This window comes from Paenibacillus ihumii, from assembly GCF_001403875.1.
GTDB classification, from domain to species: domain Bacteria; phylum Bacillota; class Bacilli; order Paenibacillales; family Paenibacillaceae; genus Fontibacillus; species Fontibacillus ihumii.
Map to the genome: position 1 here is coordinate 114,469 of NZ_LN884295.1, position 57,671 is coordinate 172,139.

General features: G+C 48.3%; 42 protein-coding genes (2 of these 42 only partly in view). 3 read left to right on the plus strand and 39 right to left on the minus strand.

What is annotated here, in order from left to right; all coding sequences use genetic code 11:
- From BN2762_RS01520 to BN2762_RS01560, 8 genes are all read right to left on the minus strand, one after another.
- On the minus strand, positions 1-955 hold the 5' portion of the coding sequence (locus tag BN2762_RS01520) for a glycoside hydrolase family 88/105 protein (RefSeq protein WP_055105292.1). Its footprint begins 80 nt before the window's first position; 955 of the gene's 1,035 nt are visible here — the first part of the coding sequence; it begins with the start codon at positions 953-955; its stop codon lies beyond the left edge, outside the window.
- A 52-nt stretch (positions 956-1,007) separates the two neighbouring features.
- Complete coding sequence (locus BN2762_RS01525; RefSeq protein WP_055105360.1) at positions 1,008-2,141, minus strand: rhamnogalacturonan acetylesterase; 1,134 nt, start codon at positions 2,139-2,141, stop codon at positions 1,008-1,010.
- A 104-nt stretch (positions 2,142-2,245) separates the two neighbouring features.
- Positions 2,246-3,085 carry a carbohydrate ABC transporter permease gene (locus BN2762_RS01530; RefSeq protein WP_055105293.1) on the minus strand — a complete coding sequence of 280 codons (840 nt, stop codon included), beginning with the start codon at positions 3,083-3,085 and terminating at the stop codon, positions 2,246-2,248.
- Positions 3,086-3,087: 2 nt separating this feature from the next.
- Positions 3,088-3,987: a carbohydrate ABC transporter permease gene (locus tag BN2762_RS01535; RefSeq protein ID WP_055105294.1), complete on the minus strand. Its 900-nt coding sequence runs from the start codon at positions 3,985-3,987 to the stop codon at positions 3,088-3,090.
- A 116-nt stretch (positions 3,988-4,103) separates the two neighbouring features.
- The gene (locus BN2762_RS01540) at positions 4,104-5,435 is read right to left on the minus strand and encodes an ABC transporter substrate-binding protein (protein ID WP_055105295.1); all 1,332 of its coding nucleotides are present in this window, start codon (positions 5,433-5,435) and stop codon (positions 4,104-4,106) included.
- 104 nt (positions 5,436-5,539) lie between these two features.
- Positions 5,540-7,117: a response regulator transcription factor gene (locus tag BN2762_RS01545; RefSeq protein ID WP_055105296.1), complete on the minus strand. Its 1,578-nt coding sequence runs from the start codon at positions 7,115-7,117 to the stop codon at positions 5,540-5,542.
- Positions 7,110-8,885: a sensor histidine kinase gene (locus tag BN2762_RS01550; RefSeq protein ID WP_055105297.1), complete on the minus strand. Its 1,776-nt coding sequence runs from the start codon at positions 8,883-8,885 to the stop codon at positions 7,110-7,112. Before BN2762_RS01550 ends, BN2762_RS01545 begins: the two co-directional genes overlap by 8 nt.
- A gap of 2,061 nt (positions 8,886-10,946) precedes the next feature.
- Positions 10,947-11,582 carry an FMN-dependent NADH-azoreductase gene (locus BN2762_RS01560; protein WP_055105299.1) on the minus strand — a complete coding sequence of 212 codons (636 nt, stop codon included), beginning with the start codon at positions 11,580-11,582 and terminating at the stop codon, positions 10,947-10,949.
- Positions 11,583-11,855: 273 nt separating this feature from the next.
- On the opposite strand from BN2762_RS01560, the gene BN2762_RS01565 reads away from it, so the two are divergent.
- The gene (locus tag BN2762_RS01565; protein ID WP_055105300.1) at positions 11,856-12,431 is read left to right on the plus strand and encodes a TetR/AcrR family transcriptional regulator; all 576 of its coding nucleotides are present in this window, start codon (positions 11,856-11,858) and stop codon (positions 12,429-12,431) included.
- 356 nt (positions 12,432-12,787) lie between these two features.
- On the opposite strand, the gene BN2762_RS01570 is transcribed toward BN2762_RS01565, so the two are convergent.
- From BN2762_RS01570 to BN2762_RS01595, 6 genes are all read right to left on the minus strand, one after another.
- Positions 12,788-13,396, minus strand: coding sequence for a hypothetical protein (locus BN2762_RS01570; protein ID WP_148499850.1), 609 nt, complete (start codon positions 13,394-13,396; stop codon positions 12,788-12,790).
- A 228-nt stretch (positions 13,397-13,624) separates the two neighbouring features.
- Complete coding sequence (locus tag BN2762_RS01575) at positions 13,625-15,151, minus strand: PH domain-containing protein (protein WP_055105302.1); 1,527 nt, start codon at positions 15,149-15,151, stop codon at positions 13,625-13,627.
- Positions 15,148-15,642 carry a PH domain-containing protein gene (locus tag BN2762_RS01580; protein ID WP_055105303.1) on the minus strand — a complete coding sequence of 165 codons (495 nt, stop codon included), beginning with the start codon at positions 15,640-15,642 and terminating at the stop codon, positions 15,148-15,150. Before BN2762_RS01580 ends, BN2762_RS01575 begins: the two co-directional genes overlap by 4 nt.
- Positions 15,643-15,817: 175 nt before the next feature.
- The gene (locus BN2762_RS01585) at positions 15,818-17,038 is read right to left on the minus strand and encodes an MFS transporter (protein ID WP_055105304.1); all 1,221 of its coding nucleotides are present in this window, start codon (positions 17,036-17,038) and stop codon (positions 15,818-15,820) included.
- 71 nt (positions 17,039-17,109) lie between these two features.
- Entirely contained in the window at positions 17,110-17,709 is a 600-nt protein-coding gene (locus tag BN2762_RS01590; RefSeq protein ID WP_055105305.1) for a TetR/AcrR family transcriptional regulator, read from the minus strand.
- A 211-nt stretch (positions 17,710-17,920) separates the two neighbouring features.
- Positions 17,921-22,567 carry a carbohydrate binding domain-containing protein gene (locus BN2762_RS01595; protein ID WP_055105306.1) on the minus strand — a complete coding sequence of 1,549 codons (4,647 nt, stop codon included), beginning with the start codon at positions 22,565-22,567 and terminating at the stop codon, positions 17,921-17,923.
- A 213-nt stretch (positions 22,568-22,780) separates the two neighbouring features.
- Here BN2762_RS01595 and BN2762_RS01605 point away from each other — a divergent pair, with 213 nt between their 5' ends.
- Positions 22,781-24,343 carry an extracellular solute-binding protein gene (locus tag BN2762_RS01605; protein WP_055105308.1) on the plus strand — a complete coding sequence of 521 codons (1,563 nt, stop codon included), beginning with the start codon at positions 22,781-22,783 and terminating at the stop codon, positions 24,341-24,343.
- Positions 24,344-24,433: 90 nt separating this feature from the next.
- On the plus strand, positions 24,434-25,171 hold the full coding sequence (bglS, locus tag BN2762_RS01610; RefSeq protein ID WP_055105309.1) for a beta-glucanase: 738 nt from the start codon (positions 24,434-24,436) through the stop codon (positions 25,169-25,171).
- Between the two features lie 75 nt (positions 25,172-25,246).
- On the opposite strand, the gene BN2762_RS01615 is transcribed toward bglS (BN2762_RS01610), so the two are convergent.
- From BN2762_RS01615 to BN2762_RS01735, 25 genes are all read right to left on the minus strand, one after another.
- A complete protein-coding gene (locus BN2762_RS01615) occupies positions 25,247-26,104 on the minus strand; it encodes a carbohydrate ABC transporter permease (RefSeq protein ID WP_055105310.1) in 858 nt (285 codons plus the stop codon).
- Complete coding sequence (locus BN2762_RS01620) at positions 26,101-27,078, minus strand: carbohydrate ABC transporter permease (RefSeq protein ID WP_230202399.1); 978 nt, start codon at positions 27,076-27,078, stop codon at positions 26,101-26,103. Before BN2762_RS01620 ends, BN2762_RS01615 begins: the two co-directional genes overlap by 4 nt.
- 64 nt (positions 27,079-27,142) lie before the next feature.
- Positions 27,143-28,534, minus strand: coding sequence for a sugar ABC transporter substrate-binding protein (locus BN2762_RS01625; RefSeq protein WP_055105311.1), 1,392 nt, complete (start codon positions 28,532-28,534; stop codon positions 27,143-27,145).
- A 270-nt stretch (positions 28,535-28,804) separates the two neighbouring features.
- On the minus strand, positions 28,805-30,412 hold the full coding sequence (locus BN2762_RS01630) for a response regulator transcription factor (RefSeq protein ID WP_055105312.1): 1,608 nt from the start codon (positions 30,410-30,412) through the stop codon (positions 28,805-28,807).
- Positions 30,390-31,883: a sensor histidine kinase gene (locus BN2762_RS01635; RefSeq protein WP_187386458.1), complete on the minus strand. Its 1,494-nt coding sequence runs from the start codon at positions 31,881-31,883 to the stop codon at positions 30,390-30,392. The genes BN2762_RS01630 and BN2762_RS01635 overlap by 23 nt, the downstream gene beginning before the upstream one ends.
- A 439-nt stretch (positions 31,884-32,322) precedes the next feature.
- Positions 32,323-33,057, minus strand: a complete 735-nt coding sequence (bglS, locus tag BN2762_RS01640) for a beta-glucanase (protein WP_148499852.1) — start codon at positions 33,055-33,057, stop codon at positions 32,323-32,325.
- A gap of 233 nt (positions 33,058-33,290) precedes the next feature.
- Positions 33,291-33,662: an MmcQ/YjbR family DNA-binding protein gene (locus BN2762_RS01645; protein WP_055105314.1), complete on the minus strand. Its 372-nt coding sequence runs from the start codon at positions 33,660-33,662 to the stop codon at positions 33,291-33,293.
- 76 nt (positions 33,663-33,738) lie between these two features.
- On the minus strand, positions 33,739-34,590 hold the full coding sequence (ant(6), locus tag BN2762_RS01650; protein ID WP_055105363.1) for an aminoglycoside 6-adenylyltransferase: 852 nt from the start codon (positions 34,588-34,590) through the stop codon (positions 33,739-33,741).
- A 174-nt stretch (positions 34,591-34,764) separates the two neighbouring features.
- On the minus strand, positions 34,765-35,847 hold the full coding sequence (locus tag BN2762_RS01655) for a Gfo/Idh/MocA family protein (RefSeq protein WP_055105315.1): 1,083 nt from the start codon (positions 35,845-35,847) through the stop codon (positions 34,765-34,767).
- A gap of 22 nt (positions 35,848-35,869) precedes the next feature.
- The gene (locus BN2762_RS01660; RefSeq protein WP_055105316.1) at positions 35,870-37,021 is read right to left on the minus strand and encodes a Gfo/Idh/MocA family protein; all 1,152 of its coding nucleotides are present in this window, start codon (positions 37,019-37,021) and stop codon (positions 35,870-35,872) included.
- A gap of 69 nt (positions 37,022-37,090) precedes the next feature.
- Positions 37,091-38,692: an extracellular solute-binding protein gene (locus BN2762_RS01665; protein ID WP_055105317.1), complete on the minus strand. Its 1,602-nt coding sequence runs from the start codon at positions 38,690-38,692 to the stop codon at positions 37,091-37,093.
- A 105-nt stretch (positions 38,693-38,797) separates the two neighbouring features.
- Positions 38,798-39,670, minus strand: coding sequence for a carbohydrate ABC transporter permease (locus tag BN2762_RS01670; protein ID WP_055105318.1), 873 nt, complete (start codon positions 39,668-39,670; stop codon positions 38,798-38,800).
- A gap of 13 nt (positions 39,671-39,683) precedes the next feature.
- A complete protein-coding gene (locus tag BN2762_RS01675; RefSeq protein ID WP_055105319.1) occupies positions 39,684-40,631 on the minus strand; it encodes an ABC transporter permease in 948 nt (315 codons plus the stop codon).
- A gap of 246 nt (positions 40,632-40,877) precedes the next feature.
- Positions 40,878-42,470, minus strand: a complete 1,593-nt coding sequence (locus BN2762_RS01680; protein WP_055105320.1) for an extracellular solute-binding protein — start codon at positions 42,468-42,470, stop codon at positions 40,878-40,880.
- Positions 42,471-42,511: 41 nt separating this feature from the next.
- On the minus strand, positions 42,512-44,725 hold the full coding sequence (locus tag BN2762_RS01685) for a helix-turn-helix domain-containing protein (RefSeq protein ID WP_055105321.1): 2,214 nt from the start codon (positions 44,723-44,725) through the stop codon (positions 42,512-42,514).
- A gap of 305 nt (positions 44,726-45,030) precedes the next feature.
- Complete coding sequence (locus BN2762_RS01690; protein ID WP_055105322.1) at positions 45,031-45,885, minus strand: carbohydrate ABC transporter permease; 855 nt, start codon at positions 45,883-45,885, stop codon at positions 45,031-45,033.
- 3 nt (positions 45,886-45,888) lie between these two features.
- Positions 45,889-46,860 carry a carbohydrate ABC transporter permease gene (locus tag BN2762_RS01695; protein ID WP_055105323.1) on the minus strand — a complete coding sequence of 324 codons (972 nt, stop codon included), beginning with the start codon at positions 46,858-46,860 and terminating at the stop codon, positions 45,889-45,891.
- Positions 46,861-46,921: 61 nt separating this feature from the next.
- On the minus strand, positions 46,922-48,118 hold the full coding sequence (locus BN2762_RS01700) for an ABC transporter substrate-binding protein (protein WP_230202400.1): 1,197 nt from the start codon (positions 48,116-48,118) through the stop codon (positions 46,922-46,924).
- Positions 48,119-48,574: 456 nt separating this feature from the next.
- A complete protein-coding gene (locus BN2762_RS01705; RefSeq protein ID WP_055105324.1) occupies positions 48,575-49,372 on the minus strand; it encodes a response regulator transcription factor in 798 nt (265 codons plus the stop codon).
- A gap of 316 nt (positions 49,373-49,688) precedes the next feature.
- Positions 49,689-50,705, minus strand: a complete 1,017-nt coding sequence (locus BN2762_RS01710; protein ID WP_055105325.1) for a glycosyltransferase family 2 protein — start codon at positions 50,703-50,705, stop codon at positions 49,689-49,691.
- 146 nt (positions 50,706-50,851) lie between these two features.
- A complete protein-coding gene (locus tag BN2762_RS01715) occupies positions 50,852-51,466 on the minus strand; it encodes a hypothetical protein (RefSeq protein WP_055105326.1) in 615 nt (204 codons plus the stop codon).
- The gene (locus BN2762_RS01720; protein ID WP_055105327.1) at positions 51,463-53,829 is read right to left on the minus strand and encodes a glycoside hydrolase family 2 TIM barrel-domain containing protein; all 2,367 of its coding nucleotides are present in this window, start codon (positions 53,827-53,829) and stop codon (positions 51,463-51,465) included. The genes BN2762_RS01715 and BN2762_RS01720 overlap by 4 nt, the downstream gene beginning before the upstream one ends.
- A 127-nt stretch (positions 53,830-53,956) precedes the next feature.
- Positions 53,957-54,388 (minus strand): sodium:proton antiporter, encoded by a 432-nt coding sequence (locus BN2762_RS01725; protein ID WP_083484731.1) that lies wholly within the window; start codon positions 54,386-54,388, stop codon positions 53,957-53,959.
- A complete protein-coding gene (locus BN2762_RS01730) occupies positions 54,385-57,510 on the minus strand; it encodes a beta-glucosidase (protein WP_055105328.1) in 3,126 nt (1,041 codons plus the stop codon). The genes BN2762_RS01725 and BN2762_RS01730 overlap by 4 nt, the downstream gene beginning before the upstream one ends.
- A gap of 135 nt (positions 57,511-57,645) precedes the next feature.
- Positions 57,646-57,671, minus strand: partial view of an ATP-binding protein gene (locus tag BN2762_RS01735; RefSeq protein WP_055105329.1) — the 3' portion only. Its footprint extends 1,279 nt past the window's final position; the window shows 26 of its 1,305 coding nt (coding positions 1,280-1,305); the start codon falls outside the window, past its right edge; its stop codon occupies positions 57,646-57,648.

A 57,671-nucleotide genomic window follows, 5' to 3' on the forward strand; every position in this document is an offset into this window, starting at 1 on the left:
GCTTATACGGCACGCCTTTGTAGCCTTCCGCATCATTCATCACCGCCGTGCCGGCAGATACATCCGTCACCGTGCCGTCCTCCTTGATCCGGGACAGGATGCCGTCGATTGATTTCTGCGTGTATTTATTGTACAGTCTGCCCCGCATCAGCAAGGCTGTCGCGATTCCCGCCGAGCCGGACGTCTCCAGGTACGAAGTCTCATCATCCAGTATCGTATGCCACAGCCCCTCCGGCGATTGAAGGCGGACAAGCGCGCTGAGCTGATCCCGCAAGGAGCCGTCGATGATCATGTAGGACGGGTGCTGAACCTCGACGTACTGCAGCGCCTTCGACATCGTGAGCGCCGCCCAGCTGTTGCCGCGGGCCCAGTAGATGCCGGACATATGGTTCTGATTCAAATGATCCCAGCCATGATAATAGAGATTCGTGTCGGGATCCTGCAGGAACTCCTCATGGCCGTGGTACTGCTTCAATCCATCCTCGAAATACTCCTTATTTCCGAGCAGATGCCCGATGCGCAGCAGGAAATACCCGGCCATAAACATCGTATCCACCCAAGCCTGCTGGGGAAATACGTCATTCACCGAATTCACTGTATGCTGGAAAATACCATCCGCGAACCTTTCCGCTTTATTTTTCAAAAATTCCGCCATTTCGACAGCCGTGTTCAAATATTTCTCATCTTGATAGACCTGATACAGCGTCAGCAGACAGTGGCCGATCGATACTCCGTTCACAGACAGCTTCGGCAGGCCATCCTCCATATTCTCATCGACCCAGGCCTTCAGCTTGGTCAAGTACTGTTCATTCCCCGTCGCCTCATATGCCTCGCAAACGCCGTAATAAGCCACGCCGCCTGGCCAGTCCCAGTTGAAATCCATATTAAACGTGCGTTCGACGACCCGGTCGATCGTCTGCTTCACCTTCTCCTCGTCATAAACCAATGCTGGCATATCTAGCTCTCCTCCCCATAATGGCTCTGTGGTCATCTGTTCCTCCCAAACGCTACCTTAGATACATTAACAAAGGCTGTAATTGCAAATCGCGAATTCCGTCGGCAATTAAGCGGGCAACCGCTTCTCCGCCCTGCTCCTGAAAGTGCGTGTTGTCCTTCACCCCCGCAGGGAAATTCAAGTACTCGCCAGGATACACCCACATGAACAAATCCTTGCTGCCCTCGGGGCCGGCTGCCTCAAACAGCTGCTTGCTCCTGGCGGCAAGATCGATGAGCGGCGTATTCGTCTCCGCCGCCAGCTCCTGAACCGCCTGGATATAATCTCCGTGCGTATCGGAGAGCGTTCCGTCCGGGCTGAAATACCGGCGATGCACCGGCGTGACCAGTACCGGATGGGCTCGCTTCTGCCGGGCGCCTTCAATATAGCGGAGCAGATGCTGCTTGTACGTCGTAAATGGATCCGTTCCCCGGGGATCGGGCTTCTCGTCGTTATGGCCGAACTGGATCATCAGGAAGTCTCCCGGCTTGATCTGCTGCAATATCGCCTCCAGGCGCCCCTCCTCGATAAAGCTCCGCGAGCTGCGTCCGGACCGGGCATGATTGTCCACGCAGACATCGTGCTTGAACAGGGCGGGAAGCAGCTGGCCCCAGCCGGCATAGGGATAGCCGTCCTCCGGCTGATCCGTCACCGTGGAATCGCCCGCAAGGAACAAGGTCAGCGTGCTTGGCGCAGGCTGAAGCTCCAGCATGTTAAGGCGAGGGGCCTGGCCCGATACCTGCAGACGGAAGCGGCCGCCCCGGACAGGAACGGCGAACTTCTCTTCCATGAACTGCCCGGGCGCCGAGCGGATCGGCGGCAGCACGCGCTTGCTTCCGCCGGCCTTCAGCAGGGTATGCGTTTCCGCAAGAGTGTCTCCGAGCAGAATATTCACCATATATATGCCGTCAGGCACGTTTGCTGCAAACGTAGCCCCCATCGGAATGCAGAACCGGTGATACAGCGCGGCCTTTACATCTCCGGAGCCTGCCCGGCCTGACTTGTTCCTGTCCCGGGCATACACCCGGCTCACGTCCTCGAACCCGTACCCCAACGCAGGATTATAACCGCATTCCGCTGTCACGCCGGTATAACCCTCCGCCGGCTCTCCCGGACCGAAGTCGAATTTCCACGATGTCCTCTCCATGCCAGGCTCCTCATTCGCTATTCCGGCCATCTTCGCCTGCTCATTCTCCATAAGCTTCTCCCCTCACGATCCTCTAGCTGCACAGAAAGGCTTGTTGCAATCTCTTATCCTTTCAACCCGCTGCTGCTGATTCCTTCAACAATTTGCTTCTGGAACATAAAAAATACAACGACGACCGGAATCAGGCTGACGATGGACATCGCGAACATCGCTCCCCAGTTGGAGCCGGACTCACTGTCCAGGAACATCTTCAGCCCCATCGATACGGTATATTTCTGCGGCGAATTCAAATACAGGACCGGTCCGATCAAGTCCTCCCACCGCCAATAGAAGGAGAAGATCGCCGCCGTGGCGAGCGCCGGTTTAATGAGCGGCAGAATGATGCGATAGAATAGCCGAAACTTGTCGCAGCCGTCGATCGTTGCCGCCTCGTCGAGCTCGATGGGAATCGAGCGGATAAATTGGATCATCAGAAAAATAAAGAACGGAGCGCCGAAATAATTCGGAAGTACGATCGGTTTGATGCTGTTCAGCCAGTCGAGCTTGGAAAAAATAATGTATTGCGGCACGAGCACCACATCATGGGGCAGCATCAGCGTCACCATCATCAGCGCGAACCAGAGGTTGCGGCCTTTGAAATCCAGCCGGCCAAACCCGAAGGCGACCAGCGCCGAGGAGATTACGACGCCAATCGTAGCGAGCACGACGATGATCAGGGAATTGACGATGAATTGGGCAAAGGGCTGCCCCCCAACGCCGGCCCAGCCTGCAGCATAGTTCCCAAAGTCCCAAGCTTCCGGGATTAGCTGCGAGGCGGTAGCAAATATCGTCCGGCTCTCCTTAAAGGAGCTCATGAACAGCCAGATGATCGGGTAAAGCATAAGAATGGCAAGAGCGCCGACGAACACATGGTATACCGGCCATTTCCACTTGCTTGCAACCATAATCAGCGGCCTCCTTTCGACTCATAGAACACCCAGAATTTCGATGTCTTGAATAGAATCGCCGTCATGATGCCGATCATGATGAGCATGATCCAAGCCATCGCGGCCGCATATCCCATGTTGTTGAACATGAAGGCCTGCCGGAACAAATACAGGGAATACAGCAGGGTTCCGTCCATCGGGGTTCCTTCCCCCTTGGAGATGATATAAGCCGGCACGAAGGTCATAAATGCGCTGATCGTCTGCATGATCAGGTTGAATAAAATAATCGGGCTCAGCAGCGGCAGCGTAATTTTGATGAATTTGCGGGGCGCCGTCGCTCCGTCGATGCTGGCCGCCTCGTACATCTCCGGGGAAATATTCTTCAGCCCGGCGAGGAAAATCAGCATGGAGGACCCGAACTGCCACACCGACAGCGCGATCAATGTTCCAAGCGCTGCATTGGGGTCGCCGTACCAGGCCACGGGAGGAATCCCGAGGAAGATAAGCAGGCTGTTCACGATGCCCTGCTCATTGAAAATATTGCGCCACATGATCGATACGGCGACGCTTCCGCCGATGATCGAGGGCAAATAATAAACTGTACGATATACGCCGACCATTCGCGATTTCGTGTTCAGCAGCATCGCGACGAATAAAGCAAACATCAGCCGCAGCGGCACACCGGCAAATACATATATAAAAGTAACTCTGACCGAGTTCCAATATTTCTGATCCTGAGTGAACATTTTTTGAAAATTAAAGGTCCCGATCCACTGCGGATCGTTGAATAAGTTGTAATTCGTAAACGACAAATACAAAGAGATCAAAATTGGAATGAGCGTAAAGGCCAAAAATCCGATCACAAATGGACTGATAAAGGCATATCCCGTCAGATTGGCTCCGAGTGACTGTTTCCGCAAGGCACCTGCACCTCCTGGCAGTTTAGAACATGAAATCCACCTGAGCCATAGCGGTAAATATGCATTCGATCGGAACGTATTTACCGCTGCTCTCAAGTGGTTAAGGACAGCCTGGTTTACTTGTTGTTAGCCAGGATGGCATTCGCTTCCTGCCGGAACGCAGCAGCAGCCTTCTCCGTAGTTATCTGGCCATAGTTGATCTGCTCCACCAAATCGGCCAGGGAGGCGATCACCTGCGGCGAGCCTACCGGTGGCGCCGGGCTCATCGGCGAGCTCTTCTCTTCCATGGCTGCAACAAAGTCGAATACCTGCTTCTCGGGCTCCGACAGCTCGGAGACGATGGCTTCCTTGATCGAGGCCGAAATCGGAACTCCGCGCTCGCCCTTGATCAGCTTGTTAGCTTCTACATCATTAATCCAGAAGTCGATGAATTTGGCTGCCTCTTCCTTGTTCTTGGAATGCGAAGTGATCGACCAGAACATGCTCGGCTGCATATACAGCCCCTTCTCCATATTCGGTCCCGTCATAGGCGCAAGCTCCATCGGCCGATTGACCGCCGCCTGGAGTCCGACATACTGGTTAGACCACTGCCAGACGCCAATCCCCGTTCCTTTGACGACCTCCGATTCCTCCAGAATGTTCTTGGTTTGCGTCAGCTTCTCTTGGGAGGGTACGGCCCCTTCCTTAATCAGCCTGGCCAGCCGTCCAAAAAATTCAGTAAACAAAGCATCGTCCTCATATCCGAGCGCTGTTCCTTCTTTGTTGTACAGCGAGTATCCATGGGTGCGCAGGAAGTAATGGAAGAAAATATCCGGCGCCATGGAGCCGTCCATGACATAGCCTGCGTCCCGAACCTTTAGCGCGATTTCCTCATATTGATCCCAGGTCCAATTTTCCGGGATGCCGTCAACGCCGGACTTCTTCAGCAGCTCGGGATCGTATTGGAATCCAAGCACGTTGACGCCGGTCGGCACGCCGTATTGGACGTCATTGATTTTTCCGGTAGAGATGACATTTTCGTTCACGTCATTGATTTTGATTTGATTGCCCATGTATGGCGTCAAATCTTCAAGCTGGTTGTTCTTCGCATATTGCACGATATAGGAAATGTCCATCTGCACGATGTCCGGCAGCTGCTTCGCGGCCGCCTGCGGCGCAAGCTTCTTCCAATAGTCGTCGAATGCCGCGTACTCGACATCTATTTTCACATGCGGGTTCAGCTCCTGATACTTATCGACGATTTGTTGGGTATACTCATGGCGTTTGTCGCCTCCCCACCAGGCGATTCTTAGCGTCGTCTTGTCTTTTTTATTCGTGCTCTGCTGAGCCGTCTTGTCATTGCCCTCTCCGTCGCTCGTTCCTCCGGCGCTGCCTCCACCGCTGCAGGCAGGCAAAATGAACAGCAGGGCAACCAACATCCATAGAGCAGTTTTCTTTCTCACAACCATTCTCCCCTTTCGTCGAACGCCAGTTTGATAACGCTTACAGTTATTATTTTCGCCCCAAAAGGGGGGGAGAAGGAACTCACTCATCCGACTTAAAGGTATAAAAATCAGAGATGCTTCTCGGCGGCTTTACTGTCCTCGAGCGATTTGCGGTATTCCGTCGGCGTCATGCCCATCCATTTCTTGAACGCCTGGCTGAAGTATTTGGAATTGCCCCCGAAGCCGTATGAATCGGCAAGCTCGAATACCTTGACGTCGCCGCTGCGGCGGATTTGCTCTGCCGCCTTCTCAATCCGCAGGCGGCTTAAATAATGGGAGAAGTTGTCGCCGGTGACCTGCTTGAACACTTTGCCGAGATAATCGGGATTCATGTACAGCAACTCATGCGCGACTCCACTTAGCGTCAGCTCAGCATCCATGTAGTGCTGCTCAATGATCGAAATCATTCTCTCGACGATGGAGGATCGTCGGCTGATGCTGTTCTTGTAATAACCGGAGGCGACGTGCAGGGCCGCCTCCTTGACGAATGACTTCAGGCTCGACAAGGTATCCAGCCTCACGATCTCGGCCATCTGGGCCGTGAAGCGCTGGCGGTCCTCCGGCGAGCACAATCGAATCAGCATCGCGTACAGCTCAAGCACATAGGAGCGCGTGATGCCGATTTCCAGGCAGAGCTGGGCGAGTTGGCTGAACAGCCGCTCCAGCTCCCGCTCGACCTCGTCGCTAAGCCCCGACTTGATCAGAAGGGCCATCCGCTCCTCATCCAGCTCGACATCTCCGCTTCCCCGATCGTCTGCCGGCAGATCGCTCTTTGTAATCAGGCTCCCTTCCCCGACGTAAAAGCGGTGGTTCATGCACTGCAGCGTCTCGCGGTACAGCCTGCGCGCTGCTTCCATCGGACCGGCCTCGCTGAGCGCTGCGGTCAGCTCCAGGCTATAGAAGCTCAGGAATGTCCGCTTCACTTCTTCTATGCTCTGCAGAAGCAGGGCGCGATCCGGCGTATCATGGATGGCCATGAGCAGCCTTCCGTTAAGCGTCGCTCCGAGCAGGACGCCCGTCAGCAAATCCTCGGCTATATTTTTCAAGGCAAATAGATGCTCGTATTCATGGGAATCCTCCAGCTGGAACAGGAGCAGGCGAACCGGCTGCTCTGCCGACTTCAATCCGAACAGCTCGCGGTAATATTCCAGGTCGCTGCGCCCGTAAGTCTTATTGGACACGAGCTCGCGCAAGAACTGTTCTTTCACATGAGGCAGCACCTTGTTCAGCCCGTCCTTCATCCTCGCGACGAACCGCTCCCGCTCGAGCCGTTCCTCCCGCTCCGCCACCAGCTCGGCCAGCGCTTCATAGATTTGCGACTCGTTGCAGGGCTTCAGCAGATAATGCTTCACGCCAAATTGCATCGCGCTGCGGGCATATTCGAAATCCTTGTAGCCCGTCAGCATGATGAACCGGATGTCCGGGAACGATTGCAGCGTCTTCTCGGCCAGCTCCAGCCCGTTCAGGCCAGGCATGGATATATCGCTGATCACGAAATCCGGCTGCTCCTTGACGATCAGCTCATAGGCCTCGACTCCGTTCCGGGCCGTACCGATCAGCTCGGTTCCCGCCCTGCCCCAATCCACGATCTGCTGAATGCCCTCCAATATCATCCGCTCGTCATCTACGAGCAGTACCTTATACATCCTCGTCCTCTCCTTGTCTATATGGAATGCGAATATGAATTGTCGTCCCGACATTCGGTTCGCTGTCGATGCGAATTCCCCACTCGGGGCCGAAGGTCAGCTTGATGCGTTCCTCAATGTTGGACAGCCCGATGCCCTTGCCCCGCGTCTGGACCCTGCCGCCCCTGAGCTCTGTCAGAAATTCCGGCGTCATTCCCGGACCGTCATCCTCCACGCGGATATCGAGCCCCCCACCGCGCTCTGCCGATTCTTCAACAATGATACGGATACGGCAGGGCTCGATCCTTGGCTCCAGAGCGTAATGAATGGCATTCTCGAGCAGGGGCTGGAGCGTCATTTTGGGAATCAGCGCGTCCAGGTATTCATCCGGCACCTCAAGGCGGAAGTCCAGCCTCTCCTCGAAGCGGATGCGCTGAATCGTCACATAGCTGCGCACGATATCGAGCTCCGATTGCAAGGTAATCAGGCTGGTTCCATCGCTCAGCGAGCTGCGCAGCAGGAAGCCGAGCGATTCTACCATTTGCGAAATTTGCGTCTGCCGGTTCACTTTGGCCAGCCAGTTGATCGAATCGAGCGTATTATATAGAAAATGCGGATTGATCTGAGCTTGAAGCGCTCTCAATTCACTTTCGCGAATGACCAGCTGCTTGGCGTAATTTTGGTTAATCAGCTCGCGGATGCGCTGAATCATCATTTTAAAGGTGCGCTGCAGATGCTCCACCTCGGTCTGCGATGTCCGGGGGACCTCGCCCAGCGACTGCTCCTCCAAATTGTCGAGGTCGCCCTTCTCGATTTTGCGCATCTTCTTGATCAGCTGCTCAATCGGCCGTGTAATGCTGCGCGACAGCTTGACTCCCAGTCCGATGCCGATCAGCAGAATCAATACAAAGATCATCGTCACCAGATCCTTCACGAACGAGATCGTGCGGAACATGCTGTCAAACGGAGTCATGTTCAAGTAGGTCCAGCCTAAACCGGATGATTTGACGCGCGTAAAAAAGTACTTGTTCCCCCCCACCGTCGTTAACCCGTAGGATTCAGAGCGCACCAGTTCATCGGCAATTTCCTCCTCCGGAATAAGCGGGGTGTCGGGATAGATGATTTTGCTCCCGTCGGTAATGATGAGATGGCTGTCGTCTCCGCCGCTCTGCACGTAATCCTCCATGATCCGCTCTTTGCGGAAGCGGATGATGAGCGTGCCGAGGTTGTCCCGCGGAAAGGTCGTCCCGCTGTACGACCTGATCTGCCGGACAGCATACAGCGAACGGTCGCTGCCGACGTACCATACGTTCGCCCCGTCCGCGGACTCCGCGATCGCGATGAGCTCGGCCTGCAGGTCCTGCGCCATGCCTGCGCGGTTGCCACCAAGCATGGCATGCCGCTCCGGATCGATAACCATGATCGAATACACGAACTTCTCGGAGCCGGCAATCAAGGTGAGTCGATCCATTATTTTTTTGCGCTGAATGGCCTTCTGGTAAGACGTGGCGCCATCTACCTTAAGGCTGGCCAGGCTCTGCTGCAGCTGCTCATCGGAGAACACCCGGAACGACAGCTCCTCCTGCCCCCGCAGCTGGTTCTCAATCCCGAGCGCGGAGCTGTTCAGCACCTGGGACGTTCGTTCGTACATCTGCCGGTCGTACAGATCGGTTACGTATTTTAGCGCGATCCAATATAGCGAGAAGCTGACGATCATCAGCAGCGTGATCAAGACCAGCATCTTGTGATAGATGCCAGCCTCCTTGAATATTCCGCGAATTTTCCCCATCAAGATGGCCACCTCGTTTTTAAAGGTCGATTCATGCTAATCGTCTCTTGTTGCGGCAGCATGCTGTTGGACGGGCTGATCTATGAGCTGTGGTTGGACTATGTAGAACTGTTATACACCGATTGTCTTATGTCTCGGACAATGATCTAGACTCTCCCCGCTGTGTCTCAGGTTATAGTTGCACTGATTGATAAGACTGTGTTTCATTGGCTGTGCTATAGACTGATTTGGGGCTATTTAATAAACTGTTTCGTGAACTATTTTATATTACTATATAATATACGTACTTTTATCGATATTTTACATAATTAATTAGCCTCGGGATACCCATCGAAGTATCTAATCCATGCTATGAATAACAAATTTTGCTCCACATTTTCTAATAAAAACGGGGCCCCGCCATCCTCTCGCAGATGTTCTCGGGCGCCCCTAGCTGGCGTCCGATGCAGCCATGCTTAATACGAGCTCATGCTGAAAACCAGAGTTTTCGTGAACTGCGTCTCGATGATGGAGTAGTCTGGTTCAAGCGCAAGCATTTCTCCATGAAAGCTAACGGACAGAGAAGGCGCTATTTCCTCATTTTCTCCTATTTTGGGACTTTATCGGACACAGAAGACGTTATTTGCTGCTTTTCGTCCTATTTTCACCCCAATTTGGCTAAATAGCGGAACCTAGGTCCGTTGCCCCCGAAATTTTGCGATTTTTGCGCCAATAGCGGAACCAGTGTCCGTAACGATCCCCCCTCTGAGTCCAAGCAAAGTTACTGAGGAAACTACATGCTGCCGAGGGCACTACAAAGTTACTACGCTGTATGGGGACTTGGGGGGGACTTGGGGGGACTTCGGGATGGTGAAAGTTACAATGACGCAGTAAGGGTGCCTCGGGACGGGAATAGTTACTATGACGATGCAAAGGTGCCTCGGGAGGGGAAAAGTCACTATGACGATGCATGGTTACCTCGGGACGGGGATGTCACTATGACGATGCAAAGGTGCCTCGGGACAGGGAAGTCACTATGACGATGTAACGGTACATCTGGACGGGAAAAGTCACTATGACGATGCAAAGGTACCTCGGGACGGGGAAGTCACTATGACGATGCAACGGTACCTCGGGATGGTGAAAGTTACAATGACGCAGTAAGGGTGCCTCGGGACGGGAATAGTTACTATGACGATGCAAAGGTTCCTCGGGACGGGGAAAGTTACTATGACGATGCAACGGTACCTCGGGACGGGGAAGTTACTATGACGATGCAACGGTACCTCGGGACGGGGAAAGTTACTATGACGATGCAAAGGTGCCTCAGGACGGGGATGTCACTATGACGATGCAAGTTACTAAAAGTGCAGCCACTGTACAAACGACACTGCATAGTTACTACCACACAAAAAAGCAAGGCCATCTCCGATCAATTCAACTCTCTTGATCTTTGGAGATAGCCTTGCTGCATAGGATTGTACCGTATAGATAAATCCTTCACGTATACCCAAACGGGGTGATGCATACCCCGTACAGGATGGACGTAACCTAACACCATAAGATGCCTGAAGTTAGACGATATCCTACCATAGTGAGCCGTGACCTTCAATGTCAGGCGGTGTCCCACTATGGTGAACCATGACCTTCAATGTCAGGCGGTGTCCCACTATGGTGAACCGTGACCTTCATGTCAGGCGGTGTCCCACCATGGTGAGCCGTGACCTTCAATGTCAGGCGGTGTCCCACCATGGTGAGCCGTGACCTTCAATGTCAAGCGGTGTCCCACCATGGTGAGCCGTGACCTTCAATGTCAAGCGGTGTGCCGCCATGGTGAGCCGTGACCTTCAATGTCAGGCGGTGTCCCACCATGGTGAACCGTGACCTTCAATGTCAGGCGGTGTGCCGCCATGTGAGACCGTGCCTTCCACTGTTAGGAGATGTACTCTCCATGTTGAGCCGCCCTTCCTTGGTTAGGCGATATCCTCCCCATGTTGGAGCGGGATCTTCCTCGTTAAGCGATGTACCCCTTATTGGGCCATGCCTTCCATGGTGCATACCCGGGCTAGTGGGCTCCGCGCATTAATTTACAGCCAATTTGGAAGCAGCCTCGGCTACGCGGCGCAGGCCATCCTCGATGATCTCGCTGGCTTTAGCCGGCATGGCGTTATGTCCTTCGATAACCACTTCATCAAGGATTTGCATGCCGAATACGCCGCCGAATACGCTGCGCATATAGTTAACGGCCATTTCCATCGGCGCTGTTTCAGGTGTGGAATAGATGCCGCCGCGAGCGCTCAGGAAGATAGCCTTCTTGTGTGTCATCAACGGAACTAGCTGGCCTTCTTCATTATATTTAAATGCGTAACCTGCTGCATAGACGTAATCGATAAAGGTTTGCAGTTTCGCCGGGATCGTCAGGTTCCACAGCGGGAACGCGAATACAACGACATCAGCCGCGCTGAATGCGTCCATTGCTTTTTGTTTGGCTGCCAGAATGCGGCTTTCTACATCGGTGAGCTCGCCGCCGTTTTGCATTTTGCCGAAGGCGTTGAACAGATCCTGGCCGAAGTAAGGCATATCCTCCTCGAATACGTCAAACGTAGTCACGTTCAGGTTTTCCTTGCCTTTAACAGCCTCCATAAACGCTTCATACATTCTGCTGGACACGCCCTCGGAAGCCGGGCGATTGTTTGCTTTAACGACTAGAACATTCATGTAAGATTCCTCCACTTTTTCTCTAATATTTAGATGTGATAGATATCACACTTTATTTTACCAGATGCTTCTTGCAGATGTCATATTAGAGGCAGCATTCTGCTGATGGAGTAAATTTCTCCCTCTAACAAACATCTATTGCTTATACAACACCTGTCGAATAAAATAATTGTAAGGGCAATGGCATTGCCGCTCAACCAATAGTTTTGAGCTTTTATCGTTTATACGACAAATTGAATGAAATGTAGAAAAAATGCGAAAAGAGGAATTTCCATGACCGAGGCTAAAATTGACCCGCGCATCATTCGGACCCGCAAGCTGATTATGGATGCGTTCGTTCAGCTATCTACGCGCAAAGAGTTCAAGGATATCACTATCAAGGATATTACGTCTGAAGCAACCGTTAACCGGGCGACCTTCTATTATCACTTCACAGATAAATATGACCTGCTGGAAAAAGTCTTAACCGAGGATTTAATGACCAGCGTCATCAGTGAAATTTCCGGGCACGACGAGCTCAACGAGGGTACGGTCACTAATATTTTCCTGTCCCTCACCCAATTCCAAAAATCGCTGCAATCCCAATGCCGCAGAAGCTTCGAGGCTTTTACCACGACCATTGAAGCGATTATTAAAAAAGAGCTGGAAAAGCTTTTCTATAAAATGCTGCGGCTGCAGCATTTCAAAGAAAGCGACGAATCGCTTAGAGTTACCGCGGTCATGCTGAGCTGGGGCATTTATGGCGCCTCCATCGATTGGCAGAACAACAGTCAGGTTTCCGCCGAGGAATATATCCAATTAGCTATCCCTTATATTATTCATGGCATGGAATCTGCGTCGGCTCTATAAATTCAACGTAAATCGCGTTCCAAAGCCGATCCTCTTCAGGTACATTCGTATAATGCCACTGTCCGCTCTCCTGTTTAAAACCTAGGAATAAGCTGAGCTAGTCAAGGCAATGGAATCAAACAATGATCGCCGCATCGAAATTTGGTCAATGAAGGATGAATTCCTCTAAAAAACCGAGCGTGTTCAGGGCTGAGTCCTGAGCTTCGCTCGGTTTTATTTATATCTGTTTTACACGCCTGTACCATAGCAAGAATTAAGCGGCTAACTTCCTTCAGAACAGCAAGCGCGCTGGGAGCATGCAAGCTGCTCTGCAGCTCTGCCTCTGCACAGCTGCAATTAGGCAGTCATTTTGCTAATTAATCATCCAGCTCGACGCTTTGAATGTTTCCGTCCGCATCGACTTCCCACTCGATTTCAACCCCTTTATTCAAGCCGAGGTTGTCATCATCTTCAATTGTGATATGGTCTGGAATGGTTATGGTTTGTTGTTCTCCGTGATCCACTTGAACGGTAACCTTCTTGCCATTAACCTCCACGATTCTTCCATCATACTCCAGCTTCAGGACAACGATATCTCCGTTGGCATCCGTAATCTTAACCCGCTTGCCTCCATCCGTCAGCAGCTCTATCTTTTTATGATAATTATTTTTAAGCGTAATATCCTTGATCACTCTTTTGACTTTAACGCCAGAAGGAAGAGCCTCCGTTTCCGACACGTCAGCTGTCCCGTTCTGCTGTTGATTAGGCTGCTTTGCCGAATTATTCGCATTCGAGCCGTTCGTTGCTGAAGCATCGGCTTCAGGCACCGGCGTATTGTCCTGTACTCCAGATTGTGGTTGTGTCTGTGCCCCCGATTGGGGTTGTGGCTTATTGGCACAGCCGCTTAGAAAAACACTAGTACTTATCGCAAGTAGAAGCATGGTAGTTGCTAGTCTGCGGCCAATGCTGACCTTGTCTTGTGACATTTTATACCCTCCAGTAGGTTAACTTATCCCCTATTTTGTTTCTAATCTCCGTTTTCTATCCCGAGGATTTTCCTTTATTTTTTATATTAGCAAATAAAATAATAAAAATCGACTTTTTTAGACATTTTTCGACTTTTGTCCTACAAACGCGAATCGCCAAAAAGAGAGAGGTGCCTGATGCGCCTCTCTCTTTCCTCCAGTTCCCAAATACCGCCAAAGCGATGTGATTTATTCCGCAATAACTTCACTTCTGCGTCCGATATACCACCTATAAAAAGCTCCCGCCAATTCACGCGGCACGTCTTTTACATCTGCGTGATGCACGGGCTTGGCCCGATTAATAGTTCCGATTGAAGCGAGGCCAAGCAGCTTTTGAAGCTTGCTTTGAGTTACTTTCACTTCAATGATCTTATCCCTCTTGGATATGAATAGCGTTGTGGTCAAGCTTCCTTTTTGCATTTGTATAAAGTGCTTATTTAATGCGTATCGGGTATTCAAAAAATCCAGCACTCTCGCAACCAGGACTAGAATGAGCAAAGCAACTGAGAGCATCCACCAGACTTCCTTCATTTTGAGTACGGTTGGTTTGAAATAGAACAAGCCCGCAGTAACGATGATCCACAACCAGCTTGGCCGCAGCAGACGCAGCCATAATGCTTTTTGCGGAAGGCGGTTCATCCCATGCGTCACTTGATAGGAGGGTAAAATTTCGGACACCATTTCATAGGCGCGTTTAACAGGCAGAAAGGGATACAGCGAGTTGATTTCATGCATACTTTTATTGGATTCCGAGCTGCCTGCACTGATCAGCTTCACCTCGGCGAGCCCGAGCCATCTTTTTAGCATTGACTGCTCGATTTCTATAGCCTGTACTCTGTCCTTGGAAATGGAGAAGACCGTTTCTTCAACTACGCCTTTTGTAATATAAATCCGTTCAGGGTCTGACGAAATTTCATATTTTCCATATTTCAGAAAGGTTCTCACCATGCCGAAAACAACAGAGACCGTAATGAAAGCAATGATGATAACCGCGATCAGCCATTTGGAGCTAAGAATATTCTGAAGGATTCCTCCCGCCTTCTCCTCTAAATTAAAAATATCCTTCGCTTTGTCATAAAACGATAGAATTACCGGGATGAGCACTAAAAAGCTTAATGAGGTAAAGGAAGCCTTTATAATATCCCTCTTTGTCGGAGTAAAGTGAATGGTTCGCTCCTGAGCAGTACTTTCAGATTCAATGGCAGGAGAGGCTTCATTCTCTGCATGCTTAGGAGGAGCAGTTGGTTCTTCCGATCCGTCAGCTTCAGCTTCATTAATTCTCGCCACATATGCTTCAATTCGATCTGCCTCGGCTTGAGAAATGACATCGAATTTAACCGCCGCATCCTCCCCCTTCATCCCCGTTTCAAAGCTGACCGAGGTCATTTTAAAAAACCGGTGAAATACGGAGATATGGCGATTAACGTTCTGGATTTTCGAGAAAGGGATCGTCTGCTCCGACCTGTTGAACACTCCCTTGTACAGGTGAAAGGAACGATCATCCAGCACATATTTATTCGTAAGCCATTTGAAAATTATGGAGCAAATTGAAATTCCGACGGCAAGCCCAAAGATGTACCTGCCGTATACAATGAAGGACGAGTCCGAGCCCGCCTTGATCACGAATAAATAAATCACAAAGAAGATACAGTTCTTGGCTAATTTCCACAAGTGAAAAAGGATAGAAAGCGGATGGTAACGTCTTGCCTCCATCATGACTCCACTTCCTTAATTTTTGCATAATGGGCAATCTGATTTCTCAACGCAACAGCAACCTCTTTAGGCAGGGCAGGGATGGCATGAGACGATCCCATAGTCTCGATCGATAACGAGCATAGTCCGTATTTTCTAAGCAAGGGTCCCTGCTTGGTGGCTACCGATTGTATTTTGGTCATTGGCACGAGCTGGTGCTTCTCCACCATTACGCCTGATTTCAATTGCAAGAACTCTTCGCTCACGTCATAGCGCCAGCTTCTGTAGAGTAGAAACGGATTGATCATTGACCATATAGTACTGATTACAGAAAGTATAGTAAAGCCAATCAGGATCCAACCGATCCATTCCTTCCAAGAGTATAGATGATCGAGAAATAATAAGACAGCCAGAATGACAAATCCAATCATATTCGTGATCAATTCACTTATGATCCATACTTTCACCGCGTCCTTAGACAACTGCTGCTGCGGAAGCTCTAATGGAGACTGCATCAAATCACCGCCTATAGTTCTGAAGCTTTTGTTATATATACATACGTAAAAGACGGGACTCTCGTCGCAAAAAAGCAAATAAAGCTTCCCTGCATGCCGGAAATATCACTTCCATCTTTGCCATGCGGGGGAGCTTTATTAGCAGCACCCGTTAGAATATTCTTTTTGGATGGCTTTAGGTCGTGCTCGAGCCATGCTCTGGAGATTGCGCCTGCATTTGCCTTTTTGCCCTTAAAGATAAGCCGAAGCAGATAAGCAGCACCATGCATGCCAGAGTGTATGGATAATTGATATTAATATCGAACAATACTCCGGCGATGATCGGTCCGGCAATATTGCCGAGACTCGTATAAGCCGAGTTCAGACCGGCCACGTAGCCTTGTCGATCCATGGCAAGCCTTGACATTTGGACACTGATGGCCGGGCGCAAAATGTCGATCGCCAGAAAGACGACAAAGGTAACGGCAAAAATCATCCAAAATTTATGGACGAAGAGTGTCATAAGAATGAATAGGCCCGCAAATAGAAGGCATATCGTGATTACATTTCTCTCGCCAAAGCGATTCAAAATCCAGCTGAAGGCCGTAGCCTGAACCACGGCTCCAGCGATAGAGCCAAAGGTGATGATAAAGGCAATATCTCCGGGCTGAAATCCGAATTTATGATCGACAAACAGTCCAAATACGGTCTCAAAGTTGGCCAGTCCGAAGGACATGACAAACACGATAATCAAGCTTAAAAAGAAGGGCTCTCGATAGGAATTCAGCAATTGGGATAGAAGACTGCCCCCTTTGTCCGCTGCAGCTGATGAGTCGGATGAAGATTTCTTTGCAGAAAGAGATTCCCTCAGGACAAACAAGGACATACAGCCTGCTATAAACCCTGCGGCTCCTGCAGCGAAAAAAGGAACGCGGATACCGAATTCGGCGATATATCCTCCAATACCGGGACCGATGATAAAGCCCGTGGTAATCGCCGCGTTAATATAACCCATCCCGGCAGCGCGTTCTTCTTCGGTCGTAATATCCGCGACATAAGCCATCACGGCCGGCATGATCATGGCAGCACTTATGCCGCCGAGCATCCGCGAGGCAAACAATAGCGCGGGAGCGCTCGCCATCCCGAATATGACTTCAGATACAGCGAATACGATCATGCCGAGGACGATCATCCGCTTTCTTCCATACGAGTCGGCCAGCCGGCCGGCCAGCGGCGAGAAAAGAAACTGCGTCAGTGAAAAGGTTGCCACCAGCAGGCCGATCGTGCTCCCGCCGATGCCTAAATTATTCATGAACTTGGGCATAATCGGTATGATCAGGCCTATTCCCGTAAATACGAGAAAAATATTCAACATGAGGATCAGTATTGCTCCCCGGTTTTTTAACATTAAAGCCATGCTTGTTTCCCCCAAACGTTGTTATGGAACATACTGAATATTCATTCAAAATCATGGGATAAAAAAATAAACTATGGGCTTGGCTTGGCGATCCCATGCAAAAAAACATCCATAGCCAACCGGTAAGCCTGCAGCGTTTCCTCCTGACCCATATTGCGCGAGTGCTGACTTAAGCCCAGCAGAAGACTGTCCAAAATCATGGCTAGTCCGTCAACATCTGTGATTTTTAGTTCGTCATTGTCGATTCCTTTTTGCAGCAGCTGCCGATTAAAAGTTAGATATCCTTTGACAATTTCATTTATACGCTCCTCCACGTCCGAGGCTTTCTCCGAATTGTTGTAGAACTCATCAGCGACCCTGGACAGCGGATGATTTAATTGATCAAGCGCCAAATGCTCTGCCATGCTGTACAATTTATCGATCGTCGTCGGATAGAGCGGCTCCTCGGCGAGCCACGTCTCTTCCCATTCCCGGTTCCATTCCTCAATCAAATATAGAAATAGCCCCTCTTTATTCTTGAAATGATAATAAATATTTCCTGCACTGCAGCCGGTTGCATTGACGATATCTTCAATCGAGGTAGCCTTATAGCCTTTTTGTATAAATAATGCCCGGGATGCATCAGCAATCTTCCTCTGGGTCTGCTCGCTCTGCTGCTTCTTTTTATTCACTCCTGAATCACCGCTTTCAGAATACTGAACAATTATTCAGTATTATAATTGAAAAAGGCCAGCCTAAGCAACCCCTTTTTAAACCGTACCAAGAACCAAATCATCCATGGGAAATGATGTCATAAATATATAACAAAAAAAGGTACAGCCACCCAACCACTTAAGGGACTGTACCTTTTCTACAATTCTTTTATACCGGTGCCTGACGGCTTTAATCTACCTCAACCAGCACGATATTGTCTAAAATGACCTCCGTATTGGAACCCAAGCCCTCAACCTCGCCCACATTCAGATCGATTCTGGCATGATCCTCTGTCGTACCCTTCATTGTAAATTTAAATGTGTATCTCTCCATATCCGTAGTCAATGACAAATCCGTTCCGAAATAGCTGACATGCCAAGGATCTTCGCTTAGCTTTTTTCCAAGACCGATATTTATTTTTCTCGGAACGCTCGCACGGGCATCCAAGGAAATCTGATAGGTTTTACCTTCTTCGAGCCGGATTCCCTCCTGGCTGATTTGCGGATTCCAATTTTGGCTTCCTGCCGAACCGATTTGGATCACCATCTCTCCGCCACTCTGGGTTAAGCTTCCGGAAGAATGCCCGTTCCACTCATCCCCCCAATAGGCCGACCAATGATCCGTTCCTTCACCGAACAGTCCGTTCTGAATCAGACTGCTGCTAAGCCGAATATTATCCAGGAAAATAACCCCCGCCTTATCGTATACATTCCCTCCAATCGTTAGCTGGCCCAAATCAAATTCCAGCTTGGCATTGGTTTCCGTCGGATGGTTCATCACGAAGGAAAATTGCTGCTGCTGCTTCACCTGAGTTAGCCAAATCGTAGGCTTGCTGCCGTCAAGGAAATCCGTATACGCATAGTTATTGCTGGGATCCACAACGCCTACACCCAATTGAATTGGCCGATCTACCGTGGAATAGACATCAAAGGTTACCGAGTAGATTCTCCCCTGCTCCAACGTGAGGCCCTCCTGATAGACCTGCTGGTTCCAATTTTCGGGCATTAATTCAGGGAGTTGAATTTGCATGACACCATCCTTCGCCATAATAGAGAGCTTATCGGACTTGTTGTCCGACTGATAGGTCTGCCACTCACTGACATCGGCATCAAAGGTCCCATTGCGAATTAGATTTCCGGTGGAACTCCGCTGATTGACATCCGTCAGCGTAAAATAGTCAATATTCACATGAGGAGCATAGATTTGCAAGGTCTGGATTCCTTCATTCAGCTGAATGGTCTGCTCCATCAGTTTGAAGATTCCCCAATCGCCCGTATTCGCTACGTTCCACGTATATTTGAAATCCGCATCCGTCTCCTGGATCTCGCCTACGGGCAATGTATGCGTATATACGCTGCCCTGCTTGGCCAGCAAGGTCAATGATCCGCCCCCTTCATATCCCGACGCAACGTAGTAAGCAATCTTGTATTCGCCAGCCTTCTTGACATCGATGATGTACTGCATCCAGTCGCCCGGATCGATCCAGCCAACGCTTAATCCGTCTTCTCCCTTTTGTACGCCTTTCATATCAGAATAATTCTCCGCTTCAATCCGCTTCGAACCGTTGACCACCACAGGCGGACTCATTTCCTTCAAGCTCACATTATCCAGCTCAAGGCGATGCGTCAAAGCCCCCAACCCGAATTCAAGCTGGCTTGAGCTGTGCACCGGGCCCATTGTAAAAATCCATGAATAAGTTTGCGGTTCTGTTCCTATGGCAAACACTTGCTCTCCATAAAGACTCGGCTTATCTTCATTGCCTATCCGTGCCGAAATGGATACGTTATTTTCCGCTCTAGCGCTAAATGACAGAATGTACATCTTTCCTTCTATGAGGTTTAACCGATCCTGACGAAGAACAAGCGCATCAGGCTGTCCAGCAGTTCTTGGCTTTACGTACAGCTTGCGGTCAGTTATCGCGCTTCCGACATAATAATTCGCATCCGCGCTGCCCGGTCCATCGATCTTCCAAAAGCCGAGGCGATCCTTGCCTTGATCAAAAGTGCCGTTATAAATCAAGTTTCCGCTCGGTAAAGCACTACGAGGCATATTTGGATCGGGATCAGCAGTTTTAACAAGACGCACCTCATCAATCCATACCGGCAGGGTGCCTGCGTCCCCCATATTGAACTCTAGTCTGGCATTAGGGTCCGTATCCGAATTCATGGTAAAAGTATAGGTGTAGTTTTGCCGTTCCGCGGTAAGCGCAACCGTTTTGTCATCCATATAGCGGGTGTAGCTCCGGTCAGGGCCCGACAATGACGCTATCATCGTTCTGTCTCCTGACGACCATGCATCAAAGGACAGCTGGTAGGTCGATCCTTTAATCAATGGCAAGCCGGCTTGAATCAGCTGGATGGCGTAATTGACGTCCCCTTCCTGATCTATGGTTGTTTTCACTGCTCCTTGATCCACCGCCACAGATCCTCTACCGCCGAACAGATCAGCAGGTGGGGCGAACGGTTGAAACACCCAATGGTTCAATTCATCTTCAAACGTTCCGTTCTCCACATAATTCCCATCTTCTCCCGGCTCTCTTATGACGACGTTCTTGGCTGCAGGCATAACTGGCTGGCGATAAGCCTGACCATCCCTTTCATAGACACGGACATAGTCTACGAGCATCTTTTGCGGAAATTCCGTAGTGGAGTCCGGATTCCCTGGCCAATCGCCGCCAACAGCCAGATTCAACTGCAGGAAGAAGTCCCTGTCAAAGGGTGCGGGATAGGTGTATTCTCCACCTTCCTGCTGATTTTGGCTGAACCAGTTGTTCTGCTTGGAATACAACACCCCGTCCACGTAAAAACGGAACTCTCCGGGCTCCCATTCTACCGCAAAGGTATGAAAATCGTCGGCAAACGTGGCACCTTCAGGCAGAGTGTAGCTGCCCTGCGATTGCTCATGAGGCAGTCCATAGTGAAGAGTGCCATATATTTTATTCGGCTCATGGCCCAGAAGCTCCATGATATCGATTTCTCCGCTAGCCGGCCAACCGGAATACAAATTCTGATCCGTAGGCATCATCCAGATCGCTGGCCATATTCCTTTGCCTTGCGGCATTTGGGCACGAATCTCAAATTTGCCGTAAGTCCAATCTCCCTTGCCCTCAGTCGTCAGCTTCGCGGAAGTGTATGCATTGCCTTGATAATCTTCCTTATGGGCTTCAATAACTAAATGCCCGTTCTCAATGCGAGCGTTCTTTGCGCGATCCGTATAGTTTTGAAGCTCATTATTCCCGTAACCGCCACCGCCTCGCACATGGTTCCATTTGCTGGTGTCGATTTGGGTTCCTGCGAATTCATCATTCCAAACCATATTCCATGCTTCAGGCTTAATATTTGCTTCCGTCAAGACCATCTGCCGGAAACGGACAATCTTTCCGTTCTGATCAACTTCATAAACTCCAAGATACTTGTTAATGCTTGAGTCAACCCCGGAGATATCGGTTCCTGATTCATAGGGATCTATCAATAAATTGCTCTTATGCAATGCTTCCCCGGCCTGCATAGAGGAAATCTCTTTGTTGGATACCAGGACAGCCAGCCGGTTCCCTGCAGAGACTGTGGCAGTTACCTTTGTTGTACCAGGTAAGCTTCCCTGCGCAACCACAGGTGACCAGGAGTCAGGCGGAAGGGATCCCGAATTACTGCCCGTGCCAGGGCTGCTATTCCCCGGTGATGGATTCAACCCGCCAGTTTCTTTCCCCGTATTCCCTGCTGGAACGCCCTTCTCGTCAGCAGATATCAACGCTTCCCTCTCAGACGGCCAAATGTACTCTTTCCCTTGCTCCAGCTCTTTGCCGTTTACCATGATTCCTGCCGCTTCAGATTTTACGCGGGAGATTTCACCTTTTCCACTCATTACTGTTCCGCTTGAACCTTTCTGAAGCATCAATTGCTGAATCGCAGCTCCATCATCTACGTGAAGCACAGCCGGACTGCGCAATATCAGCTGTTGAATTACGGACTCACCTTCCACGGTTACGCGGATAGGATGATCCAGATTATACAGCACCACCTTTGCTAATTCCGTGTTTTTGATATGGATGCTGTTTTGCCCCCCGCCGTTTATGAAGGTTACGCCGGCGACTTTCGAATTTTCTATCGTCACGTCCCCATTGCCGATCCCCTGGGTTAGATACAGATTTCCCGTAATCTCTTTGTTTCGGAGCATCACAGCTTTCGAATTGACTACAGCATTTGCCAGCATTTCCTTCCGTTCATCGGTGACAGCCTTGTTGTACAGTGTCCCGGCAAGCCGATCCAGCATGACAACCGCCTCACCGCGGGTAACCCATCGATCGGGCCGGAAAGAACCGTCCGGATATCCTTGGATGGCCCCCGCCATAACCAGTTCTTTTACAGCAGACAAGGAGTAAGGGCGAATTTCTGATTTGTCCGAAAAAATGCCCATCACATCCGTGCCCATTCCCCGCTCGATTTCAGACAGCTGAAAAGCTCTGGACATCATCACAGTTGCTTCGGCTCTCGTAATCGAGTTGTTAGGTTTAAACGCTCCGTCTTCGTACCCCTTAATAAATCCGGCATGAGCAGCTGCTGCCAGGGAAGAAGCATACCAAGCGTCCGCCGGCACATCCTTAAATGCGGGCTGGTCCGTTCCGCTAATACCGAACACCCGCTGCAGCAGCATACTGAACTCAGCTCTGGACATAGGCTGATTCGGGTGGAGCTTCCCATCGGGATATCCCGACAAAACTCCCAAAGAGGTCCACTTCCCAAGCATAGCTTCGGCCCAATGGCCCTTTATGTCACTTTCCTTGGAATCCTCTTTCATCGGACTGGCATAACCCGCAGTCATGAAACTGCTGAACAACATACACAGGACTAGACCTTGTGCAATGAACCGTTTCACCGTATACTCACTCTCCCTTATCGCAATGTAAGTTCATTATAAAAGGGATGTTGCCACCGGCCATATAACTACTTCTTAGCTTTTCTAGCTGTCCGTTAACTAGTTTGATCGGCAAGGCGGAACCAGCGTTCAATGTCAATTCGTTCCATGATACAATGATTTTCGGAGGGATAGAATATGAAAAAAACATGGTTCGTACCAGCAATACTCCTCATTCTGATAGCGATGTACGAACTCTATCAACACGGCCAGTGGACGCAGTCCGATGCACCATCTGAGAGCCGAAACCAACCGGAAACATTGACAACCGTATTTAGTTTGCGGCCGTCCCTTAGCTTCAAGAATGGCGAAAACATTGAAGATAACGTTCATACCCGATCGGTGCGCGAGAAATTAGGCATTGATCTTCAATATTTATGGACAACCCCGGACAGTACATTCTCAACCAAATTGAAGCTGCATCTGCTGAATAAACAAGAGATGCCCGATATTATTCCGGTTAGAACCGATGTCGTTCATCAGATGATTGATTCCGGCCAATTTATGGCCGTAGATGATTTGTTCGAGCAATACGCATCTCCCGTCTGGAAAAAGGCGATGAATGAGAACCCTTCCGTCTGGTATCCTTACGAACGGCAAGGAGAGCATTATGCCATTCCGATTCTGGACTATGACTATAATTCCGATCCCATGATGTGGATTCGGGAGGATTGGCTTGAAAAGGTCGGGTTGTCCCCTCCTACCACCCTGCCGGAGCTGGAAAAGGTGCTTGAGGCATTTACTTACCAAGATCCCGACGGCAACGGGAAGGATGACACCTACGGCCTGGCCGTTAGTCTGGGCAACACCATCAGCACTTGGATGGCTGACATCAGCTGGGTATTCGGCATGTACGGCTGCCTGCCGGAACAATGGAATTTCTGCGAAGCTCAGAATCAGTTGGAGTTCGGGTCGATCCAAACTTCAGCCAAGCAAGGTTTGATCAAACTTAGAGAATGGAGAGAGGCAGGGTACTTTCCGAATGAAGCGTTATGGCAGGATGAAGAGTCGGCCGCCCGATTATTTTCCCAAGAAAAAGCAGGCATCGTTATCGGACCCCATTGGATGCGGTTCTGGCCGCTTAACGTACTCACGGAAAAGAATCCCCAGGCTAAATTCATCGCCATTCCCCTGCCAAAAGGGCCAGACGGCAAATCGTATCATCGTGCTTCTCAACCTAGAAACGGGGCTGTACTCATCAACAAAAACATAAGGAATCCACAAGCTTTTTTCCGTTACATGAACGACCTGTACGAAACACAAGGATTAGGCGAAGGAGAATTCGCGTACGGCATGGCAAAAGACTATGACTATACGATGGTAAATGGCAAGTATTCCATGGATCGAAGCCTCATCCCCGGCGGTTATGTCGATGTCACGGCCTATACCCTCACCTATGACGGCGCACGAATTCCGTCCCATTGGACGAGAATGGTGTCCGACACCGAGAAACCCGTGCTCGCCCAGCTATTCTCCAGCCGGTTACCCAACGAGTATCAAGGCCCGCCGACACCCACCATGCTGGAGAAGGGCGACCAGCTTCAGCAAACACAGCATGAGACGTTTTTACAAATCATTTACGGTAAAAAAAATATAGACTACTTCGATGATTTTGTGGCGAATTGGAAGGCAAACGGCGGAGAACAAATGACCAGAGAAGTGAACGAATGGTATCAGTCCATTCATGGAACAAGTAAATAATATAATAGCTATGTTGAAAGATTGCTCTTTAATCCCCATCGATAGTCCATCTAGAATGAAATAAGATTAAACGACAGGATGGATGATCAGATGAAAAAGAAAGTTTTTGTTTTTACCGTTTTAATCGCCTTATTGGGTGCAGGTTGTTCAGACAAAAACGGCGATACCCATGAGCTCCAACAAGAAAACACTTGGGTTCAAACATTTGCAAGGCATGACCCGGCAAAGTGGGAGATGTCTACCGGATACTCCAATGGGGACCCTTTTGACTGTGTATGGTCCGCCGACAATATCCATTTTAACGGTTCAACAATGGAACTGATGCTTACAAAGAATGATACTGGAAATATACAGGGCTCGGAGTACAAAACCTTGGATACCTATCATTACGGCAAATATGAAGTTCGTATGAAGGCGGCCAAAAATACAGGAATTGTATCCTCTTTCTTTGTATATACTGGCCCCCCCTTCGGAACGCCTTGGGACGAAATTGACATCGAATTCCTTGGCAAGGATACGACCCAAGTCCAATTGAACTATTACACCGACGGGGTCGGCAACCATGAGAAACTAATTGATCTTGGGTATGATGCCTCTGAGGAATTCCACGATTACGCCTTTGAGTGGACAAAGGAGGAAATCAATTGGTACATTGACGGAAAGCTGGTACATACGGCAACGGCTGACATTCCCGTCACCCCTGCCAAAATCATGATGAACCTCTGGAACGGCACCGGTGTTGACTCATGGCTGGGCCCCTACGACGGTGCGTCCCCTATTACGGCGGAGTATGAATGGATGAAATACACCCCTTACCCGGAGGAATAGAATCAAACACGATATGCAAAAACAAACAGCTTATCTTCCTTTCGGAAAATAAGCTGTTTGTTTGTCTTGCCAAGGCTACCCTTTCACCGCGCCGGCTGTCATCCCGCTGATAAAATACTTCTGCGATAAGAAGAAGGTAATAATAACGGGTAGTGTAACAACCGTCGCCGCAGACATCAACAGATCATAACGGTTGGTATATTGGCCCACAAACAGCCTGATCCCTACGGGAATCGTTTGAACTTCCGGGGTCGTCGTCAGCACCCAGGCAAACATCAATTCGTCCCAAGCCGTCAAGAAAATATACACACACATGGCGATAATGCCAGGCAAGGAAAGGGGCAGAATAATCCGGACAAAAGCCTGGATTCGATTACAGCCGTCAATCCGTGCGGATTCTTCCAAATCCTTTGGAATCGAAACAAAAAAGCTCCGGATAATCCAAATACTCATAGGCGTATAGAATGCTGAATAGACCAGCACCATTCCCCAATACGTATCCACCATAGGAAGGCCAAGCGTATCCTTGATATTTAAGAATAATAAATAAATGGGCAACAGAAACATAATACCCGGAATCATCTGTGTCCCGATGACGCTGATTCCGAACAATCCGGAGCCCGGAAACCTGTACCTGGCAAGTGCATATCCCGCCAATATGGCCAGGAAACAAGAAATTAGCATCGTTGCGGTACAAATCAACAAGCTGTTTTTAAAATATTGGCCAAAATTGATCGTTTCCCAAAGATTCTTGTAGTTAAGCCATTGCGGCTCAGGGATCGCCATGCTGGTTATCCCCTGCAGGATCTCACCATTTGTATGGAGGGAAACCTTGACCATCCAAAAAATCGGGAATACGACAACTGCAACAATCACCCAGGTGAGCGTATTTAGGGAGTAATACTCTAGTTTTTTCGCGATTCGGGTATTCAATCCACTCTCAACTCCGATCTAAAGATTCGATACCATATCCCCACAATAATCAACATAGCTCCCATCAGAAGGAAAGAGGCCGCCGCGCCAACCCCGAAGGACCAATATCCGAAAGTCTGTCTGGTCAAGGCGGTCATGAGCAAATCGCCCCATTTGCCAGGGTAGCCGGATCCGTTTCCGAACATCATGGCGACGATATTGTAAGAGTACACATTGTTGATAATCTGGAATAGAAGCTGAACAGCGATGATCGGCTTCAGCATCGGAAGGGTAATAGTAAAAAACTGCCGCAATCGGCCGGCACCATCAATTTTCGCTGCTTCGTAGAGATCATCCGGAATCGTTTGGAGTCCAGCCAGAAAGACAATCATGATGAATGGCCAGCTTCTCCATACAGTAGGAATAATGATCGCCCAAATCGTATTTTGACCAATCAGCCAGAAGGGCTTATCAGACATTAAATGCAGGATATCGACCAGAATATAATTAATGATGCCTTCTTTTTGCCACATAAATCCCCAAAGGACTCCCACAACATAGGAGGGAACAACCCACGGAAGCAGCATGGCCGCTCTGGCAATCCCCCTTCCCGGGAAATCCCGGTTCAGCAGGATCGCGACAAGTAATCCAATAATCATTACAGAAATGGTTACGACGACACTGTATATGGCCGTATTCCGCAGCGCGTATCCCAGACCTTGACGGACAGGATTATTTTCATTGAAAAGCAGCTCCGAATAATTTTTCAATCCAATAAACGGGGCTTTTAAATACTGGCTTAATGTAAACTGATTCAACTTCAAAAATGACATTACGATCCCTTGGATCATGGGCAAGACGTGAACAAGCATCATAAACAAAAAGGTGGGAAGTATGAATAAATACGCGACGCGGTATTCCCTAAACCCCTTTTTGAACCGGGCTCCGAAGGGTTTTCTGACTTCCGGCGTATCCGGATTTCTTGATATTTCCACGGTGTCTCACTTCCTTCTAATAAAGTGTGCTATCAAGCGAGCACTTGATAGCACATTTGGATTGTTACTGATTCAGGATAGCACTGACTTCATTAGCTGCATCATCGAGCTGTTTTTGGATCGATGCTTCATTGTAAGTTCCAGAAACACCCGCTACAATGTCCCAAATATTTCCGAAGTATTTTACAAGAGCTGTCTCACAAGGTCCCCATTGAGGAATAGAAGGATAAGACATCCCGTAATTCGTAGCCTCAACCAATGCTTTATAATTCGGGTCGGATGCCAGCGACTCCATCACCGATCTTTTGCCCGGCAGCTGGCCGGACAATTGAGAATAAGTCAGCTGTGCTTCATCACTGGACAAGTACTTAATGATATCCCATGCCGCTTCTTTGTGCTTGGAGCCTTTAAAGATCGTCAAGTGGCTGCCGCCAATAAATGTAGATGGACCTGCAGGACCCGCTGGAAGCGCAGCTACGCCGTAATTTTGGGCTGCGGTTTTTCCGCCTACGCCTCCGTCTTCCTCAGGAGTTGCAAAGTTTTTGATCATCCAGGCGCCGCTCACCATGACTGCCGTTTTACCGTCCGAGAAGTCGCTCTCGATCTGGGATGAGTTCTTCTCGAGGGAAGCCTTCTCCACCAGTCCTTCATTGGCCAGGCCGGTGTAGTACATGACTCCTTCTAGAGCGGTTTGATCATTGAATGTTACCTTGGTATTGTCTTCATTAAATACGCTGCCGCCCGCAGCCCAAATCCATGGGAAAATATTGTGCGGAACGTTCCAGTCGTTTTTGCCGGGTACGCCGAAGGCGGTCATTTTCTGGTCTTCGATCTCGATTCCATTCAATTTGCTCAACGTCTGCTTAAAGGTATCCCAATCCTTAAACGCAGTTGCCGGATCTAACCCCGCTTTATCAAGGGCATCCTTGCGATAGAAGAGAGCCCGGGCGTCCACAAACCACGGTACACCATACACCTCGGAGCTCCCGTCGATCATCGTTGTTTTCCAGCTGGCAGGAAGGTAATTGGCTTGTCCCCCCAATTCCTCAACACGATCCGTCAAATCTTCGATCCCATTCATTGCCGCAATGGCAGGCACCCAAGTAGTGCCCAATTGCAGGATGTCAGGACCTTGACCGCTCGTTGCAGCCGTGGTGATCTTCGTCCATGCTGAACCCCAGTCGAGAACCGTGACGTTCAATTTAACGTTTGGATTCTGATCCAGATAAGGCTTCATGGCGGTCATGAAATCTTTATCTGGCTTCGGACTGTTCGGCATAATCCAGGCGGTCAGCGTCACTTCTTCTTGCGGAGCGCCTGTCGTTGAATTGTTCGCATTCTTGTCCGTTTGATTTCCTGAGCTGCTGCTGCCTTTGCTGCCCCCGCAAGCCGATAAGATCATGCTCATCATGACGATGATGGTCAAAAGGACTAGGCTGATCCGTTTCTTACTCATTGTTGTCCCCCCGTTTTTCTTTCATTAAAATTAGATGCGTACGCAGTTGCCTGCGCTGTATTTTTATTGTAAAAAGAATCCGCGGGAACCAAAATAACTCGATTTAAACATTACTATGTTTTTATTGACCACCTTTTCTGGGGTTCACTTCAACGGATAGAATGACTAATAAAGAAACAATTAATATGCAAAAAAATAAACGAGCTTCTCTAAATTAAAGGCATTCTATCCCTGCCTTCAACCGGAGAAGCTCATACATACGCTAATATATTATAATTGTTCTCGAAATTCATTTGGGGTCATGCCATATTCTTCTCGAAATAATTTGCTGAAATACGCAGCATTTTTGAAGCCCATATGCTCGGAAATTTCGTAAATCTTCAGGGAGTTGTTTTTGAGCATTTCAACCGCCTTCAGCATGCGCTGCTTTTGGATATATTCGCTTATTCCTTCTCCCGTTTCTGTTTTATATAGCCGGGACAAATACACGGGATGAAGATAGACCGCATCCGCTATCGTTTGCAGGGATGCCGTGCTCAAGTTTCGGTCGATGTATTCTCTTATTTTTAAGGTCATTTTTTCTCTAGAGCTTCTCTGCTCTGCCTGGTCGCTGCGCTGAATTTTATCCAGCATGTAAAACGCCCACTCCGAAAATTGCTGGACAGAATAAACAGACCGGTCCAGAACAGTTGTATTTCCGACCAGGTCGCTTAGCAATCGATTATGTTTGTGTGCATAATAATAGAACGAACCCACCACTACAGTATAAGCTTCCCGGACATGCTCCTCCGACAAGTTCCCCGCTTGCTTCATATCCTGAATAACCTTCTCTAGCTTTTCCCGAAATTCCCCCCATCTGCGGTTTTCAAGCAGATGCTGCAGCGTAGGTGTTTCGTACAAGCGATACAAGGGCTGTTGTACACAAGCTGCTTCGGGAAGCTGGCCAGACAGGAAGCAGCCCGACTCATTTGCCAGCCTGCTGCGGATTTGCTCCGTGATATAACTGTACAGTGTGCTAATGTCTTCGGGAAATCTCCCCCACTTGCTTACAATAATGGAGACGACCCGTTTCAAGTACAATCCGATATTACGTTGAAGCTGCATCGCCAGCGAATCGAATTTCTTAGTTTCATCCACCATTTCGTTATCATCTCTGCCGGATTTGTTCCGGACAAGCAGAACCAGGAGGCCATTGGCATCCTTACAGGGCCATAAGTCATGAGAATCTCCCAACATCTCCACAGCGATATTCATGATGGCATATTCCACTAAGTAAAAATCCCGCTCATTAAATTCCGGCAGGCTTTCCTCCATGCGAATGACCATAATGCAAATTTCATCTCCTAAATGAAAAGGAAGCTCATACAAGTCCAAGAGATAGATCAAGGAATCTCCCTTCAGCCTGCCCATTAACATTTCATTCAGAAGCTTATCCTTCAGGATCGGCAAGCTTTCCTTCAGGGTATCGACAACACGTGTTTGGGAGACAACCTCCTGCCATTCCATCTTGATCTTGTGTACCAGCCTGCTGATCACAGCAATAAGGTCCTCATCGGAAACGGGCTTGAGCAAATAGTCGGACACGCCATATTTGATGGCTTGCTTGGCGTAGGCAAACTCTGCGTGGCCCGAGAGCAGCACGCTTTTCACGTGCCGATACTGCCGGCAGATCTCTGCAACTAGTTCAATGCCTGTCATTCGGGGCATATTAATGTCTGCAATCACAATATCAACCGCATGCTCCGACAGAATCAACAACGCATCTTTTGCAGAATATGCCTTGTACACCGTCATGATTTCGAGCTGCTCCCAATCGATCGTCACAGCCAGTGTATCCACGATCGTCGGTTCATCATCAACAATCAGCAAACTTAACATCTGGTTCCTCCTGCTGTTTAGTCATGCAACGGATCGATACCCTTAACCCTCCCAAGCCGGAACGATCGAATTCCAGCCCCGAACCTGGAGCATACAGGTTCATAACTCTCTGACAGGTATTCCACAAGCCGCAGCCTGTTTCGGGGGTAAGCGGAAGGCTCATTTTTTCGCGAAGCCTCTCAAGGTTGTCCGGCTCCAGACCATCCCCAGAATCTTCGACTGAGATAACAAATCCTCCCGATATGAAGAAGCCTTGGATTCTAATTTTCCCTTCTTGATCACTCTTTTCGATGCCATGAATAATAGCGTTTTCAACTAAGGGCTGGATAAACAGCCGGGGGATCGATACCTCCATAAGATCCTCAGAAATATGCACCTCGTAGCTCATCGGTTTGCGGAAGCAATGAATGTTCAGATAATTCCTTAAGAAATTGACCTCCTCTCGAACCGTAGTCAGCGGATTTTCAAGACGGGTCGTATATCGGTAGTATTCTCCCAGATTGAGTGCCATAGCTACGACTTGCTCATCCTCGCCCAATTTGGCCATATTTTTAATATAAAACAGACAATTGTATAGAAAGTGGGGGTTGATTTGCGATTGCAGCTGCTTCAGTTCAGCTTCCTTTAATCGGAGCTTCTCCTCGTACACCTTTTCAATGAGCTCCTGAATGCGCTCCGCCATGTCATTAAAGCCGGAGAACACATCTTGAAACTCATCCCGGTGCTTGGCTTTCAAACGCGAAGAAAAATTGCCGGACCGGATATCCTGCAGCTTCATGACCAGCTCGTTGATGGGGTACTGTATCTGCCTGTATATCAGAGCAGTAATAATCACGCCAATCGCCAGCATCGCAATAATTCCAAGTATGAAAAATTGGCTGCTTTCCTTCACTGGCAAGACGACTTTCTCAAGCGGCACCAAATCGATCATAACCCAATCCAGACTCCCCACAGGAGCATAATTAAGGAGCAGGCGATGCTCCTTGAAGTTCAGTATCCGGTTGCCTGGTTCTTCCAAGGAATTCCAGTCCAGCTGCTCTTTCCATTCCCCCAAATCCGAGGGTGGATTCCCGATGAAGCCGAATTTCGGATGATACAGCATGGTGTGCCGGTTCGAATTTTGCTGGAATTTATTGATCATATCGTGAATATAGGTATCTGAAAACCGGGCAATGATGGCATATCCAGGAGCTAATCGAACCATAGTAAAATAATTCTCGCTATTGCCCTGGCCTGGTTCGTAATTCCATAACCCTTTGCTAAGATCCACCTTCGGAATGGAAGCAAGCTCCTCATAGACTACGTCTGGCCGGGTAGAGATGACCTCTTCTTTTGATTTTAGAAATACGCTGATTTCCATAGGCCAGTTGGAGGATACACTCTGCAGCTTAATTCTTTCATACATATTGGATCGAAGCATATTAAAATCAAACAGATCTTCAGGCGCTGTCGTGTTTATGTATTGTTTCATGATGGAGTCTTCCTCTAACTGCAGCAAGTTAGCGGCCAAATTATTTACCTGGTTGTCCAACTGAACTAGAAAGAATCGCAATTGCTCGTAATATGAGTTTTGAATATCACTTTCGATCACATGGATGCTCACTCTATACGAGCGGCCGTTTAGCGCGACCGCAATGCTCAATAACACGAACAGTACGATCGAAAATTTTAACGACAACGTAAACTTGAATTTCTTTCTTCCCCTTTTCGATCCCATCATCATCACCTAGAGTCATTATACTAGTATAAAGTTGTAGATGGCGATCAGGAAAAAACAACATCGGATAACAAGTTGAGAAAAGTACAACTAAGTTAAATTTTAGATATAGTTCATTCCCTAGAAGCCCCTTATTCTTGAAAAAATAGCAAACAATCCGGAACAGGAGTGCCCTGCCCGGATTGTTTGCTAATTAATTACTAGTGTATCTTACCCAATCATAGTAAGCGTATAGCGGATTAGCTCCATTGTACGATCCGAGCCAACTGTCTACTCCAGTGCCATTCCAAATATTCATCATGATTTTGCCGGGGGTTTTAGGAATATTCTTAGTTGCCCTATGCTTTGCAACACCGTCAACATACCACGTTATGGAGTCAGGCTGCCAATCGAAGGCATAGGTATGATAGCTTTGAGATGCGTCGAAGCCCAAATCAATGACCTTTTCATTTCCTCCAACACCGTTAGTAAAATAATTGAATTGTACTTTTGTCGTATCCTTGCCTAAAAATTCGATATCAATTTCATCCCATGGTGTTCCGTCGGTTGGCCCCGTGTAAGTAAAAAAGGAAGAAACGATGCCCACATTTTTTGCCGGCTTCATACTTACCTCGTACAACCCATATCCGGCTTTGAATTTGCTGCGATACTCCGCACAATCGAATTTATTATAGGAAGGGCTTGTAAGTGCGAGACGCAGCTTGCCATCATTTGTAAACGTTGCATTGTTAGCCCGCCAGGTACAGTTGAACATGTTGCCGTTAGAATACCCGTTGGCCATTTCCCAGGTCTGTGAATTATAGTACGTCATGGGTTCCCAAAACACAGTAGCACCCTTCGCAGTGATCGCCAATGAAGTCAACAGAAGAAGCGAAGAGCAAAGCGCAATCCACCATTTCTTCTTCACATTTCTCACCTCTTGGTTCATATTTTCCCTGCTTGCCTCTTTTGGTCCCAATATCCTCCTTTCCCCGGAAATGCTCATAAAGTCATGATGCAACCTAATCTTATTGCCATTTGCCATAGAATTCCATAACAGGAAATTAACTTTAGCATCAATTTTTCAAACTTTTTAAGAGAGCTGGAGCAGGCAAAATTGAAAACTGGCAAGAGGATATAAAAAACCAAGTGAAATCAAGGATTAAAATTGACAAATTTGCTTTACTTCCCGTCAATTTTCAGGAGCACCGCCTCACGGGCTGCCTTCGTGAGCGTGCCGAGCACCAATTCATAGGAATGGTCAATCATCTGTTCCAAGTCCTCCATAGGAAGACTGCCGTCTGCAATAACCGTGTTCCAATGTGTTTTGTTCAGGTGGTATCCAGGGCGAACACATTCATGCTGCTCCCTTAGATTTGCCGCAATCACAGGGTCGCATTTCAGCGAAATGTGCACCTCTTTGTCATCGCCAACCTCGGTAAGCAGCGCAAACATTTTGCCTCCTACCTTCATCACCAGCGGGTCTGGACCGAACGGATAATCCTGAACGGCTCCTTTCTTGGATAAGCAGTAAGCGGTTAATTGGTCGTACATGGTATCACCCTTTATATGAGATATATTAACTAGCCCATTGTTACATTAATTCCTAATAGGATAATAAGGTGATTATTTACAAAGTAGTATAAATACTCTCCGTATACTTAGTAATAGCTTCATCGTAATCTGGATACTTATACCCAAGACTTTCTGACACAGCTTTTGAGTATTTTCTAAATAGCTCATAACAAGTTAATAAGGACTTCCACATTTCCTGATACCCATTCTCAGAATAGGTTGAAAGGAGTTCTTCCCAATCTTCATTTGAGAGGTAACGTTCTATAAACTTATAGTTCTTCCCAATGCTCAAGTTGTATCCTTGCTCTAAGCCGATTTTCCAAGCCATCATTCTCAATAAATTTGGTCTTGCTATCTCGTTTAAGTGGTCAATAGCAAATAGTATTTCTTTTCTCGCTAATCCTTTTACCACGTATGTTGAAACCATCCAGAACTCATTACAACAATCATCGAATTCCCTAGCAGTCGGCTTTTTAATCCAATATTGACGATCATTTGCGATCACTTCGTATTTAATCAGATTATCCTTATCAAGCAACACCTTAACTAAACCATCGCTATTGGTAAAATAATCATCTATTTCATTCATTGGTATAAGCGTTAAGTCTAATTTATTTCCATCCTCAAATAGGATTATATACGAAAACCAATTACCTAATTCTGATGGAAAAAGCTCCATATCTTCGGGTTTTTGCATCATAACTGGCTTCCCAAATATTTGAAGCCACTGATCATTCTCCTTGAAAGAATGAATATCCGTTACAAAATAAGAGATGTCATAATCTTGGAATGTATCAGGGGGGATATTTTTATTTGTACGTGACCCCTCCAAAGTGACCAATCGAATTCTATTATCATTTTTAGCGAAATCGATAAGGGTACTCATCATTTCATGTTCACTTCTCAATACGTAATCCTCCGTTCCAACCGTCATGATCATACATTTCTAATTCGACGTTGTAATCTCTTCCTCCTTGCTGTCTAAGTAACGGAACCAAGCATAACCTTACTCAAAAAAAAGATCACAGGCGAAAAGCCCGTGATTGAAGGTTGCCGTCCTAATCGGTGCAAAGGGTATGATTTAAGCCGTTTCGATTTTTACAGCCAACGCTTGCGCTTCAATGCATAAAGCGGCTGCTTTAAAGGCATGCTCCTGCGTCATCGCGTTTTCCGTCCCGTTAAGAATATCCGAAATAAACTCGCCGAAATAAGGGTATCCCACCTTGCCGGAACAGTCGAAGTGACGCTCGCCTTCATGGTTGACTAAATACAAATGATTGCCGGACGCTTCCCGGGCGATATCGATGTATTTTCGGATTTCAATATACCCGTCGGTGCCTAATATAAAGGTTCTTCCATCGCCCCACGTGCCTAGTCCATCGGGTGTCAGCCAATCCACGCGAAAATAGAACGTGGCCCCATTATCTGCGACCAGCGTAGCATCGCCGAAATCCTCGAACTTCGGATAATTCTTAAAATTGTAATTGGCTACTTTACTGTGCAGCACTTTAGCGTCCTTGGCGCCGGTATAGGATAAAAATTGCTCAATTTGATGGGAACCGATATCGCATAAAATGCCGCCGTAATAGGCGGGATCAAAAAACCAGTCCGGCCGGGCCTTGACATTGGCGCGATGCGGTCCCGTGCCGATCACTTGAACGACACGGCCAATGGCGCCCTCCTCAATCAACTGGCCGGCAAACACAGCGCTTTCCACATGCAGGCGTTCGCCGTAATAAATGCCCCATTTAAGTCCGGTCTCTTTCGTTTTCAGACGTGCCTGATCTACCTGCTCCAATGTGGTAAAGGCCGGTTTATCGACAAAATAATGTTTGCCATGCTCCAACGCTCTAAGCCCCAGAGCACCACGCTCAGAGGGAATGCAGGCGCCGGCAATCAGTTTGATTTGCGGATCGTTTAGAATCTCCTCCTCGGACTGTGCCGCTATCGCCTGGGGAAAAGTATTTACGAACCGCTTCACCTTCTCCGGGTCCGGGTCATAAACCGCCACGAGTTCGGCACCTGCCTCTGTGAGACCGTTGCACATCCCATAAATATGTCCATGATCCAAGCCGATAGCTGCAAACCGAAACTCTCCCTGGCCAACTACGGGATTGGGCTTTCCTTTTGGCGCGTAGTTCATGCCGTCCTGTTTATTTGTCATTGTGTCTGCTCCTTTCGGATTCTCAAGCATTGCCACCCGACGTAATCGTATTGTCGCTAAAGTTCTCGATACTGGTTTTCTTGTCATAGAAATAGGTTGCGTTCTCCAGAATACCCTGACGCGAATAAAAAGGACTATCCGATCCCAGCGGCAGCTTGACCGTCTGTCCGGTGCTTGCGGATTGATAAATCGCCGTAATGAGCTCCAGCGTCCGTCTGCCTTGAATACCGTCTGCCAATACAGGCGTGTTCTGTTCAATAGCTTTCAGGACATCGAGAATCTGTCCGCGATGGCCTTCATAGGGAAGATCGGCTTGCTCATCATAGATCTTCTGTATGCGGGCCTCCAATACCTTGTCCTCCTCCGGAAAACCGTTCGATTTAGAAATGGAAGCCGCCACTTTCCAGGGGGCAGATACACGCGCGTGCTTTCCTTGGAAAATCAGTTGCTGCTCCTGGCCATGATGCACCACGGAGCTGGTGATTTGAGCCAACGCACCGTTATCATAACGGGCTATCGCAATCGAGATATCCTCCACCTCGGCATTGTCGTGCGATGTATTGCTCATGACCGCGGTAACTTCGGCAGGCATGCCGTTCATCCATTGGAAAATATCGATATGATGCACGGCATGATTTAACGTGCAGCCGCCTCCTTCCTTTTCCCAGGTGCCCCGCCACCATAAATCATAATAACAATGGCCCCGCCACCAATAAGAATCGATCTGTGCGTGTACAACCGGGCCGATTAATTTCGTGTCCAGCACATGCTTCAACTTCATCATAGGCGTAGTAAACCGGTTTTGCGCCACGACAGATAAAATTTTACCGCTTCGCTCCGCTGCCTCATTGATGGCATCGCATTCTTCCAGCGAGGAAGCCATTGGCTTCTCCACGATGACATGCTTGCCACCATTCAAAAAGGCGATGGCCGTTTCCGCGTGAGTATACGGAGGCGTACACACGGACACCAGATCGATGTCGCTGCGCTGGAAGAGTTCCTTGTAGTCGGTGTACACGGCCGCTTCCAGTTTAAACTCTTCTATTCTTAACTTGGCCTTATCCGGGTAAATGTCACAGATGGCCACGATTTTGCATTGCTCCGGAAATTGTAAATACGCTTGGATATGCGCCGGGGAAATGGCGCCGGCCCCGATGATGGCTACATTTAACAATAGATTCCACTCCTTTAGGCTCAGGTGTAAATCGGGCCTCCCACTCGAAAGGCCCGACCAATTCATAAGTTACTGTTTGTAGAACTCATCGTATGCCGCCATTTTGCCTTCCATGACAGCTGTTCCGCCCATAGCCATGTATTCTCCAACTTTCTGTTGGTAGACCTTATCGAATTGATCCGGTTTAGCCGTCACAATCTTGGCCAGCATTTCCTTTTCGAAATCCTCCAGGATTTTGGCATATTTGATCTCGGCATCGACCGGAATGTCTACCCGAGGCAAGGTATACCCGTCGTTATTACCCGCTTGGATACTTTTAACGGTGAAATCTTTGAAATTGGCGTCAAAGGCGTTGGCTTCGATGTTTTTGTTCGAGTCTTCCGTTGAAATGTATTTACCGTTGAGAATAATGCAGTAATCATAGTAGTTGTACAGCAGGTTTTGGGCTTCCGGCGTATCCAGCAGGACAGGCAGTCCGTCTGCAGTCATCTCGTACGATTTGCCTTCCTCTCCGTTTTGAAGTACCAGAATATTTTCAGGATCCGCCATCCAATTCAGGTACTTGATCGCTGCAACCGCATTTTTGCTCGTAGCCGGAACCATTATATAGGCACCGTTTGGTTCATAAACGGGCTTCGGATGTTTCCCATCAGGTGTAGAGAAAGGATCGATGGCCTCAAGCACAGCGTCTGGATTATTCGCTTTCAAGTTGGCATAGTAGCCGTTATAGACCGGTTCGTTTGTATTTGGCGTGCCTGCGCCTGCAATGCTGTTGACGACTTGCTGGGCGAAAGCTTGGCTGAAGTCATCGCTGAGCGCGAAGTCCGGATCGATTAGTCCCTCATTGTACATCTGGTTTAACAGCTGGTAGCCTTCCTTACTACCCGGCTGCAGCCATCTTGGAACCGCATACAAATCTTTGTCGGTAATTTCGTCCCACTTCCAGAAGGAATTCACCAAAGGCATCATATGGAACACATCGATATAACCGTAAGGAATCACTTTGCCTCCCGTATTGCCCGGATCCTTCTCTTTAAAGGCACGCATCGTGTTTACAAATTCCTCTGTCGTTTGAGGGATCGGCAGATTTAATTGATCCAGCCAGTCCTTGCGGATAAAAGTTGTCGTTTGAGCCTGAATTACGCGAAGCGCGGGGATGACATATTGTTTCCCTTCAAAGACGCCGTAAGGCAAGGATGGTTCCAATACTTTCTTCAGATTGGGGCCATGCTCATCAATGAGTGGGCCTAAATCGGTCAGACCGCCGCTTTTCACATAGTTCTGTACGGTCGGCTTGTTATACGTGAACACAATATCCGGTGCGGAGCCCGATGCCATCAGTACGTTCAGCTTATCCACTTCTTCCGCGCGCGGAACCGTAACAAACTCTACGTCAATGTTGTTGGGGTCGCCGAAATTCTTCTGAATGTACTGCGTCATAAAGTTATTCGTAATTGGCGGTTCGCCAGCCGGCGTATTGTTTCTGTCGAACAGTTCTACGGTGAGCTTAATCCGTTCCCCTTTAGCTTCCTTGGACGGATCGGCGGCACTACTGCCATTCCCTTCTTGGCTTGCTCCATCTCCCCCGCTGCCGCAACCTGCCAACACCAATGTCATACTCATGACCAAAGCCAGCAGAGCAAACAGGGGTGAGCGATATGGGTTTCGCATGCTATTGCCTCCCTTTTCATTGTTTATATATAGTGACCTTCAGGGCAGCCGTCGCTAGACTTCTGCCGAAGAGCAGCTATTCAATTCATTCCGGCCTTAGCAGGGCTATCCCTTGACAGCCCCTGTAAGCATCCCGGAAATAAAATACTTCTGCAGCCAAGGATAGACCAGCAAAATCGGCAAGGTGGCAAACATAATACTGGCCGACTGGATGCCTTGCGGAATCGGGGTCGCTGCGTTGAAGCCTTCCTGCGCCGTAGCATCGTTCACTTGGCTATTGATCACCATCTGATAAAGCTTTAACTGGAGCGGGTAAAAGTCTTTGTCACTGATATAGAACAAAGCATCCTGGAACATATTCCATCGATCCACGGCGGAATATAATCCAATGGTTGCCAGAATCGGCAGCTGCAGCGGAAGGACGATCCGAAGCAGGAATCGAAAATGACCGCAGCCGTCAATCCAGGCTGAGTCCTCCAGCTCATTGGGCATTCCGGTAAAAGAAGTCCTCATAATAATCAACAAAAAGGCGTTGATCATCAGCGGGAGAATGAGCGACATAGGTGAATCCAACAGTCTCAGTTCCTTTATAAGCAAGTAATTGGGGATAATCCCTGGGTTGAAGAACATCGTGACGATAATTAGGCCAAACATAATATTTCTGCCTTTAAAATTTCTGCGGCTTAAAGCGTAGGCCGCCATGATGGTCATCGCCAAAGCGACTGCCGTATATGTGGCGACCAGGATGACCGTAATAACAAGAGAACGCATCATGGATGCATTTCCGAAGACCGCGGAATAGGAATGAAAGTTCCATTCCACGGGCCATAGGAACACTTCACCCGACATAATAGCCCTGTTGCCGCTGAAGGATAAGGCAAAGATATGGATCATCGGCACGACGCAAAATAATGAAAAAATGCCAATAAGCACGATGATGACGATATCAATGACTTTTTCAAAAGAATTCCTGATCACGTACGTCCCTCCCTTAGAAGATTCCTTGATTGTTGACTTTTCTGGAAATCAGTTCAGCCGTAAGCAGCAGGACCAGCCCGACGACCGACTGGAATAATCCAACGGCAGCCGCAAGCGCAAATTGCGCGGACTGGATGCCGACCGTGTATACATAAGTGCTAATGACCTGGGCTACATCCATCACATACCCGTTCTGCAAAGCATAAGGCTGTTCAAAGCTGATGTCCGCCATGCGCCCGATTTGGATAATGAACAACACGACAATGGTCGGTTTAATCCCGGGAAGCGCAATATGCCAAATCTTTCTCATTCGGCTGGCTCCGTCCACTTCTGCAGCTTCGTACAATTCCTTATTAATTCCTGTAAGCGCTGCCAAATATAAAATCGTTCCCCATCCTGCATAATGCCACACTCCGGCTCCCGTATAAGTTAGAATCCACATGATCGTATTCTCGAGAAACGGAATGGGCTGTCCGCCAAGACTTTTTATAAATTCATTCACGCTGCCCGTGTGGGTAGCCAGCAATTGAATAGCCATCCCGCCGACAATGACCCAGGAGATAAAGTGAGGCAAATACAAGAGAGTTTGGCTCAAGCGCTTATACCAGTTAATGCGCAGCTCATTAAGCATAAGCGCCAAGATGATCGGAATCGGGAATGTCAGCAAAGAAATCACATTTAACATTAAAGTATTGCGAAGCGCTTTATAAAACTGCGGCATCGCGAAGATCTCCCGAAAGACGTCTAGTCCAACCCACTCGCTCGCCCATATGCCTTTAAAAATGTTGTAGTCCTTAAAAGCGACCACGACCCCCAGCATGGGGATGTACTTGAATGTAATAAAGAATGTCATGGGCAATACCATCAGGAGATACAACGGCCATTGCCGTTTAAAGCCGGTTATGGCATTCCGTCGTTTGACGGGAAGTTCTGTACCTGACCGGCGCATCTCTGTTTGCATAGGCGTCATCCTTTCCGCTGAAGTCTGTTGTTTGCTTGGAGCTAACTATACAACAGAGAATTTCCCCTGCGAAATTCTCAATTATTTTGGGGCACACACCTTTTTTTGCGGCCCATTCACCTTTTTTATATGCCTATCTATTTTTTGTCATGGCAGACCAGCTGCCGAAATTTCAGGCACAAAAAAAGAAGCGCCTCGAGAGAATGCATGCGTCATGCATATCCCCAAAGACAGCTTCTTCATTACTTATTTATGATCCTGATAAGCGCGGTGTTTCTCCTCCTGGACCTGCCTTCCCCCCATCAGCATATACTCTGCTACTTCCTGGTCGTATACGGTATCGAAATCCTCCGGGTTCGCCGTAAGAACCTTCACAAAGATTTCATCATTCTTATCATTCAGGATGGCTGAATATCTGATTTCAGACGGCAGGATCGTTGGGATCTGCGGAGTCGCAATCCCATCGTTCATTCCGTACTCCACGCTCTGGAGCGCAAAGGCTTCAAACCTGGGAATCGAAGCGTTGGCTTTCAGATTCAACTGTTCGTCCGTGCTGCTGACATATTTGCCATTAAGAATGATGCAATAATCGAAGTAATTAAATAGCAGGGTGTTCGCCTCTTCATTCTCCAGCGCAACTGGCAATCCGTTCTCCATTTCGTAGGTTACCCCCTCAATCCCGTTCTGAAGGGTAATATAATTTTCCGGCTGCGCCATCCAATTCAAATACTTGATCGCTGCCTCGGCGTTACGGCTCGTTTTTGGGACCATAATGTACATACCCGTCTTTTCCAATATCGGCTTTGTTTTTTTGCCATTCGCATGGGTGAAGGGATCAATGGGAGTCAGTAACGCGTTTGGATCGTTTTTCTGCAACTCGGCCAAATACCCCATATACACAGGTTCAATCGTATTGGGAGTAGCGGCGCCAACGCGGCCGTTCACCAGATCCTTCTGAAATTGCTGGGCATACCTGTCGAGGTGGAAATCAGGATCGATCAGACCTTCATGATACAGCCGGTTCAGAAGTTTGAACGCATCTTTGTTCCCCGGCATTATCCATCCTGGATCGGCGTATAAATCCTCCTCGGTGATGCGGTTCCAATCCCAAAACGAGTATTGCAATGGCGCTATATGGTAGTAATCGATATGTCCATAGGGATAAATGGTTTCCCCGTATTTCTCCAGCCTGATCTTCTTGAACGCTTTTAAGGCTTGGTAAAACTGCTCTGTCGTTGCAGGCAGAGGCAGCTCCGCTTCCCTGAGCCAGTCTTCGCGGATCAGGGTCGTGCTTCGGGCCGTAAGCACCCGTTTAGCCGGAATCGCGAATTGCATTCCATTTAAGCGTCCATAGCTTAAGATTTCCTCCCCCAGGACAGCTTTCAGGTCTTGGCCGTACTGGTCCAGCAAAGGAGAAAGATCGGTCAATTTACCTTGAGTGACAAAGTTATAGACCGTAGGAAGATCGTACGTAAACACGATATCCGGGGCTTGATTCGCAGCCATAAGCACTTGCAGTCTCCCCACTTCTTCAGCCCTGGGTATCGTGATGAATTCAACCTTGATTCGTTCTGGATCTCCAAAGTGCTTTTGAATATACTGCGTAATATAATTGTCCGTAATCGAGTTTGCTCCAGCAGGTTTGTTATTACGTTCGAACAGTTCGATTCTTAACGTTGTCCAACGATCAGTCGAAGCGAATTCGTCGGACCCGAGGCGTTCTCTGGCGCCCTCAGCGTGGCCTGATTTATTCGATCCCGCAAGGCCGTTACAGCCCATCATAAATGACAAGATGGCGGTAACCACCATGATTGAAGTTAAAGACCGCAAAAACGGCATGGAGCCCCCTCCTCCTCCTCCTCGATGGTTAAAACTGAGTTCTATATGGTGCGGTACATATTGCGAAACTCCCCTGGGGGAACATCTTGAAGCTTCTTGAAAGCCCGATAAAATGAATTCACATTCTGGTAACCGATTTGTTCGGCAATCGATTGAATCGAATCCTCTGTTTCTATTAATAGCCGTTTGGCCTGCTGCATTCTGATCTTTAACACATAATCAACGAATTTTTCGCCCAGTTCCTCTTTAAATAACAGGCTAAGAGCGCTTGGCTGGAGTTTGAAAATATCGCTTACCCGAGCCAGCGACAGATCCGGATCGGCAAAATGCGCGTCAATATAGCCTTTGGCTTGCATCGCAATGCTGTGATGTCTTCTAGCCTGCCGGTCCTCATCCACACAAGCCTCGAACATCGCCATGATGCCCATGAACTGATATTCGAACTCATCCAGCGTTTCTGCCGTTTCGTTCAGGTGGGCAAACCGATGCTGAAAATCCTGCTTCCAAATTTGTTGAATGTTCGCTGATAATGCCTTAACCGCCTGATCCATCCGCTTGGCAAAAATATTTACAAGCCCAGTCATGTCTTGCTTCATAAACCGCATCTTTCTTAATTCCGTGAAAATCTGCGTCAATTTCTCCCGCCAATCGCTCTCGTTCATTCGGAAGGATTGAACCGCCTGATCCAGAGCTTGCAGGTAAACGTAATTGTCCAGGCTCAATTTGCCGGCGCTCTTACGATTATCAATGATCGTATTCGTTCCGAAAATCATTTTCAGTTCAACGTTGTCGTGCGCATTGCGGTAAGAATCCGCGACGGTTTCGATGGAATCGGAATCGGCGCCCACCCCAATCGTTATCGTAAGCTCCAGATGCTGATTGATCCATTTTTGGAATTCCTCCGCGTAGGCTGACGTCGTTTTGCTGCTGCGTGGATCGGCTGCAATATGCTGAATGACAAAAGCGATTCTATGCGGTTCCATCCAGACATCCCAAACAAATGAATGATGGTTTTGCCCTAGGTCGCGAAAGGCGCTCTCGATAATAAATTTAAGCAAATGCTGATCCTTGACCTTGTATTTGTCCGTAAAGCCAGAATAATGATCAATTTCCACCACGATAACCCCTAGCCGGTCATACGTATCAGGCAGGCTCAAATCCGCAAGCTTCTGCTTGAATTCTTCGTCCGTTAAATACAGATGGCCCGCCAACAAGTCGCGAAAAAGACGCTGCTGCCGCAGTAAACAATCTTCCTTATGCAAATTCTCATAATCCAGAGACCTCTTAAGCAGATGATCCAATGCCATTTCTATAAAAGTGAACTCATTATTCGCCCCCTTGATGCCTAGCTCCTCACTTTTTCGGTTCGAAAACTGGCCTACCTTTTCCATAATGGAATGAATCGGCTTGTAGTGCATATGCGTTACGATGGTAAAGCCGACCAATGCCAATAAAATGATAAAGATTAGAATAAACATCCATACACTAGAGAAGAGAGACAAAATGTTATAACCGCTATCATATACCCCCTGGGAAACAAACCTCCAGCCCGTATAATCAGATTGAACCATAATCATGTCCGCCCCGTTGTCCAAAGCCGCTGGGGCATTATCATCGCCTTCTAATAACACTGAATTGGAATCGCTTTCATTTAACGAGTTAAGATAGTCCATAAAAGATCGCTGGTACACATTTACGACAAAGGCACCACGTACTTCATCCCCCGTATAGGCGAACTTCACAAGCGAGACAACCTTCTGCTTGTCTTCGTCAAAAGCCGCATAGGCGAATAAGCGCGGGTCATGCCAGTCCGTCGACTCTTTCTTGTCATAGTTAAACATTAAAAATTCACGATCGCCAAAAGAGTCCAGCGCATACGAGCCAAGGTCCGAAATAATCCGCTGCTCGTCCTCATTGTACATATAGATTGTATTGGAAAAAGGCAGGGCTAGACTTAATTCGATAATTTTCTTCTGCAGCATGAAATCATCTACAGCATGCTTGGGCCGATCGGAAAAATACTCCTGGATATCATTATCCATTAATAATTTGCTGACTACATTGCGTTCAATTAACATCAAATTGGCGTCTAGATTAAAGACCATACGATCCAAGATCGCGTTGTTGGTCTCCTTGTACTTCTTCTCGGAGGCATTATTCAATACCAGGAAAATAATAAAGATCATCGAGGAAATGATGACGAAGAGAATCGGAGCATATGAAAGTATCGTTCGATAATACCAGTTCATTTTCATAGAGCCAATCTCCCCAAAAGCAGTTTCATAGATTATAAGAGGAAAACATCTGTATTGTTAATTCACATTTTATTTGGGGTTATCCTTTTTTATGCCTGGGGCCATATATTCGACATGAAGACCTGTCCGCCCTGCAATATTTTAAATTTGAGTGAACTATGAAGGTAATGCTTTTTTAAAAGGCGTACAAGGTATTTTCAGCTTTAAAAGAGCTGAAGCAAGTATATTTATATACTAACTTCAGCTCTTTAATTACAATCCGTGAACAAATTGTAAAAATATCCCCAAACTGCAACTTGAAAGAGTTATTCCTTGACGCCTCCCAACGCCACGCCCGCGATAATATATCGGGATAACAGGAAGTAAACCACAAACAGCGGTAACGCTGTTAAGGCCAGCCCCAGGTAGATCGAACCGAACTCCGTCTTGTAAATATCACCGCGAAGCAAACTTACCATGATCGGCATCGTATACATCTCTTTCTTGGTTAGCAAAATCATGGGCATAAACAGGTTGTTCCAGTTGGCCACAAAGGCAAAAATGGCCTGTGTCGCCACAGCCGGCACCATGAGCGGCAGGATGATTCGGTTGAATGTTTTAAATTCACCGGAACCGTCCACGCGCGCTGCTTCCACAATTTCTACCGACAGTGTTGCCAGAAGGTATTGGCGCATGAAGAAGACCACAGCCGGCGCGGCTATCGCAGGCAGTATCAGCGGAAGGAAATTGTTCGTCCAATGCAGTTTATACATGAACTGATAGAATCCGATCGCGCTTGCCTGGGAAGGTATCATCATTACGCACAGGATAAAGGTAAAGAATGCGTTGCGCAGCTTCCAATGATAAGTCACGAGCCCATAGGCCGCCAAAGATGAGAAATAAACCGTTAAGATGGTTGCCGAACTGGAGATGATGAACGAATTCAGGAATCCTTGAATGGGATCAAAGCTCTTGTCGAGCAGTACTTGCAAGTTGCTCATAAAATGAGTAGAAGGAAGCAGCGAAAGACCGCTTTGAATTTCCGCTGTAGAGCGTGTAGCATTTACAAACATGATCCAGAACGGAAAGATGCTGAGGATCGCCAGCAGAATACAGACGATATAGATAATTGCCCTGCTAATCCTGAGTCCGACGATTCCTCTCCCCTGAGCTTTTTCCATGTATTACACCTCTCTCTCAACTGCTGCACGGGCAGACTTTCTATATTGCTTTTCCGCTTTCTTCAATTTTGCCGCATCGCGGTCGCGCATTAAGTAGAATAGCAATCCAGACAAGATCGCCGCGATCACAAACAGGATCATGCTTGCCGCCGCAGCCCGGTTATACAAATAGCTGCCCTTGAACGCTTGCCCATAGATGAACATAGTTGTGGTAAGCGTGGAGTCGTCTGGTCCACCCGCAAGGAACAGCTGCGGAATATCGAACATCGTTAACCCGCCGACCATTGATGTAATTAGCGTGAACAGCAATATGGTCCGCAGACTAGGCAATGTAATGCGGAAGAAGGTTTGAAACCCGCTCGCGCCGTCAATGGCCGCGGACTCGAATAGAGCGGGATTTATGCCCATAACCCCGGCGATAAGGATGATCATCGTGTTGCCGTACCACATCCAGAACTGGATGAACGACACGATACCGCGCGCTGTCGTCTTATCCTGGAGGAAGAAGATCGGAGCGTCAGCCCATCCCAGCATCTGGAACAGACTGTTCATGGGACCCACCGGATAGGCGAACATAGAGCTAAAAAGTACGGCGATCGTACTCGCAGTGATAATATTAGGCATGTAGAACAGAACCTTGAACACGCCTTGTCCCTTTATATTAAGACGCTGATTTGTGAACCACGCCGTGAGCAAAAGCGCGAGAACGATCTGAGGAACAAAGTTAACAATCCAGAGCAGCCCCGTGTTTAGCAGGGACTTCCTGAACGAGGGATTATCAAAGATAAGATCTTTGAAGTTCTGAAATGGATTGTCGAGAATATGGATTGGCTTAGGCACTAAACCCTTCATATCTGTGAACCCAATGACTGCAGTATATAAAATGGGATATAACGAGAAAATCAGAAACGCAAGCACAAACGGAAAGGTAAAAAAATAGCCATATCTCGAATAATTGACCACCTTGCGGCGCATGCTCTCACCTCACTTGTTGATATGAAAGGGCGGGGAAACTCCCCGCCCCTTCCGCTCCTTCTTATTCGCTATCAATGTCAAGCTGATCCTTAACCTGCTGCTTGAAGGTTGCAATCGCGCTTGCGCGGTCCTTGTTGCCTGCGGTGTATTCGCGTACTTGATCACGCCAGAGTCTGTTAATCGTTTCGTCATATTGGGTTAAGTTCTTGCCTGAAGCGTTAGCGTTGGCTGGAACGAACACATCAAACATGTTCTGTCCGCCGAGAAGCGGCACTTCTCCGTTGGACTTCTCCATGACGACGGAGGAGGCAACGCTGTCCTTCGTGCCTTGCTCGCCCTCCTTCATCGTACCGTTAGCCCAATAGTATTGGAGGCCCGTTTCAGAAGTATCGAGCGTAACCCATTTAATAAAGTCCGCAACCGCTGCCTTCTTGGCGTCGTCCTTAGTAACTTCATTGTTGGCGAGCAGCCATGTACCGCCCCAGAAGAAGCCTGTTGGCGGCTCGGTAACAGCCCAATCGCCATTAGTATCTTTTACTTGACCGTTCATGACGTAGTTGATGAGCCATGCTGGTCCGAAGAATCCGAAGATCGGTTGGGCGCCAGAGCCGGACATATCGGCGTACCAGGCTTCCGTCCAGTCCTGCGTATCATTGTGATAGCCATTATCTTTCAGCTTCTTGGAAAGATCGAGGAACTCTTCGCGCTTCGGATCGATATGAAGCTTTCCATCGACAATCCAGCCTTTATCAGAACTGTTCTCGATGGCGTGCCACATATCGCCGTCACCAGATACGATACCGTAGCCTTTGGCTTTCAGCTTCGCGGCTGCATCAAAGAATTTATCCCAGCCAGGGCCAATTTCATTCTTGATCGTGGCCGGATCATCTGTTCCAAAAGCCTCTTTGGCAAGCGAGCGGCGATAGATAAAGGCTCCGCCAGTTGCTTGATAGCCCAGGCCTTTCAATACGCCGTCTTTGCTTCCGATGTCAACCGAGTATTGAGCGATGCCTGCATCCTTAACCATTTGGTCGTCAAGTCCCAGGTCAGCATAGCTGGCGGCATAGCTGGATGCGTCGCCCTGCGTATACTTGAGCACAAACGCCGCTTCAGCTGCATAAATATCCGGAGCATCTTTACCGCCAGCAGCCAGTGCCTGGTCAAGAGCCGGCTGATAAGCACCATCGGTAGTTGCTATAACCGTCGTTTTGAATTCCACGTTCGCGTCAGGATGGGTTTCCAAATATTTCTGGGTCATGTTTGGAATCTCATCGGTGAAGCTCCAAAGATTAATGGTGATTTTCTCGCTATTACCAGTTGTCGGAGCAGTACCATTGTTAGTTGTCGAGGCTGGATCTGAGTTAGATGAGCCTGGATTAGACTTCCCTCCACACGCTGCGAGTACAGATGACATCACGAGTAGTATAGAGAGCCCCGTTAAAATACGTTTCATACCTTTCATACCTTTCATGCTTTGCCTCCCCTTTTTTAACTATTCTTTTTTGATTTTGTAACCGCATACACAATTATAGGCTGTATGCTCCTCTGGCATAAGGAACCGTTATTTAGGAAAAATTCCCCTTTTTTTGTTTTTTGCCCTCTATAGGTGTGAAAGCGCGTTTACAAGATCAATTTCATGAATCTCCCTATAAAAAAAGACACCAAGGGATCTATACCTTGGCATCTTTCTTAATTGTGAAACTCTCTAGGGTCATTATTGAATTTGGGCTTCTACTTCGTTCCTCATAGATCGATACCGCCCTGGACTCATACCTTCGTACTCCTTAAACAGCTTGTTAAAATATTTGACTCTCTGATAACCCGTTCGGCTGGCTATTTCCGCTATGGGCAGATTCGTTTTGAGCAGCAATTCCTTCGCCTTCTGTAATTTTCTACGTATAACGTATTCGCTAAAATTCATCTGGCATTGCTCTTTGAAAAGTGCGCTGAAATAACTCCCGTTCAGATGCACATACCCAGCGACTCCCTGCAGGCTGATCGCCTCCTCTATATGTGTTTCCACATAGTGCATTGCCTGACGGACCGAATCGCTCAATACGGCCTCTTTCTCCCTGATGGCCATCAACTGAGGGTCAGCCATCTTTCGCATAAAGACTATATGTTCCTGCTCTTCCCCTACCTTCAGAGCATTCTCCACGGATGCAATCAGCTTTTCCCGGCCGACCGGCTTCAGCAAATAGTCGACTACGGACAATCGAAGCGCTGCCAAGGCGTACTCGAACTGGGCATAGCCGGAGATGAGGATAACGGATGGCTGCCGCTGCAGCCTCTCCCTCATTTGTCGAACTAAAGTAAGCCCGCTGATTTCCGGCATACGGATGTCCGTTATCATCAATTCCACAGGAATCTTCTCAAGAATTTGCATCGCGGTTCCCCCATTGCTTGCTGTTAAGATGTCATATTGACCGGCTGCCCACACCCTTAATATTTTCTTGATCCCTTCTCTTGATCTCGGTTCATCGTCGACGATAAGAATCGTTCGGCTCCTCATGACGTTTCGCCCCCTTGGATAGGAAATTAAATCTTTTATCCTTTTTGCTCGTCCTATCTTGGCCCCCATGGTCTTATCCCCAGATGAAAAAGGGCAGCCCTCTGATTTTCCCATTAGGACTACCCTCGTTGTTATAAATATGATATTATCTGGCCATTTGAAGTACTTTCTTTTTATCACTGAACCATCACAAGATCAAGTTGAAAATATTCTTATTTCCTGTATTTTATCTTCTGAAAACAATATCCTTCCGCTAATCTCCCTTTCACCTTACAAATTGGAAGAAAAAAGCGACCATCTTCCGGCCGCTTTTTCACTAATTAAATCCAACTATTTTTTGTGCGAGTTTGTACGCTCCTACCGAAATATGCCGTCCGAAGCGTCCGGGCAGGTTAATCAGGTTACCCATAAGTCCATAACGGAGATGATGGTACAGCTCAAGGTTGTTTTCTTTGATGTACTGCAGAAGCTCTCTCTTTTTCTCCAGATTCTCACGGGTTCCGGAACGAATCAGTAAAATGCCGGATATGACGGTCACAATTTCAAGGTGATGCAGCAGGTAACGCTTCTGCTTGGGCTCTTCGATCTCTTCCAGCCGCACCTGTTCGATCATCAGCTTGTTCACCTTGATCTGCTGGTCGATTCGGCTGATCATGACCCGTTCATTCACGGACTGATCTTCGCGTCCAATATAATATCGATAGAAGTTCACATTCAAATAATAGAGCTGCTTCACATGCACGAGCGGTTGATACACGAATAGATTGTCTACGTAAAATGTGTGCTTCGGCAGCATCAAGCCGCAATCCTGCAAGAGCCGGGTTCGGTAGATCAGGGAATGCATCATCAAATACTGCCCCTTCCCAAAGTGCTTCATATCCGGCCAACCAAACACCGTATTCGCTGGAAGCACATCCTCATATCTCATGACCTTTTTGAGCTTGGCGCCTTCCTTCTCATATACAAAGTTGCTGATCATCAGATCCACAGGCAGTTCCTTCTCCCTGAATGAGCGCAAGGTCTGAAGTACCCGAGTATAAGCCTCCAGGTCGACCCAATCATCGCTGTCGACCACTTTAAAGAACTGGCCCGTAGCATTTCGGAGCCCTGCATTTACTGCTTCCCCGTGGCCTCCATTGCTTTGGTGAATGACCTTCACGATCGTCGGGTGCTGTCTCGCATACTCATCAGCAATTTGTGCCGTATCATCAGCAGACCCGTCATTGACAATGAGCAGCTCCACCTCTTCTCCCCCGGGCAAAAGGGACTCGATGCACTGTCTCATATAGGCTTGAGAGTTATAGCAAGGAATCGCTACGGATAATAATTTCATACTTACACAACCTTTACTGCTTCTTCGCGATGACCAACTACTGCCATCTCCATATAACCGCTTGTTCGTATTCATCATACCGTTCAAGTGTGGCTTGCACCAGTGCTAATTGTTGGCTTTGCCTTGCGTTGGGGCAATCGGACATCCTATGCTTTCTTCTGTTTGAAAATGATCTTCAAGATCGGATAGTACACCCAGAAGGAAACGGCGCAATTAATGAGCATGGAGATCAGATCCGCCATCGTCTCCCCGGTCTTGCCCAGTCCCCAGGTATTGATCAACAACTCGTAAATTGGCGCTTTATAGAACCCTTGCAGCATTGCCGCCCCAATCGTAATCAGAATATAAGCGATCAAATACCATCCTGCTGCCGTCCATACATTTCCCGTAGACTTGAAGGTGATATTTCGCTGTGCAAAGAAATTGATGACCTGGGCCAGCGCCAATGTAATCTGTACTGCAAGGAAATAAGCCAGCCCGCCTCCGCCTCCGCCTTCCAGCCCGCCGGCTCCGTAATCGAAGATGAAGTACGGACTGCCGTCCAAATTATGTCCGACCTGACCGATCTGAAAGGGAATATTCAACAGGCTCGTCTGCTCGAACAGCGCCTTCAGCAGCGGCATCAGAATTAACTGAATCACGGTAATGCCGTTGCTTAACATAAAAAATACGATAAATTCCGCCTTGCCGGGATGCTTCTCACGGAACTTGTGCCATATCCCCAACAGCTTGCCTATTCCTTTAGTCTCTATCTTGTTCATTCTGGAATAACCAAGACACTTGCCTGTGCATTTCCGTATTTGCTTTCAGCCGCAATACTAATCTTGCCGACTCCCGTCGGCCTCACAATCGCAAGAGCTTCCCCATAGTACGTATCTGTTATATTCATGTTGTACCCTCTGGCGTTATACGGACAGGCATTGCCCAAGGCCAGCAGCTCCCCGCCCTGAACTGTTACCTTAATATCCCCTCTCGCCAAAGGCTTCTTCGTTCCGGCCTGATCGGTATACCGCAAGCGAACATAGCAAAGATCTTTCATACCCAGCTCGTGATCCTCCGGAATCACCGACAGCTTCGTGTCCTTGCCGGCTGATTCCAGCGTGGTTCTGGCAATCTCTCTGCCTTGCTCATCATAAGCAATGGCGGATACCTGCCCATGATAATATTTCGTCGTAAAAATTGCCTTGCAATCCTTCTTCAGCTTCTTCTCTCCGACCTTCTGCGAATTCACGTACAGAGCTACTTTATGCGCCCGTGCATAGACCTCTACTTTGGTCTTCTGTCCATCACAGCCATCCCAGGACCAACTATCCATAGCATTCGTCATCTTCCAGGCGGAAGGGGAATGCGGCTTAAAGGCATTATCGGCTGGAACCACCGCAATATGAATCTTGTCGATTTCAAAAGCTACCTTCGTATATTTTGCTTCACCCAGTTCATTACCGATCAGATCCACTCTACCGCTTCCGGCGCTTACCCAGCCCACTTGGGGCTTGAAGTCCGGTGCATAATCCCGGTATTCCCAGGAGCCTATGGCGACTTCTCCCAAGTAGTCCATCCCTGCCCACACAAAGTCGCCGATCAGACCCGTATTCTCTTTTGCAAATTCATAGAAACGGTAGGCATCATTGCAGAATGTCTCGCTGCCGACAATGATGCGCTTTGGATACTTCTTCAAATCCTTTTTATATCGAAAAATACCATAATTATATCCGGCTACATCCATGTTGGCGAAGGCATCTCTCGTCTTCACGTCACAGCCATGCAGCGTTGCCCCAATCTTCATCGTCTTGTCTCCTAGAAGGCCTGCCAAGTTATTAAAGAATTCGCTGCCAACCGCTTCCTGTTTTCCCTTTGCCGCGGCTTTTTCCGCTTTCTTATCCGTGTAAACGCCAAAGCCCAATGAGCTCAAATAATTGAAGAAAATATTAACGCCGCAAGTGACCGGTCTCGTACCATCCAACTGGTGCAGATATCGCGTCATTTGTCCCGTAAACTCAATGCCGCGCTTTTCCGCTGTCTCGGATACTTCATTACCGGTAGAATACATGATGACCGAAGGATGATTGAAATCCTTGTCGACCATATCCTTCAGATCCTGCTCCCACCAATCCATGACATACAGGGCGTAATCGTTCTTTGTCTTGTGGATATACCAGCAGTCAACATATTCATCCATAACCAGCATGCCCAGTCGGTCACAGGCGTCCAGCATAGCCTTCGAGCAAGGGTTGTGCGCAGAGCGGAGTGCATTATAACCGGCTTTCTTCATCATTCTTACTTTCCGTTCCTCCGCAAAATCATAGGCGCGCGCACCTAGAATTCCATTATCATGATGCACGCAACTGCCGCGCAGAATGACTCTTTCACCGTTGATACAAAACCCTTGCTCCCGCGTACATGTAATCTGCCGAATTCCGAAGGTCACCTCTTCCACATGCTCGCCAAATTTGACTTTGCAGGTGTACAAATTAGGTGTTTCTGTATTCCACAGCCGGGCTTTCGGCACATCCAGCGTCCATACAAGACTTCCATCACTCTGCTGGGATGCATAATGAAGCGTCGTATTTCCGTCCAGAATCTCCAACTCCACCGTACCCGCCGCATTCGTCTCTACCGCCACGGAGATGGTTTTTGATTTATAATCTAACGTGCGGATTTTAATGCCATTCAACACAATATGCTCCTTCGGCAAAACATACAGCTGTACCGGGCGATAAATTCCCGCTCCTGAATACCAGCGGCTGTTCGGCTGATCGGCATTACGTGCGATGACCTTCAATTCATTCTCTTCACCGATGTTCAGCCTGCCGGTGATATCTACATAAAAATTGGTGTAACCATACGGTCTGTAAGCCAGCTTCTCTCCATTGAGATAAACCTCGGCATTACGGTAGACCCCTTCAAATTCGACCACAAGCTTTTTGTTCTCGTAATCGGCAGGGGCGACAAACTTCTTGGTATATAGATAGTCATACCCTTCATACCATCCGGTATTTTTACCGCCAAGGCTATCCGGAGAGCGCTTCTCCAGAATCATTGCATCATGCGGCAGGATGACAGGCTTGGCCTGCTTTTCATCGAGCCGGGAAAACATCCAGCCTTCATTCCATTGTATCTTCATAAATTCACTACCTTTATATGATTTTCTACTCCACATTTATCCAAGCTTCTACTCACCAAAAGACAGAAAGTTAGAATAAGCTAATCAACATTTCTAATTAGCCTATTCTAACAATACTAGTGAAACGTTATAGTTTTCTGATCTTGTCAGAGAAGGCTGCAATAATCATAGCTAGGATCGATATCACGTAACTTGCGAATCCAACCACCGATATGTTCAATGCTACCTCCTCCGCCTTCGGATAGTTGACCGGGATAAAGTAGATATCCGCAGCCAGACGAACCCGCGCCAGGATGAAGATCGCAAAGCTGACGATGATCAGCACGGTCGAGGTGACCACCAGCACGTCGTTCATGACTGGATGCAGCTTGTTGGATGCTCCAATCAGCACACAGGTCAGGAATATCGCTACAACCGTGAAAATGATAGGCAAGGGATCGAGTGCTGAGCCGGCAAGATAACCCGTCGTAGAAGTAACGATATAGAGTATCAATCCTGCCATTGCAGCGATCGAAGCAATGCAAATCATCCAGCCGGATTTAGTCAAGCCTTTCATCATCTTGCCTCACCTCTTTTCGTTGTTTTTTTCTTCTTGAACTGAGCAGCCGAGTAACCGGCTACACAGCCAGCTGTTCCAACTGCGAAGACCCCCGTCAATATGGTGTAGAGCATTCTCCACCAGGTCATTACATCAACGGTATGTGTCGTGGAATTGATGCCATTCATGGCAGCACTGTTTGCAAGAGCATACAGAAGGTAATGAACGTTCTTCTTGATCGCCAGCAGCATATTTCTATCGCCGCTCAGGCTCTTCTCATTCCAATAGTTGACCTCGCTGGCACCAAAGCCGCAGAAGGCCGTTGTTCCAAACAGGATGGATTCCTTAGGAGCCGCTTTCAGCGTAACGCCGGTAAAGTCTGTAACGCTGTAGCCTTTAAAATTCCATTCCTCCCGCATAATTTGCACCATCACGCCATGGTTGGCACTTGGCGCAACTGCACCAATTCGGTTATAGGAGGTCATCACGCCAAGCGCTCCAGTGGTATAAGTCTTATCTCTCGACTGATCGGCGGTAAAGGAAGCCGGTTTGCCGTTAGCCTCGAACACCTGTTGAAGATTGCGAAGCTCCAGTTCTCTGGCCTTTTGCTCCGTCATGAAGACAGCAACGCCTGAACGGTTGATCTCTTGGTCATTGAAGGCCGCATGCTTGATATTGACCAGTGTTCCCTTGGATTGGGCGCCCTGGATTACAGCACTTCCGATATAACCAGACAGGATCGGATCCTCCGAGTAGTACTCTACGCCGCGGCTGTTATAGGCATGCCGATGGATGTTCATACCTGGGCCGATTATAATCGGCAGGTTAAACATCAGCGTGCTTTCGCCTAGGATAATCTCACCGTTTTCATAAGCCAGCTCTTTGTTCCAGCTGTACGCCAGATTCATAGGAGACGGAGCTACGCGAGTACCGGATTCATATTCTGCGGCATCCGGATAAGGTGTGCCTTGATAGCTGCCTTCCGGCAAATAGTGAGAGTCAGAGCCGCCAGGTCCGTCATCAGCCGCATATTGTGGCAGACCGACCGATTCGATGGCCGCGATATTATGGAATGCATTTTCTGCAAAGGCCAGGAATTCACTGATCGTTACTTTATCAACCAGCTCCGCCCAACGCGGATCGTCAAAATCAGCCCCCTTCAGATCATTAATCGTGAGCTCGCTCGTGGTATCGCCAAATACCAGATCGGAAACATCATCATCGGTAGCCAGTTGGATGAAGTCATTGCCCAGCAATCTGGACAGGGTGTCATTCGCCGTCAGGCCCGAATAGGTCTGTGGAAAGGTACCGTCCCAATCGCTTCTGGACAGATAAGTTGCTGTGCCTGGAAGGAATGCGTTGATATCCATCGCGTAGTCCCCTTCGGTCAAAGCATTGGTAATGTTCACGCCAGACTTGCTCACGGAGAAGGTCTTGTCGTCCACATCGCCGGTCCAGGTCCATTTGTAGGTCTGCTCCGCATTTCCGTCCGCCGTCATGCCATCAGAAGTACTTTTGCCCTGCGCCGCCAAAATGTTGTTCAGCGCCTGGTGGGCGTCACTGCCGATCGCCAGGTAATAATCGCCTGGATCTACGATATAGGTCTTCGCATGCTCGGCATCATAGCTGGCTAGGTTTGTCAGGTCGATCTCCATCGTGATCGTCTGCGATTCTCCTGGCTCCAGCGTCTTGGTCTTCTCGAAGTCCATCAGTTGAACAGCCGATTTCTCGATATGGTATCGCTTGTCGTAATCCGTATATGGAACTTGGGCATACACCTGAACCACGGATTTTCCGGCAACATCCCCGGTATTCTTAACAGTAACAGTCACCGTAGCCATTTCCTTCGTGCCCAATACAGCCACTTCATCAAGGGTCTGCTCAAATGTCGTATAGGAGAGGCCATATCCGAATGGATACACCACTTCATTCGCATAGCTCCATGTGCCATTTACAGTAGCTACTGTGCCATCGGCATTGGCATAGGTTCCTGCAGAAGCAGCTTCACCGCCGTTACCCATAACAATATCTGCATAACGAGTCTCATAATAACGATAGCCCGTATAAATTCCCTCTGCCTGAATCAGATAGGAATTGACGTTTGCTTCGGCGGAAAAATCAGATGCATTCTTCCACGGAATGTTGCCATAGTTCCGCATCGCCGGAGCCAGCGCTGTATTCTTCGCATAAACATCACCGAGATGCGCAGAGGGTGAGACTGTGCCATTCAGGACATCGGCTACTCCATAGAAGCCATAAGCGCCCGGATATCCAATCCAGACGATCGCATCAATGTCCGGATCTTCCTCCAGATTAGCGATTTCCATCGGGTTGACCGCATTCACGAGAACGATGACTTTATCAAAATTAGCCTTCGCCTCGTTGATCATGACCATTTCCTCATTGCTCAAGCTAAGGATGTTGCCAGTCACGGTGGATACGCCATCGGCAAGTCCTGCCTCTCCAGGGTAATACCCGTCGCCGTTTTCTCCACCCGGACGTCCTACTACAACGATGGCCGCATCGTTATAGGAAGCATAGTCCTTATCGAAATCCGGATTCAGTGTCCGGAGTTCATCGAGCGTCAGCTCATGCGGATTATCATATGCGGTAATCTCTGCATACTCCGGATTGATACCGCTGCCGTACCGAGGCGTCGTCCATTCCTTATTCGTAAAATAGGCTTCATACGCTGCAAGCATGGAAGGGTTGAGCCGGAAGCCTCTCTCTTGAAAAGCATCGAAAATCTCTACAGTTGCTTTCCCATCAGCAATACTGCCGCCACTGCTTCCATACACCGGCGCGTAACTGCGCACACCGAACATTGTGATTTTCGCGTCGCTGGAAATCGGCAAGGCATTGCTCTCGTTCTTCAATAGTGCAATGGTCTCTTGGGATTCCCGAATCGCAAATTCTTTCAATCCTTCAAAGGCCTCTGAGGCCGTTTTAAATTTAGACTTATAGGTCCAAATGTCATCGGTGTTATCCGTGTCTTCGGTTACTGTCTTAATACTGACTGTTCCGAAAAATGCGTCCACAGACGAGCGGTACGTCTCCAGGATCGTTCCCGCTACCATGGATACCGTCAACAACAGCACGAAGATCAAAGACAAACCTCGCCACACTCTGGTTTGCTTAAACATGTCCATCCCCCTTATATTCATAAAAAAACAGGCCAGCTTTCCATTCTCGGAAAACTAACCTGATTGTAAGGGGTTACATAGGAGCGGGCAATACATCCTTCCTAAACTGTAGCTTTTATAGCCTAAACTGAATTTTTAGCGGCTGTGGAACACTATATTCA

Coding starts and splice junctions, on each gene's coding strand:
- BN2762_RS01525 (WP_055105360.1), bottom strand. CDS start 2,141: ATGGAGAGGACATCGTGGAAATTCGACTTCGGTCCGGGAGAGCCGGCG.
- BN2762_RS01530 (WP_055105293.1), bottom strand. CDS start 3,085: ATGGTTGCAAGCAAGTGGAAATGGCCGGTATACCATGTGTTCGTCGGC.
- BN2762_RS01540 (WP_055105295.1), bottom strand. CDS start 5,435: ATGGTTGTGAGAAAGAAAACTGCTCTATGGATGTTGGTTGCCCTGCTG.
- BN2762_RS01545 (WP_055105296.1), bottom strand. CDS start 7,117: ATGTATAAGGTACTGCTCGTAGATGACGAGCGGATGATATTGGAGGGC.
- BN2762_RS01550 (WP_055105297.1), bottom strand. CDS start 8,885: ATGGGGAAAATTCGCGGAATATTCAAGGAGGCTGGCATCTATCACAAG.
- BN2762_RS01560 (WP_055105299.1), bottom strand. CDS start 11,582: ATGAATGTTCTAGTCGTTAAAGCAAACAATCGCCCGGCTTCCGAGGGC.
- BN2762_RS01565 (WP_055105300.1), top strand. CDS start 11,856: ATGACCGAGGCTAAAATTGACCCGCGCATCATTCGGACCCGCAAGCTG.
- BN2762_RS01570 (WP_148499850.1), bottom strand. CDS start 13,396: ATGTCACAAGACAAGGTCAGCATTGGCCGCAGACTAGCAACTACCATG.
- BN2762_RS01575 (WP_055105302.1), bottom strand. CDS start 15,151: ATGATGGAGGCAAGACGTTACCATCCGCTTTCTATCCTTTTTCACTTG.
- BN2762_RS01580 (WP_055105303.1), bottom strand. CDS start 15,642: ATGCAGTCTCCATTAGAGCTTCCGCAGCAGCAGTTGTCTAAGGACGCG.
- BN2762_RS01585 (WP_055105304.1), bottom strand. CDS start 17,038: ATGGCTTTAATGTTAAAAAACCGGGGAGCAATACTGATCCTCATGTTG.
- BN2762_RS01595 (WP_055105306.1), bottom strand. CDS start 22,567: ATGTTGTTCAGCAGTTTCATGACTGCGGGTTATGCCAGTCCGATGAAA.
- BN2762_RS01605 (WP_055105308.1), top strand. CDS start 22,781: ATGAAAAAAACATGGTTCGTACCAGCAATACTCCTCATTCTGATAGCG.
- bglS (WP_055105309.1), top strand. CDS start 24,434: ATGAAAAAGAAAGTTTTTGTTTTTACCGTTTTAATCGCCTTATTGGGT.
- BN2762_RS01625 (WP_055105311.1), bottom strand. CDS start 28,534: ATGAGTAAGAAACGGATCAGCCTAGTCCTTTTGACCATCATCGTCATG.
- BN2762_RS01630 (WP_055105312.1), bottom strand. CDS start 30,412: ATGTTAAGTTTGCTGATTGTTGATGATGAACCGACGATCGTGGATACA.
- BN2762_RS01635 (WP_187386458.1), bottom strand. CDS start 31,883: ATGAAACAATACATAAACACGACAGCGCCTGAAGATCTGTTTGATTTT.
- bglS (WP_148499852.1), bottom strand. CDS start 33,057: ATGAACCAAGAGGTGAGAAATGTGAAGAAGAAATGGTGGATTGCGCTT.
- BN2762_RS01645 (WP_055105314.1), bottom strand. CDS start 33,662: ATGTACGACCAATTAACCGCTTACTGCTTATCCAAGAAAGGAGCCGTT.
- BN2762_RS01655 (WP_055105315.1), bottom strand. CDS start 35,847: ATGACAAATAAACAGGACGGCATGAACTACGCGCCAAAAGGAAAGCCC.
- BN2762_RS01665 (WP_055105317.1), bottom strand. CDS start 38,692: ATGCGAAACCCATATCGCTCACCCCTGTTTGCTCTGCTGGCTTTGGTC.
- BN2762_RS01675 (WP_055105319.1), bottom strand. CDS start 40,631: ATGCAAACAGAGATGCGCCGGTCAGGTACAGAACTTCCCGTCAAACGA.
- BN2762_RS01680 (WP_055105320.1), bottom strand. CDS start 42,470: ATGCCGTTTTTGCGGTCTTTAACTTCAATCATGGTGGTTACCGCCATC.
- BN2762_RS01685 (WP_055105321.1), bottom strand. CDS start 44,725: ATGAAAATGAACTGGTATTATCGAACGATACTTTCATATGCTCCGATT.
- BN2762_RS01690 (WP_055105322.1), bottom strand. CDS start 45,885: ATGGAAAAAGCTCAGGGGAGAGGAATCGTCGGACTCAGGATTAGCAGG.
- BN2762_RS01695 (WP_055105323.1), bottom strand. CDS start 46,860: ATGCGCCGCAAGGTGGTCAATTATTCGAGATATGGCTATTTTTTTACC.
- BN2762_RS01700 (WP_230202400.1), bottom strand. CDS start 48,118: ATGACCCAGAAATATTTGGAAACCCATCCTGACGCGAACGTGGAATTC.
- BN2762_RS01705 (WP_055105324.1), bottom strand. CDS start 49,372: ATGAGGAGCCGAACGATTCTTATCGTCGACGATGAACCGAGATCAAGA.
- BN2762_RS01710 (WP_055105325.1), bottom strand. CDS start 50,705: ATGAAATTATTATCCGTAGCGATTCCTTGCTATAACTCTCAAGCCTAT.
- BN2762_RS01715 (WP_055105326.1), bottom strand. CDS start 51,466: ATGAACAAGATAGAGACTAAAGGAATAGGCAAGCTGTTGGGGATATGG.
- BN2762_RS01720 (WP_055105327.1), bottom strand. CDS start 53,829: ATGAAGATACAATGGAATGAAGGCTGGATGTTTTCCCGGCTCGATGAA.
- BN2762_RS01725 (WP_083484731.1), bottom strand. CDS start 54,388: ATGATGAAAGGCTTGACTAAATCCGGCTGGATGATTTGCATTGCTTCG.
- BN2762_RS01730 (WP_055105328.1), bottom strand. CDS start 57,510: ATGTTTAAGCAAACCAGAGTGTGGCGAGGTTTGTCTTTGATCTTCGTG.